Below are 55976 nucleotides of genomic sequence, written 5' to 3' on the forward strand. Positions count from 1 at the left end.
GCGCCGCCCGCCGCCAGCACGGTGCCGGCCGCCGCGCCCGCGCCGAGCTGCGGCCCGCCCGAGACGATCCCGTTGGCGATGCCGGGGCCGAAGATCGACAGGCCGAGCAGCGACAGCGCGCCGAGCGCGATCGCCAGAACCTGCCGCGCGTCGGGTTCGGGACCGACCGTCGCCGTGAACGTGCTGAACAGGGTCGTGCCGATCCCGGTGATGACCGCGAGCACCAGCACCTTGATCCCGCTGGAGACGATATGGCCGAGCACTTTTTCGGCCATGAACGCGGTGCGGTTCCAGAAGGCGAAGGGCAGCAGGACGAATCCGGCCAGCGTCACCAGCTTGAACTCGATCAGGGTGATGAATATCTGGATGGCGATAATGAAGAAGGCGAGGACGACGATCAGATAGGCGAGCAGCAGCACGGCGATGATCGCGAGATTGGCGAACACCGACCAGAGGCTGTTATAGGCCTCCATCGCGTCGATCAGTGGCTGCGCCGCATCGAGACCCTTTGCAGCGATCGTGCCGGGCTTCATGAACTCCGCGAGGCTGAGGGCATCGCCACTCGCCTTGAGCCCCAGCCCCGCGAAGCTGTCGAACAGGATCGTCGCCAGTGTCTGGAAATTGCCGATGATGAAGGCGAAGGCGCCGATATAGAGGGTTTTCTTGACCAGCCGCTGGATCACGTCCTCATCGGCGCCCCAGGCCCAGAACAGCCCGGCGATGGTCACGTCGATCGCGATAAGGGTCGAGGACAGGAAGCCGACCTCGCCGCCGAGCAGGCCAAAGCCGCTGTCGATGTAGCTGGTGAAGGTGTCGAGGAAGGTATCGACGATCCCGGTGTCACTCACGGCGCGGTGCTCCCGGCCTGATCGGCGGGGACAAAGGGGCCGGGAAGCTCCGGCCGGATCGCCTCGTCAGCCCGGCTGCCGTCGCTGTCATATGCGGCGGGAAGCGCAGGATGCTCGCCCGGCGCGGGCGCGTCGGCATCCTTGCCGAAGAAGCGGCGGCGCTTTTCCGCCCATGCCGCCTCGCAGCCGGAATCCGGCATGGTGAGCGTGGCGCAGCGTTCCAGTTCGCGCGCCAGCCGCTTCTCCTGCTCTCCTTCTTCAAGGACGGGCAGGACGGCTTCAAGCTGCGGTTCATGCGGTTCGCGCGAGCCCGCGAGCGCCACGGCCAGCATGATGCCGCCGAGCGCGGCGACACCGGCGATCTTTGCATTGCGCGACATGCGGCTTCTCCTGTCAGTCGCGGCCGAAGAAGCGGCGGAAGCGTTCGCGCCCCTCCGCCTCGATCGCGGCCTGCCGCGCGGCGTCGAGCGACTGCGCCCGTCCCTGCGCCGCGACGGCGGCGGTGAGGTCGGCGAGCTGCTGCGATTGCAGGGCGAGAAGCTGGTTGCCCGCCTGCGCGGCCTGGAGCGCGCCGGTCGCCGACTGACTGGCCGAGACCAGGCTGTTCATCGTGGTGCGCGCGCCCTCGATATTACCGACGACGCCGGCCTGCACCTGCAAGGAGTCCTGGAACGCGCCGACGCTGTCCTCCCAGCGCGCGTTCGCATTGGCGATCATCTGGGCGTTGGTGCCGGTGAGCGCGGTGCCCTTGTAACGGTCGGTGAAGGCGCTCTGGATGTCCCGGACATCGTAGGCGATGCGCTGGGCCTGCCTAAGCAGCTGCTGCGTCTGCCGGACCTGCTGCTGGAGAACGTCGACCGTCGAGAGCGGCAGCGAAGCGAGATTGCGCGCCTCGTTGATGAGGCTCGTCGCCTGCTGCTGAATTTGCTGAATCTGGTTGTTGATCTGCTGGAGCGACCGGGCGGCGGTCAGCACGTTTTGGGCGTAATTGGTCGGGTCATAGACGATCCCGCCGAACTGGGCGTGCGCGGGCGTCGCGGCGGTGGTGCCGATCATGCCGGACGTGGCGATCGCGCCGGCCAGCATGGCGCGGCGCAGGATGGTGGCTTTCATGGGATCATGTCCTTCAAGGCAAGGGGGAGCTGGCCGGTATCTTCCCGGTTTCCGGCCAGCGGATCGGGTTGAGGTTCGGGAAGAAGCTCGACCGCCCAGGCGCAGCCGCGGTGACGCAGCCATTCGGCCGCGAAGGCAGGCGCGCCATGCGCCTCCACCAGCTCCGCGATCCGGCGCTGATCGGTCTTGGAAGAGGCGGCGGCGAAGGCCAGCGCGACCTCGCCAAGCCCCAGCTCGAACAGGCGGTTGCCGCGCCTTGACTGGCAGTAATAATCGCGCTTCGGCGTCGCCCGGCTCAGGATTTCGATCTGGCGGGCGTTGAGCCCGAACCGCTCGTAGATCACCGCGATCTGCGGTTCGACCGCGCGTTCGTTCGGCAGGAATATCCGGGTCGGACAGCTCTCGACGATGGCGGGCGCGATCGTGCTGCCCTCGATCTGCGCGAGCGACTGGGTGGCGAAGATGACGCTGGCGTTCTTCTTACGCAGCGTCACCAGCCATTCCGAAAGCTGTTTGGCGAACGCGGGCGATCCCAGCGCCAGCCAGCCCTCGTCGATGACGATGAGCGTCGGGCTGCCGTCGAGCCGCCCCGCGATGCGGTGAAACAGGTAGGACAGGACGGCCGGGGCCGCGCCGCTTTCCATCAAGCCTTCGGTCTCGAACACCTGAACGGTGGCCTCGCCAAGCCGCTCGGTCTCGGCATCGAGCAGCCGGCCCCATGCTCCGCCCACGCACCAGGGCGCGAGCGCCTGCTTGAGCTGCTGGCTCTGGAGCAGGACGGCAAGGCCCGTCAGGGTCCGTTCCGCGATCGGCGCGGTGGCGAGCGAGGTCAGCGCCGACCAGATATGCTCCTTGGCCTGCGGGTCGACGGTCACATTCTCGGATGCGAGGATCGCCGCCAGCCATTCGGCGGCCCAGGCGCGTTCGGCTGGGTCGTCAATATGGGCGAGCGGTTGGAGCTGCACGCCGTCCCCGGCCTCGTCGGCGAGCATCCCGCCGAGATCCTGCCAGTCGCCGCCCATACCGATCGCAGCCGCGCGGATGCTGCCGCCGAAATCGAAGGCGAAGACCTGCGCGTTCTCGTAGCGGCGAAATTGCATCGCCATCAGTGCAAGCAGCACCGACTTGCCGGAGCCGGTCGGCCCGACGATGAGGGTGTGCCCGACATCGCCGACATGAAGGGAAAACCGGAACGGGGTCGAGCCTTCGGTCTTGCCATAAAGCAAGGGGGGCGCACCGAAATGCTCGTCCCGTTCCGGCCCCGCCCATACTGCTGACAGGGGGATCAGGTGGGCGAGATTGATGGTGGAAATCGGAGGCTGGCGGACGTTGGCATAGGTGTGGCCGGGGAGGCTCCCAAGCCACGCCTCGATCGCGTTCATGCCCTCGGGGATCACGGTGAAGTCGCGACCCTGGATGACCTTTTCGACCAGCCGCAGCTTTTCAGCCGCAATGGCGGGATCGCGGTCCCACACCGTCACGCTGGCGGTGACATAGGCCATGCCGGCGTAGTCGGCGCCCAGCTCCTGCAAGGCAGTGTCGGCGTCGGCCGCCTTGTTCGAGGCATCGCTGTCGAGCAGCGTCGATGCCTCGTTGGTCATCACTTCCTTGAGGATCGCAGCAACGCTTTTGCGCTTGGCGAACCATTGGCGGCGGATGCGGGTCAGCAGCTTCGTCGCGTCGGTCTTGTCGAGCATGATCGCGCGGGTCGACCAGCGATACTCGAAGGCGAGCCGGTTCAGTTCGTCGAGCAGGCCGGGGAAGGTGACGCTCGGGAATCCCGTGATCGTCAGCGTGCGCAGATGATGGTCGCCGAGTTTCGGCTCCAGCCCGCCGGTCAGCGGCTCGTCGGCGAGCAGCGCGTCGAGATGCATCGGCGTTTCCGGCACGCGCACGCGCTGGCGCCGGGTCGAGATCGTGCTGTGCAGGTAAGTCAGCGTCTCGCCGTCATCGAGCCAGCAAACCTCGGGCACGAAGCCCTCGACCAGATTGAGCACCCGGTCGCTGCGATCGGTAAAGCTCTGGAGCAATTCCCACGGATCGACGCCCGTGCCGGAACGGCCTTCATAGAGCCAGGTTTCGGCGCGGGCGGCGTCCTCGGCCGGTGGCATCCAGAGGAGCGTCAGATAATAGTCGCTCTCGAAATGCGCGCCTTCTTCGCGAAACTGTTCGCGCCGCTCCATATCGACCAGCGCCGAGACCGGATCGGGAAAGTCCGATTCCGGATAGTCGAGCGCGGGCGTGCGCTGCGCTTCGACGAAGATTGCCCAGCCCGAGCCGAGACGGCGCAGCGCATTGTTGAGCCGCGCCGTGGTGGCGACCAGCTCGGCTGGCGTGGCGGAATCAAGGTCCGGTCCCCGAAAACGGGCGGTGCGCTGAAAGCTGCCGTCCTTGTTGAGAACGACGCTTGTCCCGACCAGCGCGGCCCAGGGCAGGAAGTCGGCGAGATGCGCGGCGCCGTTCCTGTATTCGCGCAAGCTCATCATGGCTGCATCCATGTCGGGTAGCGGAGGTGGCGGCGGGCCACGTCGACGAACTGGGGATCGCGCCGCGCGGCCCATACCGAGAGCGCATGGCCGATCGCCCATATCGCGAGGCCGGCGATCCAGAGGCGCAGGCCCAGCCCGATCGCGCCTGCCAGCGTCCCGTTGACGATGGCGAGCGAGCGCGGGGCGCCTCCGAGCAATATCGGCTCGGTCAGCGCCCGGTGGACCGGCGCGAAGTAGCCCGCGATGGGCTCGCCATGATCGGCCGCGCCGGTCATGCGACCATCGCTCCGCCACCGAAGGAAAAGAACGAGAGGAAGAAGCTCGACGCGGCGAACGCGATCGACAGACCGAACACGATCTGGATCATCCGCCGTGCCCCGCCCGACGTATCGCCGAAGGCCAGGGTCAGCCCGGTCACGATGATAATCATCACCGCGATGATCTTGGCGACCGGCCCCTCGATGCTTTCGAGGATAGACTGGAGCGGCGCCTCCCACGGCATCGACGATCCGCCCGCATGGGCGGGCATCGCGTAGAGCAGCCCGGCCGCGGTGATGCCGATATGGCCGAGGCGGTCGAGCACGGTGCCGCCGAGCAGGCGGCCCTTCATGGTCCTGAGAGGCGTGGCGTCGTTGGTCATGGCAGGTCTCCGGTCTGGGGGGTGGTGAGCGGCGTGAGGCGGTAGTCGCCGGTCGCGGCGTCGAGCCCTTCGACGCGGGCCAGCTCGGCGAGGCGGCGGCCGTGCCCGTCGCGGACGAGCACGGCGATCAGGTCGATGGTCTCGGCCAGCAGCGCGCGCGGGACCGTGACGACGGCCTCCTGAATGAGCTGCTCCATACGGCGCAGCGCGCCGAGCGCGGTTCCGGCGTGGATCGTGCCGATGCCGCCCGGATGGCCGGTGCCCCAGGCTTTGAGGAGATCGAGCGCCTCGGCGCCGCGCACCTCGCCGATCGGGATGCGATCAGGGCGCAGGCGCAGCGAGGACCGGACGAGATCGGACAGCGAGACGACGCCATCCTTCGTGCGCATGGCGACGAGGTTCGGCGCGGCGCATTGCAGCTCCCGCGTGTCCTCAATCAGGACGATACGGTCGGTGGTCTTGGCGACTTCCACCAGCAGCGCATTGACCAGCGTGGTCTTGCCACTGCCGGTGCCGCCCGCCACGAGGATGTTGGCGCGAGCGGCGACGCCATCGCGGCATGCCGCCGCCTCGGCCGCCGACATGATCCCGGCGGCCGCATAGTCGTCGAGCGTGAACACCGCGACGGCGGGCTTGCGGATGGCGAAGGCCGGGGCCGCGACGACGGGCGGCAGCAGCCCCTCGAACCGCTCGCCCCCTTCGGGCAGCTCGGCGGAGACGCGCGGGGACCGGGCATGAACCTCGACGCCGACATGATGCGCGACCAGGCGGACGATGCGCTCGCCGTCAGCGGCGGCCAGCGTCATGCCGGTGTCGCTGATGCCCTCGCCGAGCCGGTCGACCCACAGCCGTCCGTCCGGGTTCAGCATCACCTCGATCACGGCGGCATCGTCGAGCCAGGCCGCGATCGACGGCCCCAGCGCCGTGCGCAGCATCCGCGCGCCGCGCGTGTTCGCTTCGGATCGGATCGGCTGGACGGACAAGAAACGGCCCCTGAATTAGGCCGGGCGAACCGCCGCCCGGCGTCAGGGGCACATCAAGAGAGACAGGAAATCGCGCGAGGCAACAACTATGTCAGGGCGTAGTAGTGACGGCGGCAGATAAGTGCGCGTTGCGGTCTGACGCTTTCAGCACCGCTCTCCGCCCGCGCTATTTCGTGAAGATACCTGGCCGATTCGCGCATGGCCGGCCCCGGCTGGTTCGCTGCACTGTCATGTGTCGGTGGAGCCGCCGTCACGACCTGCAATATCCTCCGGTATTTCGTCGAGCAGGCTCTTGCCGCTGGCGTAGCGGCGGCCCAGCGTCTCGACAAAACCCTCATAGCGCTTGCGGCCCTTGACCTGGGCGGCCGCCTGATCCTCGTCGGGCAGCGGCGGCGTCACCGCCAGCCAGAAGCGGACGAAAAGCGCCAGTGCCTCGGTGGTGAGGCCGGTGTTGCGTTCGAGCCGCTGGACCTGCCGCGAAAGCCGGTCGAGCCTTCGGGCGAAGGCCGCCTCCATCCGGTCGGCGCCGTCCGGCGACATCCAGGAGGTGACGGCGGCTTCCACGATCGCCGAGCGCGAGATGCGGCGGCGGATCGCCAGCTCGCTGACCTGACGGGCCAGCTCGGGCGGAAAATAGACGTTGAGACGCACGCGCATGGGAATCTCCTACATTTCGATGCCGTCGTCGGGATCGAGCGACGCCTGCCGCGCGACGCCCTGCATCCGCCGCCGTGCCGCCGCCTGGCGCGCAGCATCCTCGGGTTCGTCCTCGACGATGGAAAACTCCTGCGCGGGCGGTGCGGGCGTCGTCTCCTTCACGATGGCGACATGATCGGGAAGCTCGGGCTCGCGGCGCAGCCCGCTGTTGGCGGCATCCTCCTGGCGCCGGATGATTGCCGCGATCTCGGCGGGATCGGCCGAAGCGGCGAGCCCCGTCCAGTCGTCGGGACGGATTTCCCGAGGTGGCGATGCGGCCGGATCGGGCGGCGGCATGATCCGCGCGGCGAGACGGGGATCGGCGTAGTAAGCAGCCTTCTTCGCGCGGATGGGCTGGACGCCCGACACCATGACGATTTCCTCGTCGGGCGGCAGCTGCATGACCTCGCCCTGGGTCAGAAGCTGGCGGGCGGTTTCGGAGCGCGAGACCATCAGATGCCCGAGCCAGGGCGAGAGCCTGTGCCCGGCGTAGTTCTTCATCGCGCGCATCTCAGTCTTGGTGCCGAGCGCCTTCGACACGCGCTCGCCCGTCTTCTCGTTGTTGGTCGCGAAGCTCACCCGAACATGGCAGTTATCGAGGATCGCATTGTCCTGCCCGTAGGCTTTCTCGATCTGATTGAGCGACTGCGCGATGAGGAAGGATTTCAGGCCATAGCCGGCCATGAACGCCAGCGCGCTCTCGAAAAAGTCCAGGCGCCCGAGCGCGGGAAACTCGTCGAGCATCAGCAGCAGGCGATGACGCCTGGCGCCGCTCGGCAGTTCCTCCGTCAGCCGCCGCCCGATCTGGTTGAGCATCAGGCGGATGAGCGGCTTGGTCCGCGAGATGTCGCTGGGGGGAATGACGAGGTAGAGCGTCGCCGGCTGCTCGCCCGATACGAGATCCATGACGCGCCAGTGGCAGGCGCGCGTGACCCGGGCGACGACGGGATCGCGGTAAAGCCCGAGAAACGACATGGCGGTCGAGAGCACGCCCGAGCGTTCGTTGTCGCTCTTGTTGAGCAGTTCGCGCGCGGCCGAGGCCACCACCGGATGCACGCCGGCTTCGCCGAGATGGGGCGTCGCCATCATCGCGGCCAGCGTCTGCTCGATCGTCCGCGCCGGGTCGGACAGGAAGGCGGCGACACCCGCCAGGGTCTTGTCGGGCTCGGCGTAGAGAACATGCAGGATCGCGCCGACCAGCAACGCGTGGCTGGTTTTCTCCCAGTGGTTGCGCTTCTCCAGGCTGCCTTCGGGATCGACCAGCACGTCGGCCACGTTCTGCACGTCGCGGACTTCCCACTGGCCGCGCCGCACCTCCAGCAGCGGGTTGTAGGCGTCCGACGCCGCGTTGGTCGGGTCGAACAGCAGCACGCGGCCATGCTGCGCGCGGAAGCCCGCGGTCAGCGTCCAGTTCTCGCCCTTGATGTCATGAACGATCGCCGATGCCGGCCAGGTCAGAAGCGAGGGGATCACGAGGCCGACGCCCTTGCCGCTGCGGGTCGGCGCATAGCACAGCACATGCTCGGGGCCGTCGTGGCGCAGATAGGCGCGGCCCAGCTTGCCGAGCACCACACCGTCGTCGCCGAGCAGCCCGGCCGCACGCACCTCGTCCTCGGTCGCCCAGCGCGCCGAGCCATAGGTTTCCGCGTTCTTCGCCTCGCGTGCGCGCCAGACCGACATGGCGATGGCGACAGCGACCGCCACGAAGCCGCCCGACGCGGCGATCCAGGCGCCGGTCTGGAAGATGGCGGGCGCATAGGCGTCGTAGCTGAACCACCACCAGAAGAAGGCGTAGGGCGGATAGACCGGCCAGCCGAGCGCCGTGAACCAGGGTTCGCCAAGCTCGGGCTGATACGCCAGCGCCGCCGCGGTCCATTGTGTGGCGCTCCAGATCGCGGCGACCACGATCAGGAAGACGGCGATGATCTGGCCCCAGAGGATTTTGGTAGCGGGCATGAGAGTCTCCTTCTTTCAGGGGGCGAGGCCGCGCTTGCGGCCCAATGACCATCCGATGCCGCCGCCGTTGCGGGCGATGCCCGCGATCTGGCGCCCGAGCTGGCGTTCAAGGTCGTTCGACCAGGGGACGAGCCGGAAGCCCAACCCGTCGTCGATCATCGCGAAGCGACCGGAGGCGAGCGCGAGGCGCTGGCGGCATGTGCCGGCGACCTTGTCGCCGGGATTGGTAGGCCGGTAGGCGAGCCCCGTCCGGCCCGCGATCTCGGCACCTGTCGCGTCCAGTTCGCGGCGGCGAAGCGTCTCGATCAGGTTGCCTTGCAGGACCACGCGGTTGCCGAAGCGGCGGGCCAGTCCTTCGCGCACGAGATGGTCGGTGCGCTGGTCGAGCGCCCGCTGCACCTCCGATCCGAAGCCGGCGGCCGTCACTCCACGGCCGCGCTCGATCAGACGATGATCGAGCCAGGTCGCGCCTCTCGCCTTCACCTGAGCCGCGAGGTCGAGATCGGATCGCGTCGCCAGGAACAGGGACGGCTTCGGATCGCCCGGCCGGCCGACGGCGCGCAGCTCAACGATGCCGCCGATATCCGGGCTGCGATCCAGCGCCTCGATGCCCGGAAGCCGGACATGGTGGGTGCGCCCGTCGATGCCGTCGATCACGGCATAGGCCGAGCCATGCAGCTCGTCGTGCAACCCCTTGTCGATCAACCGGCCGACGATGGGCTTTTGCGGCGCTGCGCTGACGATCTCGTAAGTGTCGAGCGGGCGCTGCAGGCCGCGACCGTTCAGCGCCTTGCCGATCGTGCGGATGATGTCGCCGCGCGTGCCCAGCTCGCGCAACCTGGCTTGCGCATCCGACGCCAGTGCCCACTGACCGGGCGCGGCCTCGGCTGCGAGCCCCATAGTTTCCAGATGCTGCAAGCGGCCGATCATCAGGCGGCGGACCTGGGGATCGTCGAGTCCGGGCTGCTGGGGGCGCAAGTCGATGACGCCGAGTGCGTCCGCCGTGCGATCGATCTCGGCGTCGAGCCTGGTCCAGCGTTCGGCCGTTACCTCGCGTTCGAGCGCGCGCTGGATTTCATGCTCCGGTTTCGGACCCAGCTCGGCCCAGGCCAGTTCTTCGGCGCGCGAGCGCAGATTGTGGCTGATATAGTCCCGGTTGATGACAAGGTCGGCGCCATGGTCATCGACGCCGCGCACCAGCAGATGGACATGCGGGTTGTCGGTGTTCCAGTGATCGACCGCGACCCATTCGAGCCTGGTGCCGAGATCGGCTTCCATCTGGCGAACGAGATCGCGGGTATATTCGCGAAGGTCCGACAGGTCCGCCGCATCCTCGGGCGAGACGATGATCCTGAAATGATGCCGGTCGTCCTTGCACCGATCGGCGAAGGCGCGATCGTCGGCGCCATCGCCATTGGCGTCGAACATCCGCGCGGGCGATCCGTCGCGGGTGACGCCCTCGCGCTTGAGATAGGCGATGTGCGCGGACAGCGGCGCCCTCGGCCGTCCATTCCGGTGGAAACGGGTGACAGGGACAATCTTGACCAGCACGCGCCGGCCCGATCCGAACAGGCGGCTGCGTGCGAAGGACGTGCGGCCACGGCCGAAGTTCGATTGCCCGCGCTGGCGCGATCCGCCCCAGCCGGCCGTTCGCCGGCCTCCGCCGCTGCGCGCGGCGACGCGGAGCACCTGGACGACAAGTCCTTGCGCCTTGCGGCCCTGGCCGGCTCCCCTGTTCCTGACCTTGCCCGGCCGGACGCGGAAATCCTCGTCCTCGCTCACGGCCGGGCCGCTTTCCGCCGAAAATGGCCCATAGTGCCATTCGGCGCTTTGATTTTGCTGGCTTTTTTCTTCCGAGCGGCACGCTCGCCGACCGACGTACCCGCGCCAAATCGTTGAAAGACATAGGCTTTCAGCGAATTTGGGGCGCGCTTTCTATCTTGCCGTCCCTTCCTTCGGCTTTTTCCTGCCCTTCCAGGCACTTCCACCTTCCAACCGGGCAATCTGAAAACGGGGGCGGTCATGGCGCGCCGCTCGCCTCTCGACGTGCAGCCACCGTGCAATTCGGCCGCGGCGGCGCTGCAACGGGATCGCCCGGCAGCGCGAACTTGAGGCGCCAGGTTCGCCACGCTTCGGCGACGGCGCCGGTGCCGGGGAACAGGTCGTCGAGCGTGTCGTCGGGACGCGCGGCGACCGTCTCGAACGCCCAATGAGCGACCACTTCGGGTTTCGCGCCGGTAAGCCCACGGCGCAGCGTGATCGGGCATTCGATCCAGTCACGCAGGACCAGCCGCTTGCTTACGACCGGCTTGCGCGCGGGCTTCACGATGACGGGTTCCCACGCATAAGCGACCGGCACGTTGCGCTTGAACGCGGCAAAGCCTTTCACCCAGGCCATCCACCGCGCGCCGGTCTCGCGCACGAGCGGCGCGAGCACGGCGACCGATTCCGGCGTCGCGGCGGCATGCAAAATCCAGCCGTCATAGTCTCGCTGGAGCCGCTCGATCAGCGCGGGATGATCGACCTCGCCCGCATAGTCGGGATGATCGCGATAGAGATGCGCGCAGCCGATATAGGGCGGATCGGCATAGGCGATCTTCACGGCTGCCTCCGCCCCGACAGCGCGACGAACAGGCTGTTCGCGGGCGGTTCGACCGCAGCGCGCATGTCAGCCGCGCGTTCGCCGGACGACGTTTCCGGTGCGGCCGGATCGCCGTTCGGCCGCGCCGCGAACAATGCAGCCCTGCGCCATGCAAAAGGATCGGACGGCGGTGCGGCAGCAAGCCGGCTGTCGTCCGCGCCGCCTATGATCGACGCGAGCTTTGCGAGATAGGCGCGCGTCTCGGCGGGCAGCGGACGGCCGCGCGATAGATATTCGTCGTAGCGGCCCGGCCCCGCATTATAGGCCGCCAGCATTGCCATCGCGTTGCCGTAGCGGTCGTGCATCGCGCGCAGGTAAGCCGCGCCCGCCATGATGTTGTCGCGCACATCATAGGGATCGCGTCCCAGCCCGTGGCGCGCGCGCAAGCTCGCCCAGGTGCCGGGCATGATCTGCATGAGGCCCATCGCCCCGGCCGTCGAGACCGCGCGGACATCGCCGTTGCTCTCGACGCGCATCACCGCCCATATCCAGCTTTCCGGGATGCCGAAGCGCCGCGCGGCGTCGGCGACGTGAACGGCATAGGGATGGCTGGCTGCCGTGCGTTCGGCCGGCGTGTCCTGTGCCCGCACAGCGTTCGGCCCGATGCCGGACGACAGCAGCAGGGCCGCGAGCAGGACGGCCAATCCGCCCCCGCTCTTACGCCAGCCTGCCAGCGTGCTCGCTGCGGTAAAGGGTGCGCGCGATGCGCCGGCCGTGGGCCGCCCCCGGATCAAGTCCGGGGCAGACTCTTGACCTTCGCTGCGCGCGCCGGTCAGCCTGCGACCGAGCGGGACGGAGGGATGCGGCTTTTCCGCGAACAAAGGGATGATGATCGAAACAGCCACCGATCAGCTCCGGTCGTCGCGCGGCCGGGGGCGCTTCCATGACAGCCGGAACGTCCGGCCATCGTCGTCGGCGCGGAACAGAACCGGCCGGAACGGCGCCCCGAAGAGCGGGCTGTCGATCTCCAGCGCGATGTAATTGCCCGCGCGTTCGCCGACCCGTTTCCATGCGCCGCCGACTTCCGGGCCGTCCTCGTCGTCGAGGTGGACGCGGTAATCGGGCGCGTTCTCGGCGTCGCCCGGATCGATCGCGACCAGCACGATCTGCTCGTCGACACCGAAATACCGGGCGCGCCCGGCATAGCCATTGGCGGTGGGTTCAAAGATATTCGTCGGCATGGCCAATCTCCTTGGCTTCGGGGGTGGAAGGCGATTGCGACGGCGCGCGCAGATGCAGCGGCGTCGCGCGGCCGATGACGGCGGACGCCGGCAGCGGGCCGAAATAGCGGCCGTCGAGGCTGTCGGGGACGGACGGGTTGAGCAGCAGCAGTTCGCCCGGTTGCAGTGTGCGGCAGCCCCGCCAGACCGGCAGCGGGCGGCCCCGGCCGTCACGCGCGCGGGCGCTGGCGACGGACTGGCTATCGACGCTCACCACGGCGCCGATGCGGCACACGCGCTGCCCGGCTTTCGCGGCGACATGCTTCAGCAGCGGCACGCCCTCGGGCAGATAGCCGCGCGCCGAAAGCCAGCGGGAAAGCCGCTTGGGCGGCGTGACGGCGACCAGCACACCGATAGCGGGATCGCGGTCGGGATGGATGCGGTAGAGCCCGATCGGCGCGCTGGCGCTGGCGTTCCAGATCACGCGCGGGAAAGGATCGGCGACGGCGATCGCGACGAACGCCGCGGCGAAGGCGGACGCGGCGGTGGCCGTCGCCATGACGTAGCGGCGGCGCGTCACCCTTCGATCTCCTTGCGGCGAAGCCAGGCGCGATGCCGCTCCAGCGTGTAAGGGCGCGGCTGGTGTCCCGCGGCGATGCGGTTGTGGACGTGGCGCCAGTGCTCGGGCGCCGCGTCGCAGGGATCGACGCCCGCCGTCTCCACCGCGTCGATCGCGGCGAGCACCTGCTGGACCTTGGGCCAGCTCTCGATGTGCAGGAGGATTTCGCCGCCCGGCCGCACGAACGGCAGCGTCGTATAAGGCTCGCCCGGCGTGACCGCGCGCACCACGTCGATGCGCGAGGCGATCGTGCCATAGTCGTTGGCGGTCCAGCGGACGAAGGCAAACACCGCGCCCGGCCGGAAGCTCATGACGCGCGTCCGGCGTGTGACGATGCGTTCCTGCGCGACGCGGCCGAAGCGTATCCAGTGCTCCAGCTTCTTTTCGATCCAGGTCAGTTCGACTTCGGTCAGCCGCGATCGCGATGCCAGCGCCGTTGGTTCTGTCGGCGTTCGGGCGGCCTGCGCCTGCTCCGCCGCGCGGCGGCGCAGCGCGGCTTCGAACCCGCTGAAGTCTATGCGCTGCGGATGCGCGGGATCGCTCATCGTTCGTCTCCGGTGATGTCGGGGGAGGTTCGCCCGAGCACGACGTCGAGCGCGGCTTCGGTGCGCAGGATGGCGCGGCCGATGGCTTCGGGGATTTGCGGGAGAACGGCGTCGCCGAACGCCTCGACGATCAGGCTGGCCGCAGCCGTCCGCTTTCCAGCGCCGATCGCAACGCGCGTGCCAGCCACCCAGGCGGAAAGCCCATCATCCAGCCGTAGGTGATGGGCAAGGCCGCCGTTCCAGTCAGCCCACGGCTCCGCAGCATCGCCGCCAGCGCGCGGGCGCCCGCCCATTTGTCCGGCGCGCGATCCGTCATCGCGCCGTCCATCACCGCGTCCATCGTCGGCGATTTCCGCCGATCGTAGGCCGGACTCCAGCCGTCCATCCGGCTGTCGCGCTTCGTCGGGGTGGGGAGGATTTCCGCCGCGTGGCGCAACAGGTTCGGCGTGTCGATCTGCGCCTTCGCGCCGTTCGCCCGGCGTCCCGTTTCGATCTCCTGCCGGCTCAATCTCCGTCCGCCGTTCGGTTTGACAGGCGTCGGCATCATGCCCGCGTGCCGGCTCGCATGGCCCTGCAACTGGCTGAGCACATCGCCCCGGCCGCCCTTGTCCGCATCCGATTTGCGCGGCGTCGCGAGGATCATGCGAAGCGGATATGTCGATCCTGCGCCGCCGCCCGCGCCGTCCCTCATCCCGTCCGTCGCCATCGGCGTCGGCAGCCTGTTCTCGCGAAACAGGTCGAACAGACCCGATTCCTTGAGGGCCGTCCGTGCGCCCGATCCACCCTCCAGCCGGATGCCGCCTTGCTGGGATTGCGATACCGGCGTCGGCAAGCTGGCCTGGGTCGTAGCCGATAAGCCAGGACCGCTTGCGGACATGGTTGGCGCCGACATTTTCAGCAGCCACCACCCACGGTTCGCAGGCGTAGCCGAGCGTTTCCAGGAGAAGGAGCAGCCGGTCAGCGCCGCGAGTTCGCAGATTAGCGCTGTTCTCAAAAGCGAACCAGCGAGGGCGGCACTCTCCGACCAGCCGGACGGCTTCGAGGTAGAGGCCCGACCGTTCGCCTTCGATCCCCCTGCCTTTGGTGTTGGCGCTGGAGATGTCCTGGCACGGCGGCGAACCGACGATGATGTCGGGCAGGAATCCAAGTTCAGAAACAAGTCGAGCTGCCGTGAGGGACCGGACATCCGCGTAGAGTCTGACATGGGGATTGTTCTCCGCGTAGAGGATGCGGCGCCATTCGACGATCTCGCAGGCGGCGACGGTGACGAATCCGGCGCGGTGCAGGCCGAGCGACCAGCCGCCCGCCGCGGCGCTGAACAGGTCGAGCGCGCGCATCATTCGCAAAGCCCGTATTCGCTGTCGCAGAGCAGGCCGTGCTCATCGGCGTCGCGCTGCTCCTGCGCGAGGAACAGGTCGTAGTTGCGGCCGCCCCGGCTGGTGCGCGACCACGCGATCGCCCTGTCGATCGTCGCACGTCCATGATCGGCGGGATCGCCGGGCACGGTCGGCGCGGGCAGCAGGGATGCCGGCGCTCCCGATATCGCGGTGCGCCGCGAAACGAGGCTGACCAGCCGTTCCCACTCCCGCACGCGATCGACTTCCGCGGGAAACCGCATGGCCCAGGCGCGCAGTTCGCGCTTCCTAACCATGATGCAGGTCGAGCAGCCGACCCGGCTCATCCCCATCGTGTAGAGCGGGTTATGCCGGAGTCCGTGGCGCTCGGAGATGGCGAAGGCGTCGGCCGCCGACCAGCGAAAGATGGGCCGGTAGAGCACCTTGCGGGCGCCGGAGGGATGCCGCACCGACTGGATCGGCGGCTTCTTCGCCCGCGCCGGGCTTTCGTCGGCGCGCTCGCCGATCCAGTCGATGACCGAGATCCCCGCATCGAGCAGCGGACGCTTGCGATGCATCATCGGGATCAGTTTGGTCTCGTCGGTGCAGAAGCGCGTTTTGGTGCCGGGAAACCGGCCGTGCAGCATCGCCATGTCGAGGAACGGGATGCCGGTGGGATGCAGCAGCTCGAGCGCGCGGTCGATCAGATGATCGGGAACCGGGGGCGAGACCAGGACGGGACATTCGCACGCGGCGAGCCATTGGCCTTTCGTGAGCCTGCCTGCCTGCCACGCGGCCCGGCGCTGGTTGCACGCGCCCTTATGGCGGGTCCGCCGCTTCTCCTTCGACCATTCCTCGCGCAGCATCGCGCGCTTGCGGGCGAAGGCCGCCGCGTCTGTGAGCCCCGGCACGTCGTTCGCCGAGACCGTCTCGATACACAGGCCGGTGCGTTGTCGCAGCCAGCCGTCGAGATACGCGATGTGGTCGAGCGTGATCGGGTTCTCGTGGCCGTTGTCTGCCGAGAGGAACCGCGGCGCGCGGTTGCCGAACGCGGCAAGCCCCCTGCGCTCGATCCGCTCGACCATCCGGCAAAGGACGGCCTGGCTGTCCTTGCCGCCCGAGATGCTGCCGAAGTGCTGGGCGGCGATCATGGCCGCGGTTCCGGCCCGCGCCGCGTAACACGGTGCCGGGATTGATCGCCGCACGCAAAAGGCGTAGTAGTATAGCGTAGGGGAGACGGCGGATTTACTGCCCGATACTTCGCGTCGTCTCGCGAATTATCCACAGCACCAAAGCGCGTTAGAAAGAATACGAAGTATTCTTTACTGTTAGCATAGTTAGAAGAGAGCCGATTCCGCGAGCGATTCCAGAAGCTTGTGCGGAGGTCCGGTTTTTTATAGGCCGAGTCAGCGGTTTTTAATCGGCCGAGTCCGGCGGTTTTCAATAGGCCGAGTCTCATGGCCGGTTATCCACAGCCAGCCCCATGACCCGCGCCGCCTTCTCGAACGGATCGGCGGGCACGGGCGCGAAGGTCAGCCGCTCGCGGCCGAACGCCCGCTCGATCGCCAGCGCGTAGCCCGGCAGCGACTGGCGCTGCACGATGGCGCGCAGCTCGAACGCGAACTGCTTCAAGGGCGAGAGCGCGCCGGATTTCAGGTGAAGGTGCGGGACGTCGAAGCTCCAGCCGCCTTCCTGCTGGCCGCCATGCTTGCGCACGATCCGGTAGAGCCAGCGTTCCAGCCCGCCCGTTAGGTCGAAATAGGCCCGGTCGATGGTGAGCACGAACGTGCGGTCGACGACGCCGGCATAGAACCAGTCCGGCAGGATCAGCTCCAGTCCAAGCGGACGGCCGTCGCCGTCGAGCCGTTCCTGCCACTCGTTGATCCACGAGAAGCGATGGCGTCGCCGCTGGTGCTGCTGGCGGATCGAGGTGGCGACCGTGGTGGATTGCAGCCGGTCGAGCGCGGCCTTCAGCCGGTCATAATGATCCTTGCCGGTGCCTCGTCCGGTGAATGTGAGGATTTCGTGCGGCGTCGTCGCCATCAGGCGCGAGGTCGGCAGCCCCGCGTCGCGCGCGGCGACGATCTGGCTCGCCGCCCATATCAGCACGTCGGCGTCCCATATGGTCGCCATGCCATGTTCGGGCACGGCCTCGACCGATATCCAGGTCGCGCCCATGCGGAAATCGATCGGCGTCACCCGCCTGCGCTTGGCGAGGCTGAAGAACGGCCAGGCCATGAGGTCCTGGGCATCGCGCGGCGCGATATCGCGCCCGAGCGAGGGGAACAGCGCGAGTTGGGCGCGCTCGCCGGAACGGGAGGCGGTGCGCGGCATCATCGGCGGCTCTGCGTGATCGCCGCATCCCGCTGCGGCATGAGATCGTTCTGGCCGGGGTCGGACGTGGAATATTTGGTGCCGAGGTCGGCCCAGGCGCGCAGGTCGTCGACCGAATAGACCACCCGTCCGCCGATCCGGCGATAGGCCGGGCCGCTCCCGAAATAGCGGTGCTTCTCAAGCGTGCGGCCGGAAAGGCCAAGGAAGCGCGCCGCCTCGGGGGTCCGCAGGTAGCGGGGCGGAAGGGTCACGGGCGGTCGGGACAAGGGGCGTCTCCTGCGAGGCGGGGTGGCAGGAGGCGATCATGGCGAAGTGCTCACGGCAGGGTGGGGAACGAAGATTCGCAGCTGCGCCGATGTGACCACCCCCCGGCCGCTGTCATGCGGCGGGCGCTATCAGCGGAAGCGCAGCAGCTTGCGGTAGTCGCCCTTCATCATGGCGGTGGCGTCGCGCACCAGGCGATAAGCGAAGGACCGGGCGTCCGAATTCTTGAAATCGGATGCCGAGAGATGCGCGGCCTCGTCCCTGCCGAGCGCGATCGCGATTTGGCGGTATGTCGCCCCGGCGAGGCGCAGATCGAGCGCGCGAAGCATCAGCTCGAGCCGGGCCGCGCGGATCGGGGTGAGCGGCCATCCGCGCGGCAATGGGCCGGTTCGCTTGCCCGACATGAGTCGATGGAAACGCAGCAGGCTGAGGATGCGCTTGATGAAGTCCTTGTCGAGCGGGACGATCGCGGCGAGCGGCCGGCCGGGCGTCGGATCGCGCAGCCACAGCCGATGCTCGCCGGCCGCGTCAGCGACGACGACATGCCGGCCGTCGATTCCGGCCTGGTCGGCGAGCAGCGCGCCCAGCGCCAGCGGATCGACCGCCTTGGCGCCGGTATATCCTTCCGGCGCAGCGTCGAGGATCACGGTGACGGCGGTGAGTTCCGGCCGCCAGATCACCGTGCCCGACAGCTCATCAGGCAGATAGGCGAAAGGACAACCCCCAGCGGCGGGCGAGCGTCGTTCGCTCGCTGGCCGGGGCGTTCGGGTTCAGTCGCGCCCGCTCTGCGCGATACTGGCGGTTGCGTTGCAGGAACGCGGCGGCGAATTCGGCCCGGCCCGGCGTGTCCGGCGCATTGCCGGCACGCCGCGCGCGCCCTTCGGGCGTCATTGGCATGGGATCATCCTCTCCAGCCGCTCATTGTGCGGAGTCTGGACCGCCGAGGATCGGGAGAAGCACTGCATCCCGACAGCGCGAAGGCCGCGCCAGGCGATGCCGGCCGCGCATCGGAATCCACGACCGGAAAAATCCATTTCGGTCTGAATGTTAACTTATTCGATGGCGCGCGGGCCGAGCAGATATGCGTAGCCCACTTCGGTCATCCAGCGCGCGCGGGCGAGATGGCTCTCATGCATCGCGCGGGCGCGTTCGGGTTCCGCGGCCGGATCGATCCCGAAGATATGCGCCGCCGCGTCGCGCCAGTCGGCGCCCTCGTCGTCGGTATCGAGCAGGCGGATATAGTCGGCGAGGTGATCCTCGTCATAGGCGGTGAGCCGCGGCGCGTCGGGCGCGCGATCCTTGAAATGCTTGCCGGTCATAACGCCCCCGTTCCTCCAGTCCCGTTAACCTTTTAGACCGAAACGGAGACGATTCTATACGCACGGCGGGCATGGCTTCGCGCGTCGTCCGCAATGGTCGGGTTCCAGGTCAGCAGCGGTTCGTCTGCGGTGCGCCCCCGCAAACTTCGCTCCTGACCCTGATCGGGGAGTTGGAAAACCGGAATATCTCGGTCCCTGTGACCTTTAGCCCGGAAGCCTGTTGTATACGTCACAGGCTCCCCGACCATGTGGTCAAGGATAGCGGCGCCGTCACGGCCGACGCCCAACCGGATATTCAGGGGTTTCCACGCCCCAGGCCGCCGCGTAGCGGCCCACGTCTTTCTTAGGACGGGGACGCCGTTCTGGCTACTGTCTCTTGCGAGCCGGGCGATGCCCGGCGAGCGCGCGCCATGACGGCCGCGCGGACCTATGGGCCGCGCGGCCGCCGCTGCTCCGGGCAGGACCTGCAGCCGGTTGTCGGTTGTCGGTTGTCGGTTCTCAATATCGGCCCGAGAAAGGCAAGAACGGCTGTTCTTTCCAGCTTCGGTCAACACGGCGGTAGGTCAGCCGCCGGCAGCGAAATGCGTTCCAGGTCCAAATCAGCGGCTCAAAGCCGTGCCACCAATCGGCGTCAATGTCGCCGCAACGCCCTTCAAAGCAAAGCTTATGGCGCGCGTCATAGAGTCGAAACTCCATCGGCAAACTGTCGCCCTCGTTCGTGCCGGCATAGGCGATGCTTCCTTCGGCATCTTCACCGACCCCGGCAAGGGAAGTGCCCATATGATCGGATGTGATAATCCAGCGCATGATATAATTCCTTGTGAGGGTGGCGCCCGCCGCAGGGACGGGCGCGAATGATGGGAAAGGGTGGCGACCTATGCGGCCGCCCGGCGATGCTGCCGCGCGGCAAGCCGCTTGCTGGCGGTGTGATAGTGGCCGTTGTCCAGTTCTATGCCGGTCCAGTCGCGCCCGAGTTGCTGGGCTGCCGCAAGGGTCGAACCGCTACCGCTGAATGGGTCCAGGACAAGGTCGCCCGGCTGCGTGAAAGCCTCGATCAATGGCGCCAGTGCTTCAACCGGCTTCTGCGTGGGGTGCAGGCGGTTCCCGCTGTAAGGAAAATCGAGCACATCGGGGATAGGCCGTGTCGGACGGACGGGATTGCCCTTTGCCAACAAATAGGCTTGCTCATGTTCATAGCGAAGGAAGCGGGCCGATGACGCATAACGCTTGCGGAAAACAAGATGGCCGACGATGCGGAAGCCTGCCGCCTTCCATGCATCCATGAACAAATCGACTTTGTTCCAGCCATAGAAGGAAACCGCAAAGCCGCCATCCTTCAAGACGCGGTGCATTTCCCGAAACGCCGGACGCAGCCACCGGCCGTTATCGTCATTGGCGACCTTGCGCCCCTGGCGGTCCCGGTAGCGGGTCACATAGGGCGGATCGGTCAGGATGAAATCCACCGTGCCGCTATCGAAAGCCTGCATCACTTCAATGCAATCACCGTTGAAGATCACATCGCGGGGAGCCTGTGCCTTGCTGGTCATATCTCAAATCCTTTGGTTCTGAAGTTCAGCGAAGCGGAATGCCGCGCCTGAACTTCTGCCCGGCGGCGAGCCAAGGGTAGCAACGGGGCAAGGGCGGCCGGGGCGGAGGGGAATCACCCGCCTGCACAAGCGAAGCGCGGAAGGTGGGGATACCGCCCCGGACGGTTCCACTTACCTTGACCGGCGCGAGGACTACGTCCTTAGCAACGATCGCGCCGCCTTGGCGGCGCGAAAAGCAAATGACAGCCGGGATTACCGGCGCGGCCTTCAGGCCGATCCCTGCTCGATCCCCCCAGACCGCTATCCTGCGAGGCACAAAAAAACCCGATGGCGTGGGGCGCCATCGGGTGCTGTCCGCCTTACAGGTCGCGGTAGGCTGCAACCTCATCGCTGAGGTAGGGGATGTATCCGTGGGCGCGTGCCAGTTCGCGCGCTTCCCACTTCCGTTCCCATTCCGGCTTGGCCTGCTCGGCGGCCATCTTCCGGTCGGCCCTGGCCTTGTTGATCCTGCGAATCTTTGCCCAATCCTTTTTCATGTCTGCCTCCTGTGTGCTGGCGTTGCTGATGCATCAGGCAGGCTTTGGCGGGCGACGCGGGCAAGCTGAAAAACGGAGGGTCCGCTTGCGGAAACCGTAGGCGCTGGCGCCGGTTTTCTGCTTGGTGGCTATGCCACTTCCCGCATGAGGCGCCCGGCAAAGCCAGATGCGCTAATCAGCAACCAGCCCGGGAGGGAGATGAACGGATTTTCGGGCAAAGCGGGATCGGCAAGGCTAGGGCCATAGTGGAAAACACGCCGGGCAAGGTAGGAATGGGGGCAGAAGTGGGACGCTTCCCCTGCACTTTGCGCGCATGGATGCCTCCGTCGACCAGGATGCGGAGTCCTGGGCTTACCGTTATCTGGCTGGGCGGGCGCCTGTAGCGAGTATGGCATCGTCCGGTGGCAGGCCGATGCAATGGCTGGTGCGGTTTCGCACGGCGCAGATCCTTTATGGAAAACTGGAAGCGCCCCGCCATTGCTGGCGGGACGCTTCCGCGGTCAGTCGACCTTCAGCTCGAACTTGCCCGTTGTCTCGGTCGAGACAAGCCGGAGATGAACGTCCGGCGCCAGGACCGGATTGAGTTTGAGCGAAGCGTAGGGCTTCTGGTCCTTGGTGGCCTTGAGCCAGCCCACACCGAATTCCACGCGTTCATCGTCGGCGGCAACGATGCGATAGTCGGGCGACTTGTCGCTTGCCTTGTCGCCGATCCGAAGGATTTCCACCTTCTCGCTGAGACCGAAAAAGCGGATTTCGCCGTGAAAGCCGCGATCGGTCGCTTTGAAGTTTCCGCAGATCATGTCGTCAGTCCTTTCTTGACTCGGGACCGCGCCCTTCGCGGCCTCGTGGCGTGTCGAAGATCGGGGACGTTCGGCTGCGCACCGCTTGCGGCCTATGGACGGCCAAAGGGCCGCTTTTTTGCTTCGCGCTGCAAAGCCGAAGGCGGCGGAAAAAAGCTGCCCGGCGCCGTTGCGCCGCCAGGTGGACACGATCAGATCAAGCCACGAGGGAGGCCGCGAGGGTCGGTCGGGCAGGCAGGACGGGAGACAATGCTGCACCCGGTATTTCAGCGGACCCAGCAGCGATGGCTGGGTTATGGCTTTCGCGTCGGCGTGGCAGGATTCACGGGCGAGCGAACAGCGCGGTGAATAGGCGCTCGGCTTCGGCCATGCCGTCGTCGGTCAGATGCACCGACTTTGCCTTGCGCGCAGGATCGGAGATCAGCCCGCGTTCGTGCAGTCGATCCATCGCGCTCCAGTCGAAGCCTTTCCAGGCCGTGCCGGTGGTGCTGAGGTTGAGCCATAGCAGGGCAAGCACCGCCTCGTCGATTCTGTCGGTGTCGGTGTCGGTGTCCGTCCGCGAGTCCATGCGCGGGAGGATAGCAAACCGGGCTGCACACGGCATCCACGATCCCGCCGTGAGCACTTATCTTTGCTACGCTACACTTCGCTATTTCCGCCTTGCGCCGCCGTGCGCCGAATCCCGCCGCCGTTGCTACGGGTCCGGCATGTATGCGCCCGAGGGCGATTTTGCTGGATTCCCGAGAGATGCGCGGCAGCTTGAGCAATATGGGACTCTCTCGCAAACGTCGCCGCCGCGCACCCCGCGGCTGGTCGGAAGGGCTGGAAGACCTGCACGATTACATGCAGCCGCAGCCGACGCGCGCGTCGGCGCGCAAGAATGCCGCCAGCGCGCCGATCGTCGTTACCGACGACTGGCCCGAGCAGGTTCCCATCGGCGATGCCGAGTTGCGCGTCATCGAAGGCGCTTTTCGTGAGGAGCTGGACGCCCTGTTCGGGCCGCTCCCCTAAAACGGCCAATGGAAAGGGGTTGAAATGTTCGTCAAAGTGACGTACATTGTAGCGGAAATGGATAAGTCAGGAGTCGGTCCCATGCCGCGCAAACAAGCCGTAGCGGAGTCCGCCAGAGCCAATCGCGTCGAGCGGCTCGGCTTCCGTATTGACGAAGAAACGAAGGATTTGATCGAGCGGGCAGCTCACCTCACGCGGCGCAAGGTCAGCGACTTTTGCGTGACAGCGCTAGCCGACACGGCGCGGCGAACGATCGCCGAGCATGAAACGCTCGTGCTGTCGGATCGCGACCGCGCGGCGTTCTTCGATGCGCTCATCAATCCGCCCGAGCCCAGCGAGCGGCTGATCCGCGCTCTCCAGGAGCACCGGCGCCGGGTTGCGTCCTGATCATGACGGCGCATGCGGATTTGCAGGTCGAGCCGCTGGGGCCGCATCACGACCGCGAGGGATTTTCCTGCGGCATCGACAGTCTCGATCGATATTTGCGGAGGCAGGCGGGCCAGGACATGCGCCGCCGCTCGGCTGGTGTGTTCGTTCTCGCCGAGCGTGCAAATCCCGGCGTGGTTCTCGGCTATTACACGCTTAGTCAGGCCAACATCGCGCAGGGCGACATTCCGGCAGCGGCGCGAAAGCATGTCCCGCGTTACCCGCTCGTCGCCGCGACGCTGATCGGCCAGCTCGCGGTGTCGCAAGCGAGGCAGGGCGAACGCCTTGGGGCGATCCTGATCGCCGATGCCGTCGAGCGCGTCTGGGCGACGGCCGCGACAGCTGGCTCGTCGATACTCGTCGTGGACGCCATCAATGATCGCGCGGCAGCCTTCTACGAAGGCAATGGCTTCGTGCGCCTGCCAGATTCCCAACGCCTCGTGCTGCCGATGCACACTATTCAAAGATTGGTCGAACGATGACGAACGCTGCTCTCGCCCCCTCGGAAACCGGAGCCGTGCAACCGGCGCTGCGGGCCGCGCTCTACCTGCGCGTCTCGTCGCCGCGTTCGGCCGAGAGCGATCTGTCGATCCCGGACCAGCGCCGCCAGACGTCGAGCTATTGCCACTCGAACGGCTGGGAAGTCGCGGCCGAGTTTGTCGAGCCGGGGGTTTCGGGCACAGACGATCGCCGTCCCGCCTTCCAGGAAATGATCGACGCGGCGCTGGAAAGGCCGTCGCCCTTCGACGTGATCGTGGTCCATAGCTTCTCGCGCTTTTTCCGCGATCAATTCCAGTTCGAGTTCTACCTCCGCAAGCTGGCGAAGAACGGCGTGCAGCTCGTCTCCATCACGCAGATTCTCGGCGATGATCCGATGAGCGAGATGATGCGGAAAATCATGACGCTGTTCGACGAATATCAGTCGAAGGAGAACGGCAAGCATACGCTGCGCGCGATGAACGAAAACGCCCGGCAGGGTTTCTGGAATGGCGCCCGTCCTCCGATCGGCTATCGCGCGGTCGCGGCCGAGCAGCGCGGCGCGAAGATCAAGAAAAAGCTGGAGATCGATCCGCTCCACGCCGAAACGGTGCGCCGCATTTTCCGGCTGGCGCTGGAAGGCGCGGATGGGCGCGGGCCGATCGGGGTCATGGCGATCGCGTGCTGGCTCAATGAGAATAATATCCGCACGCGCTATGGCGGTCGGTGGGGCAAGGGCATGGTCCATCAGGTGCTGACGCGGACCACCTATATCGGCGAGCACCGCTTCAACACCTATGACGTGAAGAAGGGGCGCGCGAAGCCGGAGACCGAGCACGCCATCATGGAGGTGCCGCCGATCATAACGGTGGCGGAGTTCGAGGCCGTGCAGCGATCCTTGAAAGCGCGCAGCCCGAAGATGATGCCGCCGCGGGCGGTGGGCGGATCGACGCTCTTGACGGGCATCTGCTTCTGCGCCTGTTGCGGTGGCGCGATGACGCTGCGCACCGGCACCAGCCGGAGTGGGCAGGAGTATCGCTACTACACCTGCGCGACCAAGGCGACGAAAGGGAAGACGGGATGCCCCGGCGTCTCGCTTCCGATGGATCGGCTGAACGAGGCGGTGATCGAGCACCTGGAGAAGCGGCTGCTCGATCCCGCGCGCCTTGAAGTGCTGATGGACCAGCTTATTGCCCGACGCGACGAATGGGTGACCGAGCGCCGCCAGCACGTCGCCGAGATGGAACGGCGCGCGACTGAGGTCGAGACCAAGCTTTCCCGGCTCTATGAAGCGATCGAGAATGGATTGGTCGATATGGGCGATCCGTCGCTCAAGGCGCGGATTGCCGAGCTGACCACCATCCGCGACCAGGCCAGAGGCGATGCCGAGCGCGCGGTCGCACACATTGAGCGGATCAGCCCGGAGATCACGGTCGAGAGCCTTCACGCCTTCGCGCTGGTCGCCAAACGCAAGCTCCGCCACGACGATGGCTCCTATGCGCGAAACCATATTCGGGCGGTGGCCCAGCGGGTCGAGGTCCACAGCAAGACGGATGTGCGAATCTGCGGCACGCGCACCGAGTTGCTGCGCACCCTCACCGCCGTCTCTGGCGTAGAGGCGGCGGTGCTAGGGACTCGGGCTTTTGGACCGAAATGGTGCCGCTTAGGTGACTCGAACACCTGACCCCATCATTACGAATGATGTGCTCTACCGGCTGAGCTAAAGCGGCCTACCCCGAGGGCAGGGGCGCCGTTTACAGAGGGCGCGCCGGGAACGCAATGGGTTTTGCGCAATTTCTTGCCTCCCTTCATTCCGGCGTGGAAACGCGGCGAAACTGGTGGCGATTGGCTGCATGATGATGCCCCCGACGATCCATTGGGCTGCCTTGCCGCTTTGCCTTGTTCCGCCGAATCCCCTACTCTCGCAACCGCTACTGGGGAGTGTGGACATGCGTGGCAAGAGGCGGATCGCGATCTGGGCCGGGGTGGCGGGGTTGGCTCTGCTGGCGGGTGCGGGGCCGGCCGGCGCCAGTTCGGACTATTCGTGCGATCCGGTCTGGGCGCTTTCCGATAGCGGTTTCAGCTGCGGCAACCGCGCCTTGCTGGCGCCGGGCAACGATACGCGCGTCAACCTGTTCCTGTTGCGCCGGACAGCACCGGCGGGCAAGGCCATCGCCTATGCCAAGCCCACTTGGGAGGAGCGCGGCTTCGGTCACAGCTTCTTCGGCTGGCACACCTTGCGCGACACGTACGCGGGGCGCAGCGGAGCGGAAGAGGCCGCTTCGGAGGATCAGCCGCTCAATTCCCGTTGCAACAGCGCGGCGTCCGGGCAGACGGCTTTCGAGGCCGCTCTCGCCGCCGCCAAGGGCATTCCGGAAGGCGAGCGCACAGCGCTGCGCGGCGCGCGCGCAACCCTGGCGGAAAAGTGCTCCGAGATCAGCGATCATGCCGACGCTGCGCTCGACACGGCCTGGCGCGGGCAGGTCTCCAGCGCATCGGGGCGCGAATTTGCCGGATATCTCGACGCGGCCACCGCCTTCTACGTCGGTCAGTGGGACAAGGCGCGCGACGGGTTCGCCGCACTGGCCGGCGCGCGCGATCTGTGGCTCGCTGAAGCGGCGGCCTATATGGCGCTGCGCGTGGAACTGAACGCGGCGCAGGCCGCCAGCTTTGACGAATATGGCGACTTCACCGGGCCGGAGAAGGTGGACAAGCCCGCGCTCCAGCGCGCCCGCGCCGCCATCGCCGCCTATCTCAAGCGCTATCCCAAAGGCCGCTATGCGGATTCGGCACGGGGTCTCGACCGGCGCGCGCTGTGGCTATCGGGCGATCTGGCGGGGCTTGGCCGCGAATACGAACGGCTGCTCCAGGCGCTCCCGCCGGACAGCCCGGAACTGGCGACATTGATCCAGGAAATCGACAACAAGCTCATCCTCCAGAAAAACGCGGAAGTGGCAGTCGACAGCCCGATGCTGCTGGCCGTGATCGATCTCATGCGGATGCGGCAATTTGACGGCGAGGAGCAACCGCCGCTGAGCGCCGCCGCGCTGACGGCCCAGAAGGGGCGCTTTGCCGCGCGCCCCGATCTCTACACTTATCTCCAGGCCGCCCATGCCTTCTACATCGCGAAGGACAATGCCAAAGCTGCGGCGCTGCTGCCCGATCGCGCGCAGCAGCCGGCCAGCGTGCCGCTGGCGTTCAGCGCGCGGATGCTGCGGGGCATGGCGCTGGCGGGTGGCAATGGCGAGACGGGTTACTGGCAGGCGCTGATCGGCGCGGCGTCCGATCCCTATCAGCGTCCGCTGGCCGAACTGGCGCTGGCGTTGGCCTGGCAGAAGGCAGGCCGGTTCGAGGCGGTGTTCGATGCGAACTCGCCCGTGCGCGACGATCGCATCCGCGAACTGCTGCTGATGCGGCTGGCCGGCGCCGATCTCCTGCGCCGCTTCGCCGCCGATCCGGCATCGGCCCCGCATCCGCGCCAGATCGCGCTGTTCACGCTGCTGCACAAGGATCTGGCGCAAGGCCACTATGCCGATTTCGGCCGCGATCGCGCGCTGGTGCCGGCGGATGCGGGCAACGAGCTTTCGATCTGGGACTTCGGCACGGGGGACACGGTGCCGGTCGGCGTGTTCACCAAGGGCAAGTGGTCGGGCGAACTGGCCTGCCCCGCACTGGACGCCACCGCCGGGCAGCTCGCGCAGAATCCGGCCAATGTCCGCGCACGGCTGTGCCTGGGCGAGTTCTGGCGGCTGAACGGGTTCGATCGCTTCACCACGCTCGATCCTGTGGAAGCCAACGGCACGCTGGCCTCCGGCCCCGGCCGCTTTGCCGGCGCGTTGCTGACGCGCAGCGCCATCTACGCGGCGATCATCGCCAACCGGCAGGCGGCGGCGGACGAGCGTTCCTACGCACTGTACCGCGCGATCCGCTGCTACGCGCCGGCGGGCATCAGCGATTGCGGGGGCGAGGAGGTTCCGATCGCCCAGCGCAAGGCCTGGTTCGACCAGTTGAAGCGCGAATACCCGAACAGCCAATGGGCCCGCAGCCTGCGCGTCTATTGGTGAGGGCGCGCGCGATCGGCCGCGCTTTCGGCGCGCTGCTGCTATGCTGTGGCCTGCTGGCCGGTTGCGCCAAGCAGCCCGAGCAAGAGCGGCAGCCGCCCGGGCGTGTGGACGCGGCGCAACACGATGCCTTTTTCCTGTGGGCGGGCGTGAAAGCGCCGGAGGTGCTGGCCAAAGCCAGGACGATCTACCTGCTCGATGGCGAAGTGCGCGCCGGCAGCCCCGCACGGTTCGTGCCGCTGCGGCCGGCGGTGCCGCACGTCCGCCACGCCGAGATCTGGCTGGTGGTCCGGCTCGAACGGCTGGACTGGAAGGAACCAGTCTGGCGACGGGTGCTGGCCGATCTTGACCGGTGGCAGGCGGCGGGCAACCGGTTGGCCGGGCTGCAACTCGATTTCGATGCGCGCACGCGCGGGCTCGATCGCTACGCCGCGTTCCTCGCCGAAGCGCGGCGGCGGCTGCCCCGGCGCTACAAACTGTCGATCACCGGCCTGATGGACTGGAGCGCGGGCGGCGATCCGGCGGCGCTGGCCGCGCTGGGCAGCGTAGTCGATGACGTGGTGCTGCAAACCTATCAGGGACGGCGCACGGTGCCGGGCTACGAAGCCTATCTCCGCTCGCTGGCGCGCCTGCCCTTCCCCTATCGGCTGGGTCTGGTGGAAGGCGGCGCATGGCGCGCCCCACCCGCACTGGCGCGCGATCCCCATTTCCGGGGCTATGTGGTGTTCCTGCTACCGCGCTGAACGGCGCGCGGTCAGAACCGGCGCGCCACCGCGAACTCGGCCGCCTCGATCATCGCGGCCTTGGCCTCGCTTGCCGGAAACGCGGCGATCGCGTCGATCGCCCGCTGGGCATAGTGCCGGGCGCGTTCGCGCGTGGCGAGCACCGCGTCATGCTTGCGGATCAGCGCGATCGCGTGGGCCAGATCGGCATCGCCGGTGCGGTTGCCAGCAATCGCATCGCGCCAGAACGCCCGCTCCTCGTCCGAACCGCGCGCATAGGCCAGGATCACCGGCAGGGTCATCTTGCCGTCGCGGAAGTCGTCGCCCTGGTCCTTGCCCATCTCGGCCGCGTCGGAATCGTAGTCGATCGCGTCGTCGGTCAACTGGAACGCGATGCCGAGGTAGCGGCCATAGGCTTCGAGCGCCAGCTCGTCCGCCTCGGGCCGTTCGGCAACCACGGCGGCGATGCGGCAGGCGGCGGCGAACAGCGCGGCCGTCTTGGCGCTGATGATGGCGAGATAGCGTTCCTCGGAGGTTTCGACCTGCCGCTGTGCGGTCAACTGGTCAACCTCGCCCTCCGCGATCACCGCCGAGGCGTTGGACAGGATGCGCAGGACCCGGATCGAGCCGTCCTCGACCATCAGTTCGAACGAGCGGCTGAACAGGAAATCCCCGACCAGCACCGTCGCCGGATTGCCGAACACGATGTTGGCGGTCTTCTTGCCCCGCCGCAGGTCTGAACCGTCGACGACATCGTCGTGCAGGAGCGTGGCGGTGTGGATGAACTCCACCGCCGCCGCCAGCTTGAAATGCCGCGCCCCGCCGTACCCGAGCAGCGCCGCGCTGGCGAGCGTGAGCATCGGGCGCATCCGCTTGCCTCCGCCCGCGATCAGGTGGCCGGCCAGCGCCGGGATCAACGGAATGCGCGACTGCATCCGATCGAGGATCACGGCGTTGACGCTGTTCATGCCTTCGGCGACCAGCGACATCATCGGGGCGAGCGAAGGCTCCGCCTTGCGGGGAAGCGTATGGACGGTTGCAGTCATCGCCGTCCGATTGGCCGAGGGGCGGCGGCTTGGCAAGACGCAAGTTGCGCGTTAGCGCACGAACCACGCGGTTTCGCCGCGTGGGTTGAGCCGACAAACGACGAGGTGAGGGAATGAGCGACGATCCGGTGCTGGCAGGATTCCGCCAGAGCATCGACAACATCGACGCGGCGATGATCCACATTCTCGCCGAACGGTTCCGCATCACCCAGGCGGTCGGCGCGTACAAGGCGGAAAAGAAGCTGCCGGCCAGTGATCCCGGGCGCGAGGAACGCCAGATCGCGCGCCTGCGTGCCCTGGCGACAGACGCCAAGCTCGATCCCGAATTCTCGGAAAAATTCCTGCGCTTCATCATCGACGAAGTGATCCGCCACCACGAACAGGCGGCGGCGGCGGGCTGAAGCCGGCGGATTTGACAAAGTCGCAGGCGCTTCGGCGGTCCGCTATCCGCCCGTTCCCGGAAACAGCACCACCAGCTTGTAATCCATCCGCTCCGCCGGCACAAAAGTATGCTGTTCGTAAGCCAGCGGGCCGTCGAGCGGATGGAGGAACGTGCGCTGCCCGCCTTCGCGCACGCTGACCGACTGGGCATCCCATAGTCGCCCGAACAGCGCGGATTCCGCCTTCATCTCCGCCACCAGTTGCGCCATCGCCGCATCGTCCAGAGCGCGGGCATAGTCGGCGCGGAATTCGGCCAGCAGCCGAGCAGCGCGGTCTTCCCAGTCTGGCAGGAGGATGCGTGCCGACGATTCGGTGAACACATAGCGCAGGAGGTTCTTTTGCTTGCCCGGCCCCAGCCAGCCGCCGAACAGATGCTCCGCAGCCGCGTTCCAGCAGCAAGCGTTCCAAACCCTGTCGAGCCCGTAGGCTGGATGGGCCTGCGCCTCCACCAGCGCGCGGACCGATCGCGGCGCCTGCGGCATCGGCTGCGAGCGCGGCGCGTCGGGATCGCGCCGGCCCGCCAATTCGAACAGATAACCGCGTTCCGCCGGGGTGAGCGCCAGCGCGGTGGCCAGCCGGGCCAGCGCTTCCGGCGAAACGCGAATGTCGCGCCCCTGCTCGATCCACGCGCACCACGTCACGCCGATTCCCGCCAGTGCGGCCAGTTCCTCGCGCCGCAAGCCCGGCGTCCGCCGCCGCCGCGTGGGCACCGACGGCGCGACCCGTTCGCGGTGCGACCGAATGAACCGTCCGAGCAGGCGGCGTTGTTCCTCGCTCAACATGGGTCACTTTATAACAGGATAAATGCATCCATTGTAACAGGGTAAAATGCATGCATTCTTGCGGGACAAGGAGAGCAAGAGATGACCCGTTCCCACGATGATCTGGTGCAGGACCAGTTCGGTCCCCGCGCCGACGCCTATGTGCAAAGCCCCGTCCACGCCGCCGGCGAGGATCTCGACGCGCTGGAAGCGCTGGCGGAACACGCACGCCCGCGCCACGCGCTCGATCTCGGCGCGGGTGGCGGTCATGTCGCCTATCGGCTGGCGCGCCATGCTGACAAGGTCATCGCCGCGGACCTGTCGACCGACATGATGGCCGCCGTGGCGGAAACCGCGCGCCGACGTGGCCTGGCGAATCTTGAGACCTGTGTCACGCCGGCCGAAGCGCTGCCGTTCGCCAACGCCGCGTTCGACTTCCTGGGCTGCCGCTTTTCCGCCCACCACTGGCGGGACTTCCACGCCGGGCTGCGCGAGGCGCGCCGCGTGCTGGAGTCCGGCGCGACCGCTGTGTTCATCGATGTGGTTTCCCCCGGCCCCGCCGCGCTCGACACACATCTGCAGGCCGTGGAACTGCTGCGCGACCCTTCGCATATCCGCGACTATACAGTGACCGAATGGGGCGAGGCGCTGACCGCGGCCGGCTTCCTGCTGCGCGCGGTGCAGACACGGCGGCTGCGCATGGACTATCCCTCGTGGGTCGAGCGGATGCGCACGCCCGAACCGCATCGCGCGGCGATCCGATCGTTGCAGGCGGGCGCATCGCGCGAATTGGCGGCCTATTTCGAGATCGAACCGGACGGTTCGTTCACGCTCGACACCGCGCAGATCGAGGTGGTGGCGGGGTAAGCTCCTCCGCCCAGCTTCAGGCTTCCCCTCCCCCCGGGGAGAAGGGAGCCTATTCGTCCATCGGAACGCCGGGGAGCTGCTTGGCGGTGCGAATCGTCAGCGAGGTCTTCACGCTCGCCACGTTGGGGGCGGGCGTGAGCTTGCTGGTGAGGAATTCCTGGAAGCTTTGCAGATCGCGGCTGACGATCTTGAGAATGAAATCGATCTCGCCATTGAGCATGTGGCATTCGCGCACTTCGGCAAGGCCGCGCATATGCTCCTCGAACTGGCGCAGCGATTCCTCGGCCTGGCTCTTGAGGCTGACCAGTGCGAAGACGGTGATCGAGAAACCCAGCTTGGACGCATCGAGATCGGCATGGTAGCCGCGGATCACCCCCGCCTCTTCCAGCGCACGCACCCGGCGCAGGCACGGCGGGGCGGTAAGGCCCACGCGCTGCGCCAGTTCGACGTTGGTTACCCTGCCTTCATCCTGCAGTTCGGCGAGAAGCCGGCGGTCAATCGCATCCAAAGTTGCCATGCCTATAGCATCCCGATCGTCACCACATGAATCCATGCCAGGTGCGGTAATTTTCCACACCTAATCCAGGGGCGGGTGATAATTTTATTGTTTCATATCGCAATCGTCCCACAATGCAACGCGGTCGATGATGCCGCTTCCCGATCCGCCACGATTTGTTAGGGTCTGACGCTGTAGCTGGCCGTTCTCCGGTCCGCGGGGGGCCAATCGGAGCAGGAATGATCGTCGATGACCGCCTTGATACCGTGCTGCGTACCGTCGCGGCCGGGCCGACGGCGGCGCGAACGCAGTTCCTGCAGCTGGTGGACCTGCTGCGGCGCGAGGACGCGCGCGGCGCGAAGAGGCATGATTCCGCGCTGGAACGCCTGGATTCGCTCGCCATCCTGCTCGACGAGGACGAACGCTCCACGCTGCTGCGCCAGACCCGCCTGACCGATGCCGCGCTGGTCGCGCGCTTTGCCGCGCAGGAACCCCGCGTGGCGCTGGCCGCCATCGGATCGGCGCGCCTGCCCGAACAGGCCTGGCTGGATCTGATCCCCACGCTGCCCGTACAGGCGCGCGGATTTCTGCGCCACCGGCGCGATCTGGGCGCGAACGTGGAAGCGCTGCTGGCGCGGCTGGGGATCGACGATTTCGGCCTGCCGCAGCCCGATGGCTATCATGCGCTTCCCGCCGCGCCCGCGCAGACCAGCGAGTCCGGCGCTTGGCCGATCGACGAGGCCGCCGGCGAACGGATCGCCGTCCTGACACCAGCGGCGCGCACTCCGCCCCCATCCCCTGAAACGGACGGGCAGCCCGGTCGCAACGAAGGCATCGGCGCGATCGTCCGACGGATCGAGGCATTCCGCCGCAACCGCGATGCCGCCGCAGGGCCGGCCGATCCCACGGCGCCGCATCTGCCCTTCAGCGACGAGGCGCGCGCTACGGCGCCCCCCCGCATCACCGCTATAGACCTGCGCTGCGATGCCTCGGGCGGGATCGTCGAGGCGGGGCTGCAAGCGGGCGCCGGGCTTGGCCCGATGCTGGTGGGCTTTCGTCCGTTCACGACCGAACCGGGCGCGCCGGCGCGCTGCGACGCCGCCACCGTCCGCGCGGCGGAAAAGCATGTGCCGATCATCGCGGGGCGGATGGAACTGACAGGTTCGCCGCTGATCGCCGGGGCCTGGCGAATCGACGCCGCGCCGCTGTTTTCCGGGGATGGAGGGCGCTTCACCGGCTATCACGCGCTGCTGCGCCGGCCGGCCGCGCTTCAAGCCGCTGGTGCGGATACGGCGTCCGGCCGCCCCGCCAACGACGATGTGCCCGATGGCAGCGCCGATCGGCTACGGCAGGTGCTGCACGAACTGCGCACGCCGATCAATGCGATCCAGGGCTTTGCCGAGCTGATCCAGCAACAGCTTTTCGGCGAAACCCCGCACCAGTACCGGGGGCTGGCCGCCAGCATCGCCGCCGACGCGGCCCGGATGCTGGCGGGGTTCGAGGAAATCGAACGGCTGGTGAAGCTGGAAAGTGGCAGGCTGGAAAGCGAACCGGGCGAGACCGATTTTGCCGAACTGGTCGGCCGGCTGCTGAAGCAACTGGAGCCGGCAACCGTTTCCCGGCAGATACGGCTGAGTTACGCCCGGCCGGACGCGCCGGTCCCCGTGGGCGTGGCGAAGATCGAGCTTGAGCGCATGATCTGGCGCGTGTTCTCGGTCCTGGCCGCCTCCGCCGCGCCGGGCGAACGGCTTGCCACCACGCTGAGCGAGGAAAACGGCGCGGCGGTGCTGGCCCTGCCGCTGACCGCCTCGCTTGCGCTGCACGACGACGAGACGCTGTTCGCACCGGATCAGGGGCGCGGCGGCGTCCAGCCCGTTTCGGCAATGCTGGGCCACGGCTTCGCGCTGCGCCTGGCCATGGCGGAAGCCCGCGCGGCGGGCGGACGACTGGAACGGCGCGGGTCCAAGATTATTGTTACCCTGCCCATCTTGACCCAGCCCGAACATGCACTTAGCGAACGGGGGGGGCCCGCTGCCGGCGCGGGTTGAAGCAGTCCGGTTCCCTCGGGGGGAAGCGTGGGCATGAAGACGATCCTGGACTTGCCGGCAGAGGCGGACATGGTCCGCTTTGCGGCCGACTTCGGGCAGCGCTTCATCGTCACGGTCGATACCGAGGAAGAGTTCGACTGGGGCCAGCCGTTCAGCCGCACCGGGTTCGGCCTGGACCACGTGCCCCATATCGCCGAATTCCAGACGTTCTGCGAAAGCTTCGGCGTCAACCCGATCTACCTGGTCGACTATCCCATCGCGACCGACCCGCGCGCGGCCGAGGTGATGGGTGGCCCGATCGCGGCAGGCAAGGCCGAAGCCGGGGTACAACTCCACCCCTGGGTCAGCCCGCCCTTCGAGGAAACCGTCAGCGTTCACAACAGCTTCTCGGGCAATCTTCCGCGCGAGCTGGAACGGGCCAAGTTCAACACGCTGCGCGATGCGATCGAAACCGGGTTGGGTTCCACGCCGCGCATCTACCGCGCCGGGCGCTATGGCGTGGGGACTGAAAGCGCACACATCCTGGCGGACGCCGGCATCGCCATCGACACCTCGGTCCGCGCGCTGTTCGATTACAGCTCGGGCGGCGGCCCCAACTTTCGCGATCACCCCCTGACGCCCTACTGGATCGATCGCGCCGCGAACCTGATGGAACTGCCGCTGACCACGGTGTTCTGGGGCATGTTGCGCAAGCAGGGCCGCACGCTCTACCCGATGCTGTGGCGAGTCCCGCGCCTGCGCGGCCTGCTCGCGCGCGTGGGCATGCTGGAACGTATCCCACTGACGCCCGAAGGCGTGAGCGTGGACGAGGCGTTGAAAGGCGTGGACATCGCCATCGACGATGGCTTGCCGATCCTGGTATTCTCGTTCCACAGCCCGTCGCTGTGCCCCGGCTACACGCCCTATGTCCGCGACGCCGACGATCTGGCGCAGTTCTATGACTGGTGGCGCACCGTCCTGACCTATCTCGCCCAGCGCGGGATCAGGCCCACGACGGTTCGCGAGATCACGGCCGCCGCCGGCTGATCCCGGCTTTGCACAGGATGGGCGCTCCACCCCGCCCAAGCCCGCCTTGCCAAGACCGCGCCTCCCCTCTAACGCCTCCACCGGGGTCGGGCCTGTAGCTCAGCGGTTAGAGCTGGCCGCTCATAACGGCTAGGTCGCGGGTTCGAATCCTGCCGGGCCCACCACCCCACCCGCGCGCGGTCCCACCGGTCGCTGCCGCGCGGGAATGGACGCGGCATTCCCGCTTGCGTCCACCGGCCGCCATCCCTAAGGGCAACCCGGTGTCGGGGAGTAGCGCAGCCTGGTAGCGCATCTGGTTTGGGACCAGAGGGTCGTAGGTTCGAATCCTATCTCCCCGACCACCTTTTCCCACCGCCATCCCGCCGCGTTATTGTCCGGGCACCGTCCCTGGCCGCAGATAGGCGAACATGTGCGCGACATAATCCGCCTTGCCGAGATCAACGCCGGCGCTGCGCAGGATCGCGTAGGCGATCATCACGTGGAAATAGAACTGCGGCAAGGTCCAGTCCCGCGCGTATTGTTCGGCGGTCAGGTCGAATATCATTCCATTGGGCAAGCCGTGCGCCAGCGCCCGTCCGGCCGCGGCATCGAGCGCTGCCGTATCGACGCCATCGAGAAACGCGATGGTTTCGGCGATCCGGTCTTGCGCTTCAGCGAGCGACCCCGGCTGCTCCCCGGCGTTGCGCCCTTCGTTCAGCAGCGTAGCGACGATCGGCGTAAACGCCTCGTCGCCGAGACGGAACACTCCTTCATAGGCCTGCACGCAGGCGAAACGGATCTGCGTGGCGAGCGGAAACATGTCCGGCGCAAGCCGAACGGACAGAAGTGCCTCCCCCCCATCAGCCGACAACTGCGAGCGTGCCTTGTCCAGCCAGCCGGACAGCGCGCCAAGCATCTGCCGGTATGTCGGCACCACGAGACTGGCTAACGTCATGAAAAGTCCTTTCCGCGGGAGAATGCCCGATGACGGCACCATACGGCCATCCGCACCCACCGTCGATCAGCCAGGCAAAGCCTGCGTCTGGCGCAACGCCTCGCCCAGCGCGAGCGCTGCCGAAGAAGCGAGGTTCATCGAGCGAACCTGCGGCCGCATCGGAATGCGCACGCGCGCCTGGCAGGCATCGGCAACCGTCACAGGTACCCCGGCGCTTTCCTTGCCGAACAGCAGGATATCATCGGGCGCGAAGGCGAAATCGTAGACCGATTGGCTGGCCTTGGTGGTGAACAACACCAGCCGATTTGATCCTGCGGTCTCCCTGAAGGCATCGAACCCGGCGTGGCGCGCGATGGAAACATGATCGATATAGTCCATGGCGGCCCGGCGCACGCGGCGATCATCCCACACGAAACCCATCGGCTCGATCAGGTCCACGGCCACGCCCAGGCACGCACCAAGCCGCAGCACGGCGCCGACATTCCCCGCGATTTCCGGTTCGAAAAGGGCTATACGCATTCCGGCTGATTGGCGCCGACGCGCGCGCCATGCAAGCCCTCAGCGTGCACCGGGTATAAGCAGGATTGCATTGGCATCGCGCCGCGCATGAGTATGGTCGGCGCATCATCCGGATCATCCTGATCCGGCCATCGTCACGCCCAAACCACTGGAACACCATGCCCGCAAGCTCCACCTGCCGCTCCGCCCTTCTCGGCCTGATCGCCGCCTGCACCGCGCTGACGGCGCCCGCGTTCGGCGCGTCGCCGGCAACGCAGGACTACCAGGCCCGCGTCGCGCGCGTCCTGCGGGCGACACCACTGATCGACGGGCACAACGACTGGCCGGAAACGCTGCGCGAACGCGAAGGGGACAAGCGCTGGACGATCGACCTGACCGACCTGTCCAAGAGCCCGGAGGCCTACAACACCGACATCGTGCGCCTGCGCAAGGGCATGGTCGGCGGGCAGTTCTGGTCGGTCTATGTCTCGGCCAATCTGCCGGGCCAGCAGCAGGTCGAGGAGACGCTGGAGCAGATCGACCTGGTGAAGGCGATCGTCGCCCGGTACCCGGGAACCTTCGCGCTGGCACGCACGGCGGCGGACGTGCGCCGCGCGCACGCGGCCGGCAAGATCGCCTCGATGATCGGCGTCGAGGGTGGCGGCCAGATCGACGGCAACCTTTCCATCCTGCGAACCTATGCCGCGCTGGGTGCCGGTTACCTGACGCTGACGCATTCGCGCACGATCGAGTGGGCCGATTCCGCCACCGACAATCCCCAGCACGATGGCCTGACCCCGTTCGGCGAACAGATCGTGGCGGAACTCAACCGGCTGGGGATGCTGGTCGATCTCAGCCACGTGAGCGAAGCGACGATGCGCGATGCGCTGCGCGTGTCGAAAGCGCCGGTGATCTATTCGCATTCGGGCGCGCGCGCCGTGGACGACCATCCGCGCAATGTCTCGGATGAAACGCTGAAGCTGGTGGCGGCGAACGGCGGGGTGGTCATGGTCAACTACGCGCTGCCCTATGTCTCGGACGCCTATCGGCGCTGGGCGGCGGATTCGGCGGCGGAAAAGACCCGTCTGAACGCGCCGCCGTTCGGCGGGCTGGACATCGGCCAGCCGGAAAAGGCTGCGGCCGACTATGCCGCCTGGCTCAAAGCGCACCCCGCCCCGCGCGTGACGCTGGCCGAAGTGGCCGATCATATCGAGCATATCGCGAAAGTGGCCGGCGTGGACCATGTTGGCCTGGGATCGGATTTCGACGGCGTGGGCAACCAGTTGCCGGAGGGACTTGAGGACGTCTCCACCTATCCCGCGCTGCTGGCCGAACTGATGCGACGCGGCTGGAGCGATGCCGACGTGGCCAAGGTGGCCGGCGGCAACGTGCTGCGCGCGATGGAACGCACGGAACAGGTCGCAAAAACCATGAAATAGCGGCAGCTTGCCTGGCGTCGGGACCCGTTACGGGGAACGCGACCAATTGCGACAATTCAGGCCCGGTCCAGCAAAGCTCTGACACAAGTCTCCCGTAATCCGAGCACGGACCGGGACGTGCACGCCTCCTATGCGCGCGCGGCCGAACAGCATCTGGGAGTACCATGCAGCGTTGTCTTCCGACCGGCCTGTGGCTGGCCACCACCATCCTGTCGCCCGTGCCCGCGCTGGCACAGTCCGGCGCGCCCGAACCGGCACAACCACCAGCTCAGGCGCCCGCTCAGGCACGCGGGCAGCAGGCGGCGGATGAAGGCGAGGAAGAGATCGTCGTGCAGGGCCAGAGGCCGCGCGGCAGCGTGATCGGCGATATCAAGCCCGAACTCACCTTCAACGGCGGCGATATCCGCGCCCTGGGCGTCAGCAGCATCAACGATCTGCTGACCGAACTCGGCCCGCAGCTGGCCAGCACGCGCGGCGGCTCGCCGGTGATTCTGTTGGAAGGCCGGCGCGTCTCCAGCTTCCGCGAAATCGCGACGATCCCCGCCGAAGCGATCCAGCGCGCCGAAGTGCTGCCCGAGGAAGTGGCGCTCAAGTATGGCTATTCCGCCAACCAGAAGGTGCTGAACATCGTGCTGCGGCGGCGGTTCAAGTCGATCACCGTGGAAGGCAAGGACAAGTTCACCACCGATGGCGGGGCGAACAACCCGGAAATCGAACTGGGCCTGCTCACCATCCGCCGCAACGGCCGCCTGAACCTCAACCTCGATTACGAGAACACGGCGGCGCTCGCCGAAAGCCAGCGCGGGATCACCACCAGCACCGGGGGCGACACCCGGCGCTCGCTTGCTCCCTCGGACGAGCAACTGACACTGACGGCAACCTACGCCCACACGTTCTCGCCCAAGGTCAGCGCCAGCCTGAACGGCGAGATGACGGTGGATCGTCAGCATTCGCTGATCGGCGCGTCGACCACCCCGGACCTCGACGTGTTCCAGCGCACCGCCAAGGATCTGTCGCTGCACCTCGGCTCGACCGTGAACGCAGACTTCCGGGGCCTGCACAACACGCTGACGACCACTTACGACCACGACGAAGGCCGCACCATCAGCGTGCGCGGCGTGCCGGCGGACGTGGCGCGCAGCACGACCGACACGGTAACGGCGGACCTCACCTCGAACGTCACGCCCTATCGCCTGCCGGCGGGCGACATCTCGGTGACCGCGCGGCTGGGTGGCACGTTCAACAGCTTCGGATCGGAGGCCGTGCGCGCGCAGGTGACACAGCAGAAAGCCGATCTCGACCGCACCACCGGACTAGCCTCGCTGAGCGTCGACGTCCCGGTGTTCGACAGCCCCTCACCGTTCCTGGGCCGGCTCTCGGTGAACGGCAACGTGCAGTTGCAGACCCTGTCCGACTTCGGCGGGCTGACCAGCTATGGTTATGGCGCGACATGGACGCCGCGCCGCGAGGTGAGCCTGATCGCCTCGTTCGCATCGACCCAAAGCGCGCCGACGATGCAGCAGATCGGCAACCCTCAGATCCCCACTCCGCAGGTGCCGGTGTTCGATTACACCACCGGGCAGAGCGTGCTGGTCACGCGGGTGAGCGGGGGCAACACCGCGCTGCTCAGCGCCGAAAAGCGCGAATGGCGGCTGGGCCTGACGCTCAAGCCGTTCACCGGCAAGGACATTACCTTCTCGGTAGATTACAACCACGCCAGCACCGACAACGGCATCATGGCCCTGCCCGCGCTGACCGCGGCGACGCAGGCCGCCTTCCCCCGCCGCTTCATCCGCGACGATGACGGCAACCTGATCCGCATCATCGGCACGCCCGTGAACATCGACCGGCAGGAAAGCGGCGTCCTGCGCTGGGGCTTCAACTTCTCGAAAGCGCTGAAAACCCCGAAAGCGCAGGCCGACGCGATGCGCGCGGCGTTCATGCGCGCCTTTGCCGAACGGCAACGCCGGGCGGAGGGAGCCGGCGCACCGCCTCCGCCGCCGCAGGACGGCTTCGGCGGCGGCCCTCCTCGCGGCGAAGGCGGTCCTCCGCGCGGGTTCGGCGGTCCGGGTGGGCGCGGCCCGGGCGGACCAGGCGGCGGCAACCGCCTCACCTTCGCGGTCTATCATTCGGTGCATCTGACCGAGACGGCACGCCTTGCTGCCGGACAGCCGACGATCGACCTGCTGAACGGCGGCACGATCGGCAGCCAGTCCGGCCAGCCGCGCCATGAAGTGGAAGTGCAGGCCGGCATTTCGCACAGCGGATTCGGCCTGCGCCTGACGGGCCAGTGGCAAAGCGCGACGCGCGTCGTCGATCCATCGGGCACGCCCAGCGCCAACCTGCACTTCGGAAGCCTCGCCACGTTCAACCTGCGGCTTTTCGCCAACCCGTCCCAGGTGCCCGGCCTGATCGGCAAGCACCCGTGGATGCGGGGCATGCGGGTGAGCCTGGCCGTGAACAACCTGCTGAACACGCGCCAGAAAGTGACCGACGGCACCGGCGCAACGCCCTATGCCTATCAGCCTGCCTATCTCGATCCGCTGGGCCGGACCGTGATGATCAGCGTGCGCAAGCTGTTCTTCTGAGGCGGCCGGTCAAAGCATCGCGGAAAGGGCCGGGCTGAGCCATTCGCCCCCGTCGCGCGCGATCAGGCGAGCGGCGAGGCCCTCCCGCGCGGCCAGATCCCTCGCCTCCGCGATGGGGACCGCGCCCAGCGCACTTGCCCAGGCGTCGGCCATCATGCAGGAGGGGTGCAGCACGCTGACGGCACTCGCCGCGCCGATCGGCACATGGCCGGTACGCGGATCGAGCGTGTGCGCGCCGCGCAGGTAATCGCCCGAGGTGGCCACCGCCAACTGGTGCAGCGCCACGCGCAGCGGCGGCAGAGCGATGCCGGCGGGCGTCTCCAGATCGACCCACCACGGATCGCCATCGGGACGCATCCCGGCCCCCACGCATTCGCCGCCGACTTCGACAAGCGCATGGGCGATGCCAGCCCGCGCCAGCAGGTCGGCCACGGCATCAGCGGCATAGCCCTTGGCCACGCCCGACAGGTCGAGCCACAACCCGCCCGGCTGGCGCAGGCGAGCCGATACGCCCTGCCCCGCCCGATCGAGCGCGAGGCGCCGCCAGCCGGAAGCCGCCAGCGCCCGCGCGATCGTGGCCTCGTCGGGTGGCGCGTCCGGCCGGCGTGGCCCCAGCCCCCAGACGTCGGTGAGCCGGCCCAGCGCGGGATCGAAGGCCCCTGCCGACCGTTCCGCCACCAGCAGCGCCGCTTCGATCACCGCCGCGAAATCGGGGGGCAGCGCGGTCCAGCTTCCCAGCGCGGCGTGGTTGTAGCGGCACAGCAGCGACGACGGCTCCCAGTGGCTCATCTCCGCCACCATCCCGTCGAGGCGGGCTTGGACGCGCGCCATCAGCGCCGCCGCATCGCTGCCTGTCGGCAGCGCCACGCGGACACGCCAGCGCGTGCCCATGGTGGCGCCCTCCCAATCGACCACGGGCGCGCTCGGGTCGAGCCGCGCCAGCGCCATTTCATCGATCCGTTCCGGCACGGCGATCCGTATGCTCGCCGGAACGGTCGATGCCGCGATGGTCACGGCGCCACGACTTCCAGCGTCGCGGTATAGGTCAGGCGGCGCTTGGTCGCGCGCGGCGCGGTGGGCTTGTCATCGGTGAGGCTGGCGTTCACCCAGTAGAAGCCCGCGACCGGCCACTTGATGGTAACCACCCCGTCCGCTCCGGTCGTCAGCGCCTGGGCATGATCGCCATCGCGAAAGCGCTGGGCATTGGGCACGAATTCCACCTTGAGACCCGCCGCCGGCTTGCCATCGACCAGGAAGCGGAACTTGCCCGGCTCGGTGGTGACGAGATCGTCAGGGTGCGTGACCGGCACCATTTCCAGCCCCTTGCCCGTGGCCTGGAGCACGGTCTGCGTCGGTTCGCCGGCCGTGACGAAGAACTCGTTGCGGCTCTGGTTCTGCGTGAGATCGAGATCGGTCGCGCCCGCCGGAATGTCAGCCACGCTGGCGACGATGTGCGCGGGATCAATCATGCGGCGCGGCCCGCCGCCCTCGCCCCCCGGACCGCCGGGACCGCCCGGACCACCAGCGGGCGGCATCGGCGGGCGGTTGCCGCCCTCGGCGCCCATGCCAGGGCCACCAGCACCGGGACCGCCAGTACCGGGACCACCCGGGCCGCCCGGACCACGCCGCCGGCCGACCATCCAGTCCTCGCCATTGACCTTGAACCTGCCCATCACGGCATCCATCGTGGTGCCGATCCGCCAGGTTCCGGGCTTGTCGATCAGCACGTCGAACGTGCTGCGATAGCGGCCGCGCGCGACGTTCTCGATCTTGCCGGCCGTGCCGTCGGGCGCCTGCACCTGCACCGCATCCACGTTCAACGGCGCATGGTTGGCGACGAACGGCACGGACGAGGTGGCGGCATCGACCGTGATGCCCTGGTTGGTATCCGACAACACCGTGAGCGAGGGCAGGAACCAGGCGTCATGCGCCTGCGCGGGCACGGCGAAGGCCAGCGAGCCCGCCGCCAGCAGAAGAGTCTTGTTCAGCATCGATCGCTCTTTCAACGGACGGTGACGGAAACGGCGCCCAGTTCGGAACGCCCGGTGGCCGAGGCATCGCGCACCGGCACGGACAGTGGCACGGAGACGAGTTCCCGCCCGCCGCTCTCCCGCGCCGCCTCGACATGGACGACATAGGCGCCGGGGCGCAGATCGGCCGGCAGCGGGATGCGATAGGCGCCCGGCGCGCGGGTGGCGCCGCTGACGCCATCGGCGGCGAGGTTCAGGCTGCGGCCGCCCTTGCGCCACCAGGTGCGCAAGTCGGCCAGCCACTTGGTGCCCGGCTCGTTGCCCTTCTTCTTCACGTCGTACCACACCGCCAGCGTGCGCGCCGGACCGCCGGCGGCCGGCTCGATCCAGGCAGCGACATAGGGCTTGTGGTATTCGGCGACCGAAAGGCGCGGGACGGTGACCGTCAAGGTGCCGGCACTGGCCGGGGTGGCCACGACACCGGCCACGAGGATCAGGCTTTTTCGCATGGGCGTGAACAGTCCTTCAGTGGATGAAAAAGAGAGCGATGACGAGCGGGATCGCCGTTCCCAGCGCGACGAGCGGCCAGGTGGACGGGCGGTGCCGCGCGTGAAGCTGGAGCAAGAGCAGGCCGGTGAGCGTGAAGATCACGCAGGCGGCAGCAAACACATCGATGAACCAGAACCACCCGGCCCCGGCATTGCGGCCCTTGTGCAGATCGTTGAAATAGGAAACCCAGCCGCGATCGGTGCGCTCCGACGTTACCTCTCCGGTCTGGCGATCGATGCTGACCCAGGCATCGCGCCCCGGCCCCGGCAGGGCGACATAGACTTCATCGTCGTTCCATTCGGCAGCATGGCCCCGCACGTCGAGCCCCACCAGACCGACCAGGCTGGCCGCCACGGGTTCGGGCACGGGCGCGTCCTTGCGCGCGCCGGCTTCCAGCACGCCGCGCAGGGCGGGCGGCAGCATGGCCTGCCGCGAAACAACCTTGGGTTCCGCGCTGATCGAACTGGCGTGGTTGAGCGTGATCCCGGTGATGGCGAACAGGAACATGCCCACCAGCGAGACGGCGGCGCTGATCCAGTGCCACGTGTGCAATTGTCTGAGCCAGAACTGGCGCGCCTTGCGCGACTTGCGGCGCGGCGCGGCGGGTGACGGCGGAACGCCAGCACCTCCGGTATGCGGATCGCCTCCACCCTGCGCGCCGGTTTCCCGCTCGATAACCCGAATCCCGTCCAACGTTCCCTCCAGCCCGCACGATTCCCAAGCACGGGCATACTAGCGCCTCGCGACGTCTGCGGCAGCCTTTGACATTGTTGCGAATAATTATCAATAGAATTGACTCTGCGAATTAATCGCAATATCCGGACCTTGAAATTCCAAACCAAGGGGGAATATTTCCGTGACCAGAACAACGTCGACCGCATCGTTCCTCGCGCTCGGCTGCGTCAGCGCGCTGGCCTTCGCCGGCCCGGCCCAGGCGCAGGAAGCGGAACAGGGTCGCAAGCTGGGCGGCATGACCGTGACCGACACCGCGATCACCGAAGAACCGGGCCGCACGCTGGAATCGCCCAAGCGCACGCGCCCCGTGCGCGATACGCCGCAGACCATCACCGTGCTGACCAGCGACGTGATCGAGCAGCAGAACCTGCTGACCCTGCGCGACGTGCTCTCCACCGTGCCCGGCATCACCTTCGGCGCGGGCGAAGGCGGCGGCGGCTATGGCGACAGCATCAACCTGCGCGGCTACAGCGCCAACAACGACATCACCGTCGACGGCGTGCGCGACAGCGCGCAGTACACCCGCTCGGATCAGTTCAACGTCGACCAGATCGAGGTGACCAACGGCGCCAACTCGGTGATCTCGGGCGCGGGCTCGGTCGGCGGCAACATCAACCTGATCACCAAGCGGCCCAAGGGCGATGACAGCGCGGTGTTCAGCGCGGGCATCGGCACCGACAACTACTATCGCGGCACCGTGGACGTGAACCGCCGCGTCAACGATCTGATCGCGTTCCGCCTCAACGCCATGGCGCACAGGAACGACGTGCCCGGCCGCGACGTGGAGGATTACAAGCGCTGGGGCATCGCGCCGGCCGTCACCATCGGGATCGACAGCCCGACGCGCCTGACGCTGCAATACTACCACCAGGAAGACACCAATATCCCGCAATACGGCGTGCCTTACTACGCCAGCGCCGGCGGCAAGCCGGCGGGCGTCAGCCGCTCGGGCTATTACGGGCTGCGCGGGGTGGACAAGCAGAAGATCAACGTCGACCAGTTCACCGCCACGTTCGAGCACGAATTCAGCGACAAGGTATCGATCCGCAATCTGGCCCGCTGGCAGGACGTGCGCCAGCTTTCCATCGCCACCGCGCCGCAGGGCACCTTCTGCCTGGCGAGCGGCGTGACGCCCACGGGCGGCGCCTGCACCACTTCCGCTTCGGCAATCAGCCCGGTGACGGCGACCTCGTTCGGCGGCCCGGCCACGGTGGCGATCACCGTGCCCGCCGGATCGTACCTGCTGACCGGCCCCCAGGGCAACGTGCGCGACACGCGCAACCAGCTGATGTTCGACCAGATCGACCTGAAGGCGGTTTTCAATACCGCCGGGATCGAGCACACGCTGGACGTGGGCGCGGCGGCTTCCTGGGAAAAGTTCGAACTGTTCGGCGCATCTGCCCTGCGCAACGCCGACGGCACCAATCCCTATGACCGGACCACCACGGCGCGCCACCTGCCGTTCGGCAGCATCGCCGATCCCAACAGCGCCAACCTCTATACCGGGCCGATCAATATCACCCCCACCAGCTATCAGCGCGGCGAACAGACCAATTACGCGGTCTATGCGCTCGATACGCTCAAGCTCGGGCGTTTTCTCGAACTCAGCCTCGGCGCGCGCTACGATCACGTATCGGGCAGCAACCGCACCGATGCGATCGCCGCCTTCAACGGCTCGGGACCGTCGGGCACCGCCAGCGGCCCGATCGTCACCTACAGCAAGGGCGATCGCCTGATCGGCGCTACGCTGCGCAACAGTGCCGACCTGTTCTCCTATCGCCTCGGCCTCACTTATAAGCCGGTGGAAGCGGTCAGCCTCTATGTCGCCTACGGCAACTCGCGCACGCCATCGAAAGCCTCGGTCAACGGCTCCTGCTCGACGGCGACCTGCAACATCTCGCCCGAATCCGCCAAGAACTACGAGATCGGCGCCAAGGCCGAACTGTTCGACGGCGGCCTGCTGCTCTCCGCCGCCGCGTTCCGCAACGAACGGGACCGCTACGCCGTCGCCTCGAACGATCCGATCGTGCCCGATCAGCAGCTTGATGGCCATTCGCGCGTGGATGGCATCGCGCTCAGCGCCTCGGGCCGGATCACACCCAACTGGTCGATCACCGCGAACTACACCTATCTCAAGGGCAAGCTGATCCAGTCGGTATCGGACTTCTGCCTGAACAATCCGGGCGCGAGCGGGTGCGCCAACAGCGCGGCCAATCCCGATCCCGGCGCGGGGTCCGAACTCGCCAACACGCCCAGGCATTCGGGCAGCCTGTTCACCACCTATGCCCTGCCGTTCGGCCTGACCGTGGGCTATGGCGCGACCTACCAGGGCAGCTTCGCCTTCGCCGCGCCGACGCTGGCCGCTCCCACCGTGCTGCGTTCGAAGGCCTACTGGGTGCATCAGGCCTATCTGTCCTACGCGATCACGCCGGAAATCTCCGCGCAGCTCAACGTCAAGAACTTCACCAACGCGCTCTATTACACGCGCATCCGCAACAACGGCTGGGCGACGCCGGGCGACGCGCGTTCGGCGGTGTTCACGCTGAACGTGAAGCTCTGATCCGATCCGCGCCGGATCGCACGCCACGTTATCCGGAGCGACCCCGCCGGCCCTGCCGGCGGGGTTTGTCGTTTCGGGACAGGCGTGCGGCAACTTTGATCTGAATCATTGTTGATATGCATTTGCAACAGGCATGATATGCGAGTAATTCGCATTAAAGACAAAGCCCGTTGGATCGGCGCGAGTCACGGAGGCAGATCGTGTTGCACAAGGCTGAAGGGCTGATCGCGGACGGTGATACCGTGCTTTCGTGGGACCAGGTCCACGCGGCGATGCAGGGCGATGCGCCGGCGAAGGCGCGGATAACGCTGGTCGCGTCCGGCACGCAGGCCGTCCGTTCGGCAGCGCCCGCCACGCCGCGCGCCCGCTATGGCGAAGGCCGCCGTTTCAGCACCCGGGCGCTCGTTATCACCGCCGCGGTGCATATCGCGGCGATCGGCGGGTTGCTGACCGTGCAGCACCACGCCGCCAAGCATCAGGAAGACCGGCTGGTGGCCGTCACGCTCTCGCTCGCGCCGCCTCCCCCGCCGCCGCCGCAGGCGAAGCAGCCGCCGCAGACCCAGCCCGTTCCCACCACGCAACCGCTGCCCCAGATCGTGATCCCGCAAGTTGCCGCGACCCCGGCCGCGATCGATCCGGTGCCGCAGCCGGTGATCCAGCCCGGCCCGCCCACACCGCCGGCTCCCCCCGCGCCGCCAGCCCCGCCCGCCGCGCCGAGCACGGTGCAGGGTGGCGATCTCGGCACGCGGATGGTCGCCGGCTCTCCCCCGCGCTATCCGGTGGAAAGCCGCCGCCACAAGGAACAGGGGACCGTGGTGCTCGCCCTGGTCCTGGGGCTGGATGGCGCGGTCGAACAGATTTCGGTCAGCAACAGCAGCGGCTTCCGCCGGCTTGACGATGCCGCGCTGTCCGCCGTGCGCAAATGGCGCTGGGAGCCGACCCTGCGCGGCGGGCAGGCGGTGAAAGTGCGCGGCGTCGTCGAAATTCCCTTTGTTCTGCAAGGCTGAAGGCAGCACCTTTTCATGCTTATTCCCGTTCCCGGCCTGCTCGATGCCGATGGCGTCGCGGCGGTCCGCTCCCTGATCGATCGCGCGCCCTGGATCGATGGCAACACCACGTCCGGCTACCAGTCGGCGCTGGCCAAGAACAACCTGCAACTGCCCGAGGAAGCGCCGGAGGCGCAGCAGGCGGGGCACATGATCCTGGCGGCGCTGGGCGCCTCCCCGCTGTTCATCGCCGCCGCGCTACCGCTGAAAATCTTCCCGCCGCTGTTCAACAGCTATGCCGGCGGGCAAGCCTTCGGCACCCATGTCGACAATGCCGTGCGTATCCAGAAGGAGACCAACTTCCGCGTGCGATCGGACCTGTCGATGACGGTTTTCCTGGAATCGCCCGAGAACTACGACGGCGGCGAACTGACCGTGGAAACGCCGTTCGGCGTCCAGCAGGTCAAGCTGCCGGCCGGCCACGCGGTGCTCTACCCCTCCTCTTCCCTCCACCGCGTGGAACCGGTCACGCGCGGGCGACGGGTGGCGAGCTTCTTCTGGATCCAGTCGATGATCCGCGACGACGCGGCCCGCGCCAGCCTGTTCGATCTGGATCAGGCGATCCAGACGCTGGGGGCGACCGTGGGGCAGAGCGATCCTTCGATCATCCGCCTGACCGGCGTCTATCACAACCTGCTGCGGCGCTGGGCCGACGCCTGAGCGACCGGACGCTGGCGCAGATGCGGCGGGTGCGTGACAAACCCGCCGTGACCGACTAACGGCCGCCGCAATGGCATCGCTCCGCGCCTTTCTCCTGCGCCATCGCACCATCGCCGCCGCCCTGGTGGCGCTGGCGCTGTGCATGAAGGCGCTGGTGCCGGCGGGGTACATGGTCGCGCCGCAGGCCCGAACCTTCACCCTGCTAGTCTGCGCGGATTCGCTGGGCGAACGCACCGCCACGCAGGTGAGCATTCCCGCCCGCGACGGCACACACCAGAACACCGACGCCAATACCAAGGCGCACGATGTCTGCCCGTTCGCCGGCCATGCCTTCCCGGCGCTGGGCAGCGCGGACCCCATCCTGCTGGCGCTGGCGATCGCCTTCGTGCTGGCACTTGGCTTCGCCGCCGTTCCCGCACCGGTCATCCGGCGCGTCGCACGCCTCCAGCCGCCGTTGCGCGGCCCGCCAGCGCTTTCCTGAACACCGGCCGGTTGGACCCGACCGTCCGTCACGGCGCCTGAACGCGCGCCGACGTTCCGGAAAAGCATGATTGCGCCCATCCGCGCCATGCCTCCGCCATTTCAAAGATACCGGAGGAGAAATCCGCCATGAGGATTTCGTTCGTCACGTCCCTTTCCACGCTGGCCACCGCGCTGGCGTTCACCCCCATTTCCGCCCATGCGGAGGAAGACGCCGCCACGGCATCCGACGCGCCCCGTTCCGACATTCTGGTGATCGCGCAGAAGCAGGCTGCCACGATCGAGAACGCGCCTTCCACCAAGGCGGCGGTAACCGCCGACCTGATCGCCGAGAAGATCAACGCGGTCAGCGTGGAGGATACGCTCAAGTACCTGCCCAGCCTGGTCGTGCGCAAACGGCACATCGGCGACAACTTCGCGCCGATCGCCACGCGCACCTCCGGCCTCGGCTCCAGCGCGCGCAGCCTGATCTTCGCCGACGGCGCGATCCTGTCCGCGCTGATCGCCAACAACAACGGCAACGGCAGCCCCCGCTGGACGCTGGTGACGCCGGAGGAAATCGCGCGGATCGACGTACTCTACGGCCCGTTCTCGGCCGCCTATGCCGGCAACAGCATCGGCACCGTGGTCAACATCACCACGCGCCTGCCCGACAAGCTGGAAGCCCACGCCTCGGTCCTGACCAATATCCAGCAGTCCAACCTCTATGGCACGCACCAGACCCTGCCGACGTGGCAGTTCGCCGGTTCGGTGGGGGACCGGTTCGGCCCGCTGGCGGTGTTCCTGAGCGGCACGCGCACGGTGGCGAACAGCCAGCCGGTGAGCATCGTAACCGCGACGGCCGCGCCGACGGGAACTACGGGCGCCTATGACGACCGCAACCGCACCGGCGCCGCGATCAAAGTGCTGGGCGCCGGCGGCATCGAGCATCACGAGCAGAACACCTGGAAGGCCAAGGCCGCGCTCGACCTCGGCGGCAACACGCGCCTCAGCTACGTTCTGGGCATCTGGACCGACAAGACGCGCGGCACCGTGGACAGCTATCTGCGCGACGGCACGGGCGCGACGACCTACGCCACCGCGAACACCGGCGTGACCACCGGCTTCAATTCCGGCGTCTATACCCGCGACGCGCTGCACTTCTCGCACGCGGTGACCGCGCAGGGCGGATCGAAGGCGATCGACTGGCAGGTTGTCGGCACGCTCTACAATTACGCGCACGATCTCCAGAACGGCCCGTCCACCGCCGCCAGCGGCCCGACCGTGAACAAGCTGCCGTCCGCCTTCGCCGGCGGGGCCGGCACGATCCAGCGGCAGGACGGCACCGGCTGGGTGACGCTCGACGCCAAGGCCGCGCTCCATCTCGGCGCGCACGAGGTCAGCTTCGGCGGGCATGGCGATCGCTACAAACTGGCGGCGCAGACCTTCCTGGCGAGCAACTGGCTCGATACCGCGACGCAGGGGGCGCTCAGCACCGCCTCGCGCGGCAAGACGCGCACGCTGGCGGTGTGGGCGCAGGACGCGATCCGGATCACGCCGCAGTGGACGCTGACGCTCGGCGCGCGGCAGGAATGGTGGCGCGCGTGGGACGGCTACAACCTGATCGCCAGCGGCGCATCGGTGACGCAGGCGGAGCGCAAGGCCAGTGGCTTCTCGCCCAAGGCGTCGCTCGAATGGAAACCGGCGCCGCACTGGACCGCGCGCCTTTCGTTCGGGCAGGCGTGGCGCTTCCCGACCGTGGGCGAGCTCTATCAGGCGACCACGGTCGGCACGCTGCTGGCCAATCCCAACCCCAACCTGCGCCCCGAACGCGCGCGCAGCGGCGAACTGGCGATCGAGCAGCAGGACGCCCACGGCACAATGCGCGTATCGCTGTTCAACGAAGTGATCGACGGCGCGCTGATCTCGCAGACCAACATCAACACGCCGGGGATCACCAGCAGCTATGTCCAGAACGTGGACCGCACGCGGGCGCGGGGCGTGGAACTGGCGATCGACCGGCGCGACGTGCTGCCGGGCTTCGACGTAGCCGGCAGCGTGACCTATGCCGACGCGATCACCAGCCGGAACAGCGCCTTTCCGGCCTCGGTTGGCAGGCTGCTGCCCAGCGTGCCGCACTGGAAGGCCAACGCGGTGCTGACCTGGCGGCCGAGCGAGAAGCTCTCGCTCACCAGTGCCGCGCGCTACGCCAGCCGCAACTATGCCACGCTCGATAACAGCGATACGGTGGGCAACACCTATCAGGGGTTCTACAAGTACTTCGTGATCGACATGCGCGCGGTGTTCCACGTGAACGACCATTTCGACTTCGCGCTGGGCGTCGATAACCTCAACAACGACAAGTACTACCTGTTCCACCCCTTCCCGCAGCGGTCGTTTACCGCGCAGGTGAACTGGAAGCTGTAATCGTCGGAAAGGCCGGGGCGGGCGCGCGAACGCCGTCCGCCCCGGCCCCGGGTCAATGCGCGGCCGAGCTATCCACTTCGCGGCTTGGCTTGGGCGTCAGCCAGATGACCATGGCCGACACCACGAACAGCACGGCCAACACCAGGAAGACGTGGTTGGTCGCCTGCGCCAGGCTTTCGCGATCGACGATGTTGGCGATGACCTGTCGCGTCTGATCGAGCGAAAAACCTTGCGACGAAAGCCGGTCCGCCGCCTGCGTGGTGTTGAGACGCCCGACGATCTCGCTGCGCGCGACGCGCTGGCTATCGTCCCAGTAGGTCGTGGCGATGGACGCGCCGATCGCGCCCGCCATCGTCCGCATGAAGCTCATCACCCCGGCCGCCGATGCCGTTTCGCGCGGCTCCACCGCGCTCAGGCCCAGCGCGGTCGCTGCGATGAAGAAGGCCGGCATCCCGAAGCCCTGCACCATCTGCGGGAACGACAGCGTCCAGAAATCGGCATCCGCCGTCCAGCCCGACCGCAGCCAGGACACCATGCCCAGCCACAGGATGCCGCCGAAAACGAGCAAGCGCAGGTCCACTTTCGACGCCAGCCGCCCGACGATGGGTGCCATGATCACCGCACCCACGCCGATGAACGAGGTGGCATAGCCGGCATCGGTGGACGTGTAGCCAAGCCCGACCTGCAGGTATTGCGGGATGATGACCGAGGTTGCGAAAAAACATCCGTAGGTCAGCGCCAGCGACAGCGTGGATACCGTGAACCCCCGGTGCCGGAACACGCGCAGATCGACGATCGGCTGCTCCTCCGTCAGTTCCCAGGCCAGGAAGATCGCGAAGAAGATCACCGCGATGATGCCCAGTGCCACGATCAGCGGATCGCCGAACCAGTCGCGCTCGCGCCCCAGATCGAGCAGGATCTGCAACGCGCCGATCCAGATGATCATCAGCACCAGGCCGGTACGGTCGACGCGCAGGTCTTCCGTCGGCGTTTCGGCCGGGCGCAACACCCGCATCGCGCCGAAGCTGCACAGCAGAACCACCGGCACATTGATGAAGAAGATCCAGTGCCACGACCACGCATCGCTGATCGAACCGCCGAAGATCGGGCCGAGAATGGGGGCGACGACCGTGGTCATCGCCCACAGCGCCATCGCCTGGTTGCGCTGTTCCGGCGGAAAGATGCGCATCAACAGCGTCTGCGACAGCGGCATCAGCGGCCCACCGCACAGTCCTTGTCCGATCCGGCAGGCGACGAGCATCCCGAGCGTGGGCGACATGCCGCACAGCATCGAGAAGATGCCGAAGCCCATCATGCAGAAAATGAAGGTACGCACCGCGCCGAAACGGCCGGCAAGCCAGCCGGTCAGCGGAACGCAGATCGCCTCCGCCACGGAATAGGACGTGATGATCCAGATTCCCTGGCTGGTGGAAATGCCAAGGCTGCCCGCGATGTGCGGTACCGAAACGTTGGCAATGGTCGTATCGAGCACGACCATGAAGTTGGACGCCGCCAGCACGATCCCGGCGATCGCCAGCGCGGCGCCACGGATCGCTACGGGAGCCTCAGTCGAACCGGCCATGGGACCGCCTCCTCACTTACCGGAAACGTCAACCTCGGCGGTCATCGACAGGCCCACGCGCAGCGGATGATCGCGCAGTTCCTGCGGATCGAGCGTGACACGCACGGGCAGGCGCTGGACGACCTTGATCCAGTTGCCCGTGGCATTCTGCGCGGGGATCAGCGCGAAGGACGCACCGGTGCCGCCCGAAAGCCCGGTCACCTTGCCATGATAGGTCACGCCGCCGCCGTAGAGATCGGACGTGAGCGTGACCGGCTGGCCGATCTTCACCTTGGCAAGCTGGCCTTCCTTGAAATTGGCATCGACATAGAGCTGGCCCACCGGCACCACCAGCATCAGCACGCCGCCGGGCGCGACGCGCTGGCCCACCTGGACGTTGCGCCGCGTGACGATGCCATCGACGGGCGCGCGGACCACCGTGCGCTCCAGATCGAGCCGGGCCTGCGCCACGCGGGCCTCGGCGGCCTGGACTTCGGGCGCGGTGGCGACGCTGGTGCCCGCGATCAGCGCGTTGTTGGCGGCGAGTTGCCCGCTGGCCGCGCCACGGGTGGAGGCGGCCTGCGCCACGCCAGCGCGTGCGAGTTCGAGATTGGCCTGCGCCGCCGCGAAGGCGTTGGTCGCGCTCGTCAGTTCCTCGCCGGACACCGCCCCATTGGGTGCGAGGCGGCGGCGACGGTCGAGATCGATCCGGGCCTTGGTGAACTCCGCCTCGGCTGCGGCAAGCTGCGCCCGGGCGCGGGTGATGTCTGCCTCGCGCGCGGCGACCTGCGCCGCCAGCGCCGTGCTGGTCGCCGCCGTCTGGCCATACATCCGGCGGGCCTTGGCCAGTTCCGCCTCGGCCTGCGCCAGCGCGATGCGGGCATCGCGATCGTCGAGCTGCACCAGCACATCGCCCTTTTTCACGACTTGCGTATCCTGCACCGGAACGCCCGCAACCTGCGCCGCGACCATCGAGGTGACGCTGGCGGTGTCGGCCCCGACATAGGCGTTGTCGGTTTCGACATAGTGGCTGCCGACAAGCACGTACCACACGCCGTAGGCAACGGCGGCCAGCACCACCGCCGCCGCGATCGCGCGCAGAAGCGTGCGGCGTTTCTCGCTGTTGCCCGATGCAGGGGCAATCTGGGCGCCTTCGGTCGGAACGGCGGGATCGGCTTCAGCCATGGGAGGAATCCTTCGGTGCGGCAATAGCAGTGCTGGCGGCAGTATCTGCGGCCGCGCGGGTGATCGAAAATCCGCCGCCAAGCGCGCGGACAAGGGCAACATCGAGCGAGAAGGCACGCGCTTCGAGATCGGCGACGGCCATCCGGTTCTGCAACACCTGCTGCTCGGCGGTCAGAACGTTGAGATAGGTGGAGAGCCCGCCTTCGTAGCGCTGCCGGGCGATCGAGTAGGCCTGCTCCGAAGCGGCCAGCGCCTGCCGACTTTCCCCGAGGCGCGCCGCCAGCGCGTTGCGGCTGGCGACGGCGTCGGCCACTTCGCGGAACGCCGTGGCAACCGTGCCGTCATAGTTCGCGACCGCTTCGTCATAGGTGGCGCGCGCCTGCCGGTACTGGCCCTGCAGCGCCCCGCCCCGGAACAGCGGCAGGCTGATCGCGGGGCCGACCTGCCCATAGGTGGAGCCGCTGTCGAACAGGTTGCCAAGGCCCAGCGCCTGAAACCCCGCCAGCGCACTCAGCTTGATCGCCGGATAGAAATCGGCGCGCGCCACCTTGATGCGGCTGGCGGCGGCTTCCACCCGGGCACGAGCGGCGGCGATGTCAGGCCGGCGGCCGATCAGGTCGGTGGTGACGTCCACCGGCAAGCCCCGCGCGGTTGCCACCACGGCGGGCAGCGCGATGTCCATGCCGCGATCCGGCCCTTTGCCCACCAGCGCGGCGATGCGGTTGCGGGTGAGCGCGATCATTTCGTCGGTGGCGGCAAGATCAGCGCGCGAGGCCGGCACAGCGGCATCGGCCTGCTTCAGTTCGCCGCGCGTATCGAGGCCCGTGGTCACGCGGTCGGACACCAGCGCGCGCGTTTGCTGCCGCAGTTCCAGCGCCCGTACCTGCACCGCGCGTTCCGCCGTGAGACGGGCAAGATCGGCATAGGCGCTGGCGATGTTGGTGGACAGCACCAGCCGCGCCTGCTCCAGATCGATCCGCGCCGCTTCGGCCTGCGAGGTGGCGGCCGCCAGCGCGGCCCGGTTGCGCCCCCACAGATCGAGGTCGAATTCGAGCGTGGCAGCGACCTGCCCGGTATCGTTCCACCCCTTCGGCACGAAGGCGGGCGGGATACCGTTGTTGTAGCTCTGCTTGTTTTCGCCCACGCTGCCCTGCACGCCCAGCGACGGCAGGCGTGCGGCGCCGGCCTGCTGCGCCAGGGCGCGCGCCGCGCGCAGGCGCGCCGCCGCCGCCGCCAGATCAGGTGCGCCGGCCAGTCCTTCCTCGATCAGCGCGGTCAACTGGCTGTCGCCGTAAGCGTTCCACCAATTGGCTTCGGGCCAGGCCGCAGCTGGCACCCCGTTCGCCGGCACGGGCTGGGGGGCAAGCGCGCGCGTGGCGGCAAAGCTGTCCGCCGCGCGAATCGTCGGCGCCGGTCCCTGGTGCGGAATCGACGCGCAGGCACCCAGCAACAGCGAGCCGCCGAGCGCGAGCACCGGAAGAAAACGGGAATGGTGATGAGTCATGGGAAAACCGTACTCTGTGGTACGGTTAGGCATTAACGGCGCACGGGGTCTTGTCAACATAAAACTGTACCGTATAGTACGGTCATGCCGCAGTCAGCAAAGAAAGCTCCCGGAAAGCGCGAGGCGCGCAAGATCGACAGGCGCGAAGCCATTGTCGAAGTGGCCAAGCGCCAGTTCCTCGACAACGGCTATGCCGCCACCTCGATGTCCGCGATCGCCGCCGAACTGGGCGGCTCCAAGGCCACGCTGTGGAGCTATTTTCCCAACAAGGAAGACCTGTTCGCGGCAGTGCTGGATGAGGCCACCGCCGCCTATCGCCAGCAGTTCGCCGACCTGTTGCGCCCGTCTAAGGACATGCCTTCGGCCGTTCTGCAATTCACGCGCAGCTTCATGGCAAAGCTGACCCTGCCCGAACCGTTGCGCCTGCACCGGCTGATCGTGGCGGAAAGCGGACGCAATCCGGAGCTGGGTCAGCTGTTCTTCGAACGCGCGCCCGGCCCCACGCTGGCGATGCTACGGGATTTCATGGCGGACGGAATGGCCAGCGGACAATTGCGCCAGGCCGATCCGCAGCTGGCGGCCGACGCGTTGACCTCGCTGTGCCTTGGCGGGATGCACCGGCGCATCCTGTGGGGCGCGCCCCCCCCTGAGCCGG

The 55976-nt window shown here is 67.4% G+C and carries 57 protein-coding genes and 3 tRNA genes (1 of these 60 running past the window's edge); 20 read left to right on the forward strand and 40 right to left on the reverse strand.

The window, feature by feature from the left end; genetic code table 11:
* From trbL to EH199_RS02470, 27 genes are all read right to left on the reverse strand, one after another.
* On the reverse strand, window positions 1-848 hold an 848-nt coding region (trbL, locus tag EH199_RS02345; RefSeq protein WP_124807687.1), incomplete at its 3' end, for a P-type conjugative transfer protein TrbL.
* On the reverse strand, window positions 845-1228 hold the full coding sequence (gene trbK-alt, locus EH199_RS02350) for a putative entry exclusion protein TrbK-alt (RefSeq protein ID WP_075151007.1): 384 nt from the start codon (window positions 1226-1228) through the stop codon (window positions 845-847). The genes trbK-alt and trbL, both read right to left, overlap by 4 nt.
* A 13-nt stretch (window positions 1229-1241) precedes the next feature.
* Entirely contained in the window at window positions 1242-1961 is a 720-nt protein-coding gene (trbJ, locus tag EH199_RS02355; RefSeq protein WP_060977346.1) for a P-type conjugative transfer protein TrbJ, read from the reverse strand.
* Complete coding sequence (trbE, locus tag EH199_RS02360; protein ID WP_060977345.1) at window positions 1958-4447, reverse strand: conjugal transfer protein TrbE; 2490 nt, start codon at window positions 4445-4447, stop codon at window positions 1958-1960. The genes trbJ and trbE overlap by 4 nt, the downstream gene beginning before the upstream one ends.
* A complete protein-coding gene (locus EH199_RS02365) occupies window positions 4444-4725 on the reverse strand; it encodes a VirB3 family type IV secretion system protein (protein WP_021244356.1) in 282 nt (93 codons plus the stop codon). Before EH199_RS02365 ends, trbE begins: the two co-directional genes overlap by 4 nt.
* Complete coding sequence (locus EH199_RS02370; RefSeq protein WP_060977344.1) at window positions 4722-5060, reverse strand: TrbC/VirB2 family protein; 339 nt, start codon at window positions 5058-5060, stop codon at window positions 4722-4724. Before EH199_RS02370 ends, EH199_RS02365 begins: the two co-directional genes overlap by 4 nt.
* Window positions 5061-5086: 26 nt before the next feature.
* Window positions 5087-6073: a P-type conjugative transfer ATPase TrbB gene (gene trbB / locus EH199_RS02375; protein WP_060977343.1), complete on the reverse strand. Its 987-nt coding sequence runs from the start codon at window positions 6071-6073 to the stop codon at window positions 5087-5089.
* Window positions 6074-6301: 228 nt separating this feature from the next.
* Window positions 6302-6730, reverse strand: a complete 429-nt coding sequence (locus EH199_RS02380) for a CopG family transcriptional regulator (RefSeq protein ID WP_060977342.1) — start codon at window positions 6728-6730, stop codon at window positions 6302-6304.
* Window positions 6731-6739: 9 nt separating this feature from the next.
* A complete protein-coding gene (locus EH199_RS02385) occupies window positions 6740-8725 on the reverse strand; it encodes a conjugal transfer protein TraG (RefSeq protein ID WP_060977341.1) in 1986 nt (661 codons plus the stop codon).
* Window positions 8726-8740: 15 nt separating this feature from the next.
* Window positions 8741-10507 carry a DUF3363 domain-containing protein gene (locus EH199_RS02390; RefSeq protein ID WP_060977340.1) on the reverse strand — a complete coding sequence of 589 codons (1767 nt, stop codon included), beginning with the start codon at window positions 10505-10507 and terminating at the stop codon, window positions 8741-8743.
* A 238-nt stretch (window positions 10508-10745) separates the two neighbouring features.
* The gene (locus EH199_RS02395) at window positions 10746-11327 is read right to left on the reverse strand and encodes a hypothetical protein (RefSeq protein ID WP_060977339.1); all 582 of its coding nucleotides are present in this window, start codon (window positions 11325-11327) and stop codon (window positions 10746-10748) included.
* Window positions 11324-12211: a lytic transglycosylase domain-containing protein gene (locus EH199_RS02400; protein WP_060977338.1), complete on the reverse strand. Its 888-nt coding sequence runs from the start codon at window positions 12209-12211 to the stop codon at window positions 11324-11326. The genes EH199_RS02395 and EH199_RS02400 overlap by 4 nt, the downstream gene beginning before the upstream one ends.
* Window positions 12212-12214: 3 nt before the next feature.
* On the reverse strand, window positions 12215-12547 hold the full coding sequence (locus EH199_RS02405) for a DUF736 domain-containing protein (RefSeq protein WP_060977337.1): 333 nt from the start codon (window positions 12545-12547) through the stop codon (window positions 12215-12217).
* Window positions 12528-13106, reverse strand: coding sequence for a S26 family signal peptidase (locus tag EH199_RS02410; RefSeq protein ID WP_060977336.1), 579 nt, complete (start codon window positions 13104-13106; stop codon window positions 12528-12530). Before EH199_RS02410 ends, EH199_RS02405 begins: the two co-directional genes overlap by 20 nt.
* Window positions 13103-13690, reverse strand: coding sequence for a DUF2840 domain-containing protein (locus EH199_RS02415; protein ID WP_082730629.1), 588 nt, complete (start codon window positions 13688-13690; stop codon window positions 13103-13105). Before EH199_RS02415 ends, EH199_RS02410 begins: the two co-directional genes overlap by 4 nt.
* Window positions 13687-15030, reverse strand: a complete 1344-nt coding sequence (locus tag EH199_RS02420; protein WP_124807688.1) for a DNA cytosine methyltransferase — start codon at window positions 15028-15030, stop codon at window positions 13687-13689. Before EH199_RS02420 ends, EH199_RS02415 begins: the two co-directional genes overlap by 4 nt.
* On the reverse strand, window positions 15027-16175 hold the full coding sequence (locus tag EH199_RS02425) for a phosphoadenosine phosphosulfate reductase family protein (RefSeq protein WP_060977334.1): 1149 nt from the start codon (window positions 16173-16175) through the stop codon (window positions 15027-15029). The genes EH199_RS02420 and EH199_RS02425 overlap by 4 nt, the downstream gene beginning before the upstream one ends.
* 304 nt (window positions 16176-16479) lie before the next feature.
* Complete coding sequence (locus EH199_RS02430; protein WP_060977362.1) at window positions 16480-17358, reverse strand: replication initiator protein A; 879 nt, start codon at window positions 17356-17358, stop codon at window positions 16480-16482.
* Window positions 17358-17624, reverse strand: a complete 267-nt coding sequence (locus EH199_RS02435; protein ID WP_060977333.1) for an AlpA family transcriptional regulator — start codon at window positions 17622-17624, stop codon at window positions 17358-17360. Before EH199_RS02435 ends, EH199_RS02430 begins: the two co-directional genes overlap by 1 nt.
* Before the next feature lie 129 nt (window positions 17625-17753).
* The gene (locus tag EH199_RS02440) at window positions 17754-18302 is read right to left on the reverse strand and encodes a DUF2285 domain-containing protein (protein WP_208597816.1); all 549 of its coding nucleotides are present in this window, start codon (window positions 18300-18302) and stop codon (window positions 17754-17756) included.
* 16 nt (window positions 18303-18318) lie between these two features.
* The gene (locus tag EH199_RS02445; RefSeq protein WP_075151006.1) at window positions 18319-18519 is read right to left on the reverse strand and encodes a transcriptional regulator domain-containing protein; all 201 of its coding nucleotides are present in this window, start codon (window positions 18517-18519) and stop codon (window positions 18319-18321) included.
* Window positions 18520-18674: 155 nt separating this feature from the next.
* Window positions 18675-18941 carry a DNA -binding domain-containing protein gene (locus tag EH199_RS02450; protein WP_060977331.1) on the reverse strand — a complete coding sequence of 89 codons (267 nt, stop codon included), beginning with the start codon at window positions 18939-18941 and terminating at the stop codon, window positions 18675-18677.
* Window positions 18942-19439: 498 nt separating this feature from the next.
* On the reverse strand, window positions 19440-19748 hold the full coding sequence (locus EH199_RS02455) for a hypothetical protein (RefSeq protein WP_060977330.1): 309 nt from the start codon (window positions 19746-19748) through the stop codon (window positions 19440-19442).
* 68 nt (window positions 19749-19816) lie between these two features.
* The gene (locus EH199_RS02460) at window positions 19817-20488 is read right to left on the reverse strand and encodes a DNA methyltransferase (RefSeq protein WP_060977329.1); all 672 of its coding nucleotides are present in this window, start codon (window positions 20486-20488) and stop codon (window positions 19817-19819) included.
* A 359-nt stretch (window positions 20489-20847) separates the two neighbouring features.
* Window positions 20848-21024: a hypothetical protein gene (locus EH199_RS24320; protein WP_155645922.1), complete on the reverse strand. Its 177-nt coding sequence runs from the start codon at window positions 21022-21024 to the stop codon at window positions 20848-20850.
* 500 nt (window positions 21025-21524) lie between these two features.
* Window positions 21525-22013, reverse strand: coding sequence for a DUF736 domain-containing protein (locus tag EH199_RS24600; RefSeq protein WP_223806432.1), 489 nt, complete (start codon window positions 22011-22013; stop codon window positions 21525-21527).
* A gap of 133 nt (window positions 22014-22146) precedes the next feature.
* The gene (locus EH199_RS02470) at window positions 22147-22392 is read right to left on the reverse strand and encodes a DUF6429 family protein (RefSeq protein ID WP_060977327.1); all 246 of its coding nucleotides are present in this window, start codon (window positions 22390-22392) and stop codon (window positions 22147-22149) included.
* 179 nt (window positions 22393-22571) lie between these two features.
* Here EH199_RS02470 and EH199_RS02475 point away from each other — a divergent pair, with 179 nt between their 5' ends.
* From EH199_RS02475 to EH199_RS02490, 4 genes are all read left to right on the forward strand, one after another.
* Entirely contained in the window at window positions 22572-22835 is a 264-nt protein-coding gene (locus EH199_RS02475; protein WP_060977326.1) for a hypothetical protein, read from the forward strand.
* 81 nt (window positions 22836-22916) lie between these two features.
* The gene (locus tag EH199_RS02480; protein WP_060977325.1) at window positions 22917-23222 is read left to right on the forward strand and encodes a DUF1778 domain-containing protein; all 306 of its coding nucleotides are present in this window, start codon (window positions 22917-22919) and stop codon (window positions 23220-23222) included.
* Window positions 23223-23224: 2 nt separating this feature from the next.
* Window positions 23225-23743, forward strand: coding sequence for a GNAT family N-acetyltransferase (locus EH199_RS02485; protein WP_060977324.1), 519 nt, complete (start codon window positions 23225-23227; stop codon window positions 23741-23743).
* Window positions 23740-25422, forward strand: a complete 1683-nt coding sequence (locus tag EH199_RS02490) for a recombinase family protein (protein ID WP_124807689.1) — start codon at window positions 23740-23742, stop codon at window positions 25420-25422. Before EH199_RS02485 ends, EH199_RS02490 begins: the two co-directional genes overlap by 4 nt.
* Here EH199_RS02490 and EH199_RS02495 read toward each other — a convergent pair.
* A tRNA-Thr gene (locus EH199_RS02495) sits at window positions 25393-25468 on the reverse strand. The two genes, EH199_RS02490 and EH199_RS02495, sit on opposite strands and share 30 nt — an antisense overlap.
* Window positions 25469-25687: 219 nt before the next feature.
* On the opposite strand from EH199_RS02495, the gene EH199_RS02500 reads away from it, so the two are divergent.
* Both EH199_RS02500 and EH199_RS02505 read left to right on the forward strand, forming a co-directional pair.
* Window positions 25688-27802: a hypothetical protein gene (locus EH199_RS02500; RefSeq protein ID WP_124807690.1), complete on the forward strand. Its 2115-nt coding sequence runs from the start codon at window positions 25688-25690 to the stop codon at window positions 27800-27802.
* Window positions 27799-28542, forward strand: a complete 744-nt coding sequence (locus EH199_RS02505; RefSeq protein ID WP_223806433.1) for a DUF3142 domain-containing protein — start codon at window positions 27799-27801, stop codon at window positions 28540-28542. Before EH199_RS02500 ends, EH199_RS02505 begins: the two co-directional genes overlap by 4 nt.
* 11 nt (window positions 28543-28553) lie before the next feature.
* Here the strand turns inward: EH199_RS02505 and EH199_RS02510 are convergent, their stop codons facing one another.
* Window positions 28554-29567 (reverse strand): polyprenyl synthetase family protein, encoded by a 1014-nt coding sequence (locus tag EH199_RS02510; protein WP_124807692.1) that lies wholly within the window; start codon window positions 29565-29567, stop codon window positions 28554-28556.
* Between the two features lie 113 nt (window positions 29568-29680).
* Here EH199_RS02510 and EH199_RS02515 point away from each other — a divergent pair, with 113 nt between their 5' ends.
* Window positions 29681-29968 (forward strand): chorismate mutase, encoded by a 288-nt coding sequence (locus EH199_RS02515; RefSeq protein ID WP_124807693.1) that lies wholly within the window; start codon window positions 29681-29683, stop codon window positions 29966-29968.
* A gap of 42 nt (window positions 29969-30010) precedes the next feature.
* On the opposite strand, the gene EH199_RS02520 is transcribed toward EH199_RS02515, so the two are convergent.
* The gene (locus EH199_RS02520) at window positions 30011-30790 is read right to left on the reverse strand and encodes a helix-turn-helix domain-containing protein (protein WP_124807694.1); all 780 of its coding nucleotides are present in this window, start codon (window positions 30788-30790) and stop codon (window positions 30011-30013) included.
* Window positions 30791-30871: 81 nt separating this feature from the next.
* On the opposite strand from EH199_RS02520, the gene EH199_RS02525 reads away from it, so the two are divergent.
* Window positions 30872-31636: a class I SAM-dependent methyltransferase gene (locus tag EH199_RS02525; RefSeq protein WP_124807695.1), complete on the forward strand. Its 765-nt coding sequence runs from the start codon at window positions 30872-30874 to the stop codon at window positions 31634-31636.
* A gap of 49 nt (window positions 31637-31685) precedes the next feature.
* Here the strand turns inward: EH199_RS02525 and EH199_RS02530 are convergent, their stop codons facing one another.
* On the reverse strand, window positions 31686-32153 hold the full coding sequence (locus tag EH199_RS02530; RefSeq protein ID WP_124807696.1) for an Lrp/AsnC family transcriptional regulator: 468 nt from the start codon (window positions 32151-32153) through the stop codon (window positions 31686-31688).
* A gap of 218 nt (window positions 32154-32371) precedes the next feature.
* Here EH199_RS02530 and EH199_RS02535 point away from each other — a divergent pair, with 218 nt between their 5' ends.
* The 4 genes from EH199_RS02535 (at window position 32372) to EH199_RS02550 (ending at window position 35547) form a co-directional block, all read left to right on the forward strand.
* On the forward strand, window positions 32372-34180 hold the full coding sequence (locus EH199_RS02535; RefSeq protein ID WP_124807697.1) for a HAMP domain-containing sensor histidine kinase: 1809 nt from the start codon (window positions 32372-32374) through the stop codon (window positions 34178-34180).
* Between the two features lie 33 nt (window positions 34181-34213).
* On the forward strand, window positions 34214-35206 hold the full coding sequence (locus EH199_RS02540) for a polysaccharide deacetylase family protein (RefSeq protein WP_124807698.1): 993 nt from the start codon (window positions 34214-34216) through the stop codon (window positions 35204-35206).
* Window positions 35207-35294: 88 nt separating this feature from the next.
* Window positions 35295-35370, forward strand: a tRNA-Ile gene (locus tag EH199_RS02545).
* 100 nt (window positions 35371-35470) lie between these two features.
* Window positions 35471-35547: transfer RNA gene (locus tag EH199_RS02550), tRNA-Pro, on the forward strand.
* Window positions 35548-35573: 26 nt separating this feature from the next.
* Here the strand turns inward: EH199_RS02550 and EH199_RS02555 are convergent.
* Together EH199_RS02555 and EH199_RS02560 are read right to left on the reverse strand one after the other, a co-directional pair.
* Entirely contained in the window at window positions 35574-36140 is a 567-nt protein-coding gene (locus EH199_RS02555; RefSeq protein ID WP_124807699.1) for a DUF1993 family protein, read from the reverse strand.
* A 66-nt stretch (window positions 36141-36206) separates the two neighbouring features.
* Window positions 36207-36659, reverse strand: a complete 453-nt coding sequence (locus EH199_RS02560; RefSeq protein WP_124807700.1) for a tRNA (cytidine(34)-2'-O)-methyltransferase — start codon at window positions 36657-36659, stop codon at window positions 36207-36209.
* A 158-nt stretch (window positions 36660-36817) separates the two neighbouring features.
* Here EH199_RS02560 and EH199_RS02565 point away from each other — a divergent pair, with 158 nt between their 5' ends.
* Together EH199_RS02565 and EH199_RS02570 are read left to right on the forward strand one after the other, a co-directional pair.
* The gene (locus EH199_RS02565) at window positions 36818-38077 is read left to right on the forward strand and encodes a dipeptidase (RefSeq protein ID WP_124807701.1); all 1260 of its coding nucleotides are present in this window, start codon (window positions 36818-36820) and stop codon (window positions 38075-38077) included.
* Between the two features lie 164 nt (window positions 38078-38241).
* Window positions 38242-40665: a TonB-dependent receptor gene (locus EH199_RS02570; RefSeq protein WP_124807702.1), complete on the forward strand. Its 2424-nt coding sequence runs from the start codon at window positions 38242-38244 to the stop codon at window positions 40663-40665.
* A gap of 9 nt (window positions 40666-40674) precedes the next feature.
* Here EH199_RS02570 and EH199_RS02575 read toward each other — a convergent pair whose 3' ends face one another.
* The 4 genes from EH199_RS02575 to EH199_RS02590 are packed head-to-tail and all read right to left on the reverse strand — an operon-like array spanning window position 40675 to window position 43736.
* Entirely contained in the window at window positions 40675-41679 is a 1005-nt protein-coding gene (locus EH199_RS02575; RefSeq protein ID WP_370449650.1) for an FAD:protein FMN transferase, read from the reverse strand.
* The gene (locus EH199_RS02580) at window positions 41676-42656 is read right to left on the reverse strand and encodes a DUF4198 domain-containing protein (RefSeq protein ID WP_124807703.1); all 981 of its coding nucleotides are present in this window, start codon (window positions 42654-42656) and stop codon (window positions 41676-41678) included. The genes EH199_RS02575 and EH199_RS02580 overlap by 4 nt, the downstream gene beginning before the upstream one ends.
* 11 nt (window positions 42657-42667) lie before the next feature.
* Window positions 42668-43144, reverse strand: coding sequence for a DUF2271 domain-containing protein (locus tag EH199_RS02585; RefSeq protein ID WP_124807704.1), 477 nt, complete (start codon window positions 43142-43144; stop codon window positions 42668-42670).
* Between the two features lie 16 nt (window positions 43145-43160).
* Window positions 43161-43736, reverse strand: coding sequence for a PepSY-associated TM helix domain-containing protein (locus EH199_RS02590; protein WP_370449655.1), 576 nt, complete (start codon window positions 43734-43736; stop codon window positions 43161-43163).
* Between the two features lie 304 nt (window positions 43737-44040).
* Here EH199_RS02590 and EH199_RS02595 point away from each other — a divergent pair, with 304 nt between their 5' ends.
* From EH199_RS02595 to EH199_RS02615, 5 genes are all read left to right on the forward strand, one after another.
* Window positions 44041-46479, forward strand: a complete 2439-nt coding sequence (locus EH199_RS02595; protein WP_124807705.1) for a TonB-dependent siderophore receptor — start codon at window positions 44041-44043, stop codon at window positions 46477-46479.
* Between the two features lie 200 nt (window positions 46480-46679).
* Window positions 46680-47486 (forward strand): energy transducer TonB, encoded by an 807-nt coding sequence (locus EH199_RS02600; RefSeq protein ID WP_124807706.1) that lies wholly within the window; start codon window positions 46680-46682, stop codon window positions 47484-47486.
* A 15-nt stretch (window positions 47487-47501) separates the two neighbouring features.
* Window positions 47502-48185 carry a Fe2+-dependent dioxygenase gene (locus EH199_RS02605; RefSeq protein ID WP_124807707.1) on the forward strand — a complete coding sequence of 228 codons (684 nt, stop codon included), beginning with the start codon at window positions 47502-47504 and terminating at the stop codon, window positions 48183-48185.
* Between the two features lie 70 nt (window positions 48186-48255).
* A complete protein-coding gene (locus tag EH199_RS02610) occupies window positions 48256-48666 on the forward strand; it encodes a hypothetical protein (RefSeq protein ID WP_124807708.1) in 411 nt (136 codons plus the stop codon).
* Between the two features lie 128 nt (window positions 48667-48794).
* Window positions 48795-51071, forward strand: a complete 2277-nt coding sequence (locus EH199_RS02615; protein ID WP_124807709.1) for a TonB-dependent receptor — start codon at window positions 48795-48797, stop codon at window positions 51069-51071.
* Between the two features lie 52 nt (window positions 51072-51123).
* Here the strand turns inward: EH199_RS02615 and EH199_RS02620 are convergent, their stop codons facing one another.
* From EH199_RS02620 to EH199_RS02630, 3 genes are read right to left on the reverse strand one after another with little or no spacing between them, the layout of a single operon-like run.
* Window positions 51124-52653, reverse strand: a complete 1530-nt coding sequence (locus tag EH199_RS02620) for a DHA2 family efflux MFS transporter permease subunit (protein ID WP_124807710.1) — start codon at window positions 52651-52653, stop codon at window positions 51124-51126.
* Window positions 52654-52665: 12 nt separating this feature from the next.
* Entirely contained in the window at window positions 52666-53817 is a 1152-nt protein-coding gene (locus EH199_RS02625) for an HlyD family efflux transporter periplasmic adaptor subunit (protein ID WP_124807711.1), read from the reverse strand.
* Entirely contained in the window at window positions 53810-55321 is a 1512-nt protein-coding gene (locus tag EH199_RS02630; RefSeq protein ID WP_124807712.1) for an efflux transporter outer membrane subunit, read from the reverse strand. The genes EH199_RS02625 and EH199_RS02630 overlap by 8 nt, the downstream gene beginning before the upstream one ends.
* Before the next feature lie 84 nt (window positions 55322-55405).
* On the opposite strand from EH199_RS02630, the gene EH199_RS02635 reads away from it, so the two are divergent.
* Window positions 55406-55976 carry the 5' portion of a TetR/AcrR family transcriptional regulator gene (locus tag EH199_RS02635; RefSeq protein WP_124807713.1) on the forward strand. Its footprint extends 68 nt past the window's final position, so 571 of the gene's 639 nt are visible here — the first part of the coding sequence; the start codon lies at window positions 55406-55408; the stop codon falls past the right edge of the window.

Source organism: Novosphingobium sp. LASN5T, from assembly GCF_003856955.1.
Classification (GTDB): Bacteria; Pseudomonadota; Alphaproteobacteria; order Sphingomonadales; family Sphingomonadaceae; genus Novosphingobium.

What these genes read in the sequence shown, in the direction of transcription:
- EH199_RS02380 (WP_060977342.1), bottom strand. Translation starts at nt 6,730, where the DNA reads ATGCGCGTGCGTCTCAACGTCTATTTTCCGCCCGAGCTGGCCCGTCAG.
- EH199_RS02565 (WP_124807701.1), top strand. Translation starts at nt 36,818, where the DNA reads ATGCCCGCAAGCTCCACCTGCCGCTCCGCCCTTCTCGGCCTGATCGCC.
- EH199_RS02630 (WP_124807712.1), bottom strand. Translation starts at nt 55,321, where the DNA reads ATGACTCATCACCATTCCCGTTTTCTTCCGGTGCTCGCGCTCGGCGGC.
- EH199_RS02515 (WP_124807693.1), top strand. Translation starts at nt 29,681, where the DNA reads ATGAGCGACGATCCGGTGCTGGCAGGATTCCGCCAGAGCATCGACAAC.
- EH199_RS02385 (WP_060977341.1), bottom strand. Translation starts at nt 8,725, where the DNA reads ATGCCCGCTACCAAAATCCTCTGGGGCCAGATCATCGCCGTCTTCCTG.
- EH199_RS02570 (WP_124807702.1), top strand. Translation starts at nt 38,242, where the DNA reads ATGCAGCGTTGTCTTCCGACCGGCCTGTGGCTGGCCACCACCATCCTG.
- EH199_RS02500 (WP_124807690.1), top strand. Translation starts at nt 25,688, where the DNA reads ATGCGTGGCAAGAGGCGGATCGCGATCTGGGCCGGGGTGGCGGGGTTG.
- EH199_RS02460 (WP_060977329.1), bottom strand. Translation starts at nt 20,488, where the DNA reads ATGACCAGCAAGGCACAGGCTCCCCGCGATGTGATCTTCAACGGTGAT.
- EH199_RS02530 (WP_124807696.1), bottom strand. Translation starts at nt 32,153, where the DNA reads ATGGCAACTTTGGATGCGATTGACCGCCGGCTTCTCGCCGAACTGCAG.
- EH199_RS24320 (WP_155645922.1), bottom strand. Translation starts at nt 21,024, where the DNA reads ATGAAAAAGGATTGGGCAAAGATTCGCAGGATCAACAAGGCCAGGGCC.
- EH199_RS02370 (WP_060977344.1), bottom strand. Translation starts at nt 5,060, where the DNA reads ATGAAGGGCCGCCTGCTCGGCGGCACCGTGCTCGACCGCCTCGGCCAT.
- EH199_RS02525 (WP_124807695.1), top strand. Translation starts at nt 30,872, where the DNA reads ATGACCCGTTCCCACGATGATCTGGTGCAGGACCAGTTCGGTCCCCGC.
- EH199_RS02510 (WP_124807692.1), bottom strand. Translation starts at nt 29,567, where the DNA reads ATGACTGCAACCGTCCATACGCTTCCCCGCAAGGCGGAGCCTTCGCTC.
- EH199_RS02555 (WP_124807699.1), bottom strand. Translation starts at nt 36,140, where the DNA reads ATGACGTTAGCCAGTCTCGTGGTGCCGACATACCGGCAGATGCTTGGC.
- EH199_RS02520 (WP_124807694.1), bottom strand. Translation starts at nt 30,790, where the DNA reads ATGTTGAGCGAGGAACAACGCCGCCTGCTCGGACGGTTCATTCGGTCG.
- EH199_RS02450 (WP_060977331.1), bottom strand. Translation starts at nt 18,941, where the DNA reads ATGACCGGCAAGCATTTCAAGGATCGCGCGCCCGACGCGCCGCGGCTC.
- trbK-alt (WP_075151007.1), bottom strand. Translation starts at nt 1,228, where the DNA reads ATGTCGCGCAATGCAAAGATCGCCGGTGTCGCCGCGCTCGGCGGCATC.
- EH199_RS02580 (WP_124807703.1), bottom strand. Translation starts at nt 42,656, where the DNA reads ATGCTGAACAAGACTCTTCTGCTGGCGGCGGGCTCGCTGGCCTTCGCC.
- EH199_RS02560 (WP_124807700.1), bottom strand. Translation starts at nt 36,659, where the DNA reads ATGCGTATAGCCCTTTTCGAACCGGAAATCGCGGGGAATGTCGGCGCC.
- trbE (WP_060977345.1), bottom strand. Translation starts at nt 4,447, where the DNA reads ATGATGAGCTTGCGCGAATACAGGAACGGCGCCGCGCATCTCGCCGAC.
- EH199_RS02610 (WP_124807708.1), top strand. Translation starts at nt 48,256, where the DNA reads ATGGCATCGCTCCGCGCCTTTCTCCTGCGCCATCGCACCATCGCCGCC.
- trbJ (WP_060977346.1), bottom strand. Translation starts at nt 1,961, where the DNA reads ATGAAAGCCACCATCCTGCGCCGCGCCATGCTGGCCGGCGCGATCGCC.
- EH199_RS02490 (WP_124807689.1), top strand. Translation starts at nt 23,740, where the DNA reads ATGACGAACGCTGCTCTCGCCCCCTCGGAAACCGGAGCCGTGCAACCG.
- EH199_RS02540 (WP_124807698.1), top strand. Translation starts at nt 34,214, where the DNA reads ATGAAGACGATCCTGGACTTGCCGGCAGAGGCGGACATGGTCCGCTTT.
- EH199_RS02455 (WP_060977330.1), bottom strand. Translation starts at nt 19,748, where the DNA reads ATGCGCTGGATTATCACATCCGATCATATGGGCACTTCCCTTGCCGGG.
- EH199_RS02470 (WP_060977327.1), bottom strand. Translation starts at nt 22,392, where the DNA reads ATGGACTCGCGGACGGACACCGACACCGACACCGACAGAATCGACGAG.
- EH199_RS02365 (WP_021244356.1), bottom strand. Translation starts at nt 4,725, where the DNA reads ATGACCGGCGCGGCCGATCATGGCGAGCCCATCGCGGGCTACTTCGCG.
- EH199_RS02405 (WP_060977337.1), bottom strand. Translation starts at nt 12,547, where the DNA reads ATGCCGACGAATATCTTTGAACCCACCGCCAATGGCTATGCCGGGCGC.
- EH199_RS02585 (WP_124807704.1), bottom strand. Translation starts at nt 43,144, where the DNA reads ATGCGAAAAAGCCTGATCCTCGTGGCCGGTGTCGTGGCCACCCCGGCC.
- EH199_RS02475 (WP_060977326.1), top strand. Translation starts at nt 22,572, where the DNA reads ATGCGCGGCAGCTTGAGCAATATGGGACTCTCTCGCAAACGTCGCCGC.
- EH199_RS02415 (WP_082730629.1), bottom strand. Translation starts at nt 13,690, where the DNA reads ATGAGCGATCCCGCGCATCCGCAGCGCATAGACTTCAGCGGGTTCGAA.
- EH199_RS02615 (WP_124807709.1), top strand. Translation starts at nt 48,795, where the DNA reads ATGAGGATTTCGTTCGTCACGTCCCTTTCCACGCTGGCCACCGCGCTG.
- EH199_RS02445 (WP_075151006.1), bottom strand. Translation starts at nt 18,519, where the DNA reads ATGCCAATGACGCCCGAAGGGCGCGCGCGGCGTGCCGGCAATGCGCCG.
- EH199_RS02620 (WP_124807710.1), bottom strand. Translation starts at nt 52,653, where the DNA reads ATGGCCGGTTCGACTGAGGCTCCCGTAGCGATCCGTGGCGCCGCGCTG.
- EH199_RS02420 (WP_124807688.1), bottom strand. Translation starts at nt 15,030, where the DNA reads ATGATGCGCGCGCTCGACCTGTTCAGCGCCGCGGCGGGCGGCTGGTCG.
- EH199_RS02605 (WP_124807707.1), top strand. Translation starts at nt 47,502, where the DNA reads ATGCTTATTCCCGTTCCCGGCCTGCTCGATGCCGATGGCGTCGCGGCG.
- EH199_RS02425 (WP_060977334.1), bottom strand. Translation starts at nt 16,175, where the DNA reads ATGATCGCCGCCCAGCACTTCGGCAGCATCTCGGGCGGCAAGGACAGC.
- EH199_RS02480 (WP_060977325.1), top strand. Translation starts at nt 22,917, where the DNA reads ATGCCGCGCAAACAAGCCGTAGCGGAGTCCGCCAGAGCCAATCGCGTC.
- EH199_RS02430 (WP_060977362.1), bottom strand. Translation starts at nt 17,358, where the DNA reads ATGCCGCGCACCGCCTCCCGTTCCGGCGAGCGCGCCCAACTCGCGCTG.
- EH199_RS02485 (WP_060977324.1), top strand. Translation starts at nt 23,225, where the DNA reads ATGACGGCGCATGCGGATTTGCAGGTCGAGCCGCTGGGGCCGCATCAC.
- EH199_RS02535 (WP_124807697.1), top strand. Translation starts at nt 32,372, where the DNA reads ATGATCGTCGATGACCGCCTTGATACCGTGCTGCGTACCGTCGCGGCC.
- EH199_RS02625 (WP_124807711.1), bottom strand. Translation starts at nt 53,817, where the DNA reads ATGGCTGAAGCCGATCCCGCCGTTCCGACCGAAGGCGCCCAGATTGCC.